The organism is Evansella sp. AB-rgal1 (assembly GCF_041820985.1).
Taxonomy (GTDB): domain Bacteria; phylum Bacillota; class Bacilli; order Bacillales; family Salisediminibacteriaceae; genus Evansella.
Genome location: NZ_JBGUAU010000029.1, coordinates 1 through 57,671, shown reverse-complemented (window position 1 = coordinate 57,671; position 57,671 = coordinate 1). Strand labels below are relative to the sequence as shown.

At 33.7% G+C, this 57,671-nt stretch carries 38 protein-coding genes, 1 tRNA gene and 1 pseudogene (1 of these 40 running past the window's edge); 16 read left to right on the top strand and 24 right to left on the bottom strand.

The window, feature by feature from the left end; all coding sequences use genetic code 11:
- Positions 1 to 669: the 3' portion of a selenide, water dikinase SelD gene (gene selD / locus ACERII_RS20450; RefSeq protein ID WP_373644795.1), read on the top strand. Its footprint begins 354 nt before the window's first position; only the last 669 of its 1,023 coding nucleotides appear in the window; its start codon lies off the left edge, out of view; its stop codon occupies positions 667 to 669.
- A gap of 26 nt (positions 670 to 695) precedes the next feature.
- Here the strand turns inward: selD and selB are convergent, their stop codons facing one another.
- Positions 696 to 2,603, bottom strand: a complete 1,908-nt coding sequence (gene selB, locus ACERII_RS20445; RefSeq protein ID WP_373644777.1) for a selenocysteine-specific translation elongation factor — start codon at positions 2,601 to 2,603, stop codon at positions 696 to 698.
- Between the two features lie 330 nt (positions 2,604 to 2,933).
- On the opposite strand from selB, the gene ACERII_RS20440 reads away from it, so the two are divergent.
- From ACERII_RS20440 to ACERII_RS20420, 5 genes are all read left to right on the top strand, one after another.
- On the top strand, positions 2,934 to 3,977 hold the full coding sequence (locus tag ACERII_RS20440; protein WP_373644776.1) for an amino acid ABC transporter substrate-binding protein: 1,044 nt from the start codon (positions 2,934 to 2,936) through the stop codon (positions 3,975 to 3,977).
- A 76-nt stretch (positions 3,978 to 4,053) separates the two neighbouring features.
- Complete coding sequence (locus tag ACERII_RS20435) at positions 4,054 to 5,226, top strand: amino acid ABC transporter permease (RefSeq protein ID WP_373644775.1); 1,173 nt, start codon at positions 4,054 to 4,056, stop codon at positions 5,224 to 5,226.
- A gap of 4 nt (positions 5,227 to 5,230) precedes the next feature.
- Entirely contained in the window at positions 5,231 to 6,427 is a 1,197-nt protein-coding gene (locus tag ACERII_RS20430) for an amino acid ABC transporter permease (protein WP_373644774.1), read from the top strand.
- 33 nt (positions 6,428 to 6,460) lie between these two features.
- A complete protein-coding gene (locus ACERII_RS20425) occupies positions 6,461 to 7,231 on the top strand; it encodes an amino acid ABC transporter ATP-binding protein (RefSeq protein WP_373644772.1) in 771 nt (256 codons plus the stop codon).
- Between the two features lie 277 nt (positions 7,232 to 7,508).
- On the top strand, positions 7,509 to 7,703 hold the full coding sequence (locus ACERII_RS20420) for a hypothetical protein (RefSeq protein WP_373644771.1): 195 nt from the start codon (positions 7,509 to 7,511) through the stop codon (positions 7,701 to 7,703).
- Between the two features lie 163 nt (positions 7,704 to 7,866).
- Here ACERII_RS20420 and ACERII_RS20415 read toward each other — a convergent pair whose 3' ends face one another.
- Positions 7,867 to 14,349, bottom strand: coding sequence for a pectate lyase family protein (locus ACERII_RS20415; protein WP_373644770.1), 6,483 nt, complete (start codon positions 14,347 to 14,349; stop codon positions 7,867 to 7,869).
- Between the two features lie 945 nt (positions 14,350 to 15,294).
- On the opposite strand from ACERII_RS20415, the gene ACERII_RS20410 reads away from it, so the two are divergent.
- Positions 15,295 to 15,391, top strand: a tRNA-Sec gene (locus ACERII_RS20410).
- Positions 15,392 to 15,488: 97 nt separating this feature from the next.
- Here the strand turns inward: ACERII_RS20410 and ACERII_RS20405 are convergent.
- From ACERII_RS20405 to ACERII_RS20385, 5 genes are all read right to left on the bottom strand, one after another.
- A complete protein-coding gene (locus ACERII_RS20405) occupies positions 15,489 to 16,250 on the bottom strand; it encodes a tyrosine-type recombinase/integrase (RefSeq protein WP_373644769.1) in 762 nt (253 codons plus the stop codon).
- Positions 16,243 to 16,662: an N-terminal phage integrase SAM-like domain-containing protein gene (locus ACERII_RS20400; protein ID WP_373644768.1), complete on the bottom strand. Its 420-nt coding sequence runs from the start codon at positions 16,660 to 16,662 to the stop codon at positions 16,243 to 16,245. The genes ACERII_RS20405 and ACERII_RS20400 overlap by 8 nt, the downstream gene beginning before the upstream one ends.
- 114 nt (positions 16,663 to 16,776) lie before the next feature.
- Positions 16,777 to 16,959, bottom strand: coding sequence for a helix-turn-helix domain-containing protein (locus ACERII_RS20395; RefSeq protein WP_373644766.1), 183 nt, complete (start codon positions 16,957 to 16,959; stop codon positions 16,777 to 16,779).
- On the bottom strand, positions 16,946 to 17,101 hold the full coding sequence (locus ACERII_RS20390) for a hypothetical protein (RefSeq protein WP_373644765.1): 156 nt from the start codon (positions 17,099 to 17,101) through the stop codon (positions 16,946 to 16,948). The genes ACERII_RS20395 and ACERII_RS20390 overlap by 14 nt, the downstream gene beginning before the upstream one ends.
- 57 nt (positions 17,102 to 17,158) lie before the next feature.
- Entirely contained in the window at positions 17,159 to 17,986 is an 828-nt protein-coding gene (locus tag ACERII_RS20385) for a hypothetical protein (RefSeq protein ID WP_373644763.1), read from the bottom strand.
- 555 nt (positions 17,987 to 18,541) lie between these two features.
- Between ACERII_RS20385 and ACERII_RS20380 the strand changes: the two genes are divergently transcribed.
- The 3 genes from ACERII_RS20380 to ACERII_RS20370 are packed head-to-tail and all read left to right on the top strand — an operon-like array spanning position 18,542 to position 21,916.
- Positions 18,542 to 19,822: a tyrosine-type recombinase/integrase gene (locus ACERII_RS20380; RefSeq protein WP_373644762.1), complete on the top strand. Its 1,281-nt coding sequence runs from the start codon at positions 18,542 to 18,544 to the stop codon at positions 19,820 to 19,822.
- A gap of 14 nt (positions 19,823 to 19,836) precedes the next feature.
- Positions 19,837 to 20,949, top strand: a complete 1,113-nt coding sequence (locus ACERII_RS20375) for a tyrosine-type recombinase/integrase (RefSeq protein WP_373644760.1) — start codon at positions 19,837 to 19,839, stop codon at positions 20,947 to 20,949.
- Positions 20,950 to 20,965: 16 nt separating this feature from the next.
- Entirely contained in the window at positions 20,966 to 21,916 is a 951-nt protein-coding gene (locus ACERII_RS20370) for a tyrosine-type recombinase/integrase (protein WP_373644759.1), read from the top strand.
- Between the two features lie 427 nt (positions 21,917 to 22,343).
- On the opposite strand, the gene ACERII_RS20365 is transcribed toward ACERII_RS20370, so the two are convergent.
- From ACERII_RS20365 to ACERII_RS20345, 5 genes are all read right to left on the bottom strand, one after another.
- Positions 22,344 to 25,337, bottom strand: a complete 2,994-nt coding sequence (locus ACERII_RS20365) for a type I restriction endonuclease subunit R (protein ID WP_373644757.1) — start codon at positions 25,335 to 25,337, stop codon at positions 22,344 to 22,346.
- Positions 25,334 to 26,590 (bottom strand): restriction endonuclease subunit S, encoded by a 1,257-nt coding sequence (locus tag ACERII_RS20360; protein WP_373644756.1) that lies wholly within the window; start codon positions 26,588 to 26,590, stop codon positions 25,334 to 25,336. Before ACERII_RS20360 ends, ACERII_RS20365 begins: the two co-directional genes overlap by 4 nt.
- Positions 26,587 to 28,599 (bottom strand): type I restriction-modification system subunit M, encoded by a 2,013-nt coding sequence (locus ACERII_RS20355; protein ID WP_373644755.1) that lies wholly within the window; start codon positions 28,597 to 28,599, stop codon positions 26,587 to 26,589. The genes ACERII_RS20360 and ACERII_RS20355 overlap by 4 nt, the downstream gene beginning before the upstream one ends.
- A 309-nt stretch (positions 28,600 to 28,908) precedes the next feature.
- Entirely contained in the window at positions 28,909 to 29,076 is a 168-nt protein-coding gene (locus ACERII_RS20350) for a recombinase family protein (RefSeq protein ID WP_373644794.1), read from the bottom strand.
- Between the two features lie 529 nt (positions 29,077 to 29,605).
- Complete coding sequence (locus tag ACERII_RS20345; RefSeq protein ID WP_373644754.1) at positions 29,606 to 30,466, bottom strand: AAA family ATPase; 861 nt, start codon at positions 30,464 to 30,466, stop codon at positions 29,606 to 29,608.
- 243 nt (positions 30,467 to 30,709) lie between these two features.
- Here ACERII_RS20345 and ACERII_RS20340 point away from each other — a divergent pair, with 243 nt between their 5' ends.
- Positions 30,710 to 32,224 carry a restriction endonuclease gene (locus tag ACERII_RS20340; RefSeq protein ID WP_373644752.1) on the top strand — a complete coding sequence of 505 codons (1,515 nt, stop codon included), beginning with the start codon at positions 30,710 to 30,712 and terminating at the stop codon, positions 32,222 to 32,224.
- Positions 32,225 to 32,287, top strand: a pseudogene (locus tag ACERII_RS20335) (YjcZ family sporulation protein); the annotation flags it as partial.
- Between the two features lie 545 nt (positions 32,288 to 32,832).
- Here the strand turns inward: ACERII_RS20335 and ACERII_RS20330 are convergent.
- The 5 genes from ACERII_RS20330 to ACERII_RS20310 all read right to left on the bottom strand — a co-directional run bounded on the left by ACERII_RS20330 (position 32,833) and on the right by ACERII_RS20310 (position 40,969).
- Positions 32,833 to 34,689 carry a UvrD-helicase domain-containing protein gene (locus tag ACERII_RS20330; RefSeq protein ID WP_373644750.1) on the bottom strand — a complete coding sequence of 619 codons (1,857 nt, stop codon included), beginning with the start codon at positions 34,687 to 34,689 and terminating at the stop codon, positions 32,833 to 32,835.
- Positions 34,682 to 36,751 carry an ATP-dependent nuclease gene (locus tag ACERII_RS20325; protein WP_373644749.1) on the bottom strand — a complete coding sequence of 690 codons (2,070 nt, stop codon included), beginning with the start codon at positions 36,749 to 36,751 and terminating at the stop codon, positions 34,682 to 34,684. Before ACERII_RS20325 ends, ACERII_RS20330 begins: the two co-directional genes overlap by 8 nt.
- 406 nt (positions 36,752 to 37,157) lie before the next feature.
- Positions 37,158 to 37,601, bottom strand: a complete 444-nt coding sequence (locus tag ACERII_RS20320) for a hypothetical protein (protein ID WP_373644748.1) — start codon at positions 37,599 to 37,601, stop codon at positions 37,158 to 37,160.
- A 237-nt stretch (positions 37,602 to 37,838) separates the two neighbouring features.
- Positions 37,839 to 38,186, bottom strand: coding sequence for an HNH endonuclease (locus ACERII_RS20315; RefSeq protein WP_373644746.1), 348 nt, complete (start codon positions 38,184 to 38,186; stop codon positions 37,839 to 37,841).
- Between the two features lie 143 nt (positions 38,187 to 38,329).
- Positions 38,330 to 40,969 carry an AAA family ATPase gene (locus ACERII_RS20310; protein ID WP_373644745.1) on the bottom strand — a complete coding sequence of 880 codons (2,640 nt, stop codon included), beginning with the start codon at positions 40,967 to 40,969 and terminating at the stop codon, positions 38,330 to 38,332.
- Positions 40,970 to 41,355: 386 nt separating this feature from the next.
- Between ACERII_RS20310 and ACERII_RS20305 the strand changes: the two genes are divergently transcribed.
- Complete coding sequence (locus ACERII_RS20305; RefSeq protein WP_373644744.1) at positions 41,356 to 41,556, top strand: hypothetical protein; 201 nt, start codon at positions 41,356 to 41,358, stop codon at positions 41,554 to 41,556.
- Positions 41,557 to 41,749: 193 nt separating this feature from the next.
- Positions 41,750 to 41,977, top strand: coding sequence for a hypothetical protein (locus tag ACERII_RS20300; RefSeq protein WP_373644743.1), 228 nt, complete (start codon positions 41,750 to 41,752; stop codon positions 41,975 to 41,977).
- A 411-nt stretch (positions 41,978 to 42,388) separates the two neighbouring features.
- On the opposite strand, the gene ACERII_RS20295 is transcribed toward ACERII_RS20300, so the two are convergent.
- The 5 genes from ACERII_RS20295 to ACERII_RS20275 form a co-directional block, all read right to left on the bottom strand.
- A complete protein-coding gene (locus ACERII_RS20295; RefSeq protein WP_373644741.1) occupies positions 42,389 to 43,615 on the bottom strand; it encodes a Wadjet anti-phage system protein JetD domain-containing protein in 1,227 nt (408 codons plus the stop codon).
- 2 nt (positions 43,616 to 43,617) lie between these two features.
- Entirely contained in the window at positions 43,618 to 46,914 is a 3,297-nt protein-coding gene (locus ACERII_RS20290) for an SbcC/MukB-like Walker B domain-containing protein (RefSeq protein ID WP_373644740.1), read from the bottom strand.
- Positions 46,911 to 47,552 carry a DUF4194 domain-containing protein gene (locus ACERII_RS20285; RefSeq protein WP_373644739.1) on the bottom strand — a complete coding sequence of 214 codons (642 nt, stop codon included), beginning with the start codon at positions 47,550 to 47,552 and terminating at the stop codon, positions 46,911 to 46,913. Before ACERII_RS20285 ends, ACERII_RS20290 begins: the two co-directional genes overlap by 4 nt.
- Entirely contained in the window at positions 47,553 to 48,974 is a 1,422-nt protein-coding gene (locus ACERII_RS20280) for a Wadjet anti-phage system protein JetA family protein (RefSeq protein ID WP_373644737.1), read from the bottom strand.
- Between the two features lie 676 nt (positions 48,975 to 49,650).
- Positions 49,651 to 49,854 (bottom strand): hypothetical protein, encoded by a 204-nt coding sequence (locus tag ACERII_RS20275; RefSeq protein WP_373644736.1) that lies wholly within the window; start codon positions 49,852 to 49,854, stop codon positions 49,651 to 49,653.
- Positions 49,855 to 50,526: 672 nt separating this feature from the next.
- On the opposite strand from ACERII_RS20275, the gene ACERII_RS20270 reads away from it, so the two are divergent.
- Both ACERII_RS20270 and ACERII_RS20265 read left to right on the top strand, forming a co-directional pair.
- A complete protein-coding gene (locus ACERII_RS20270; RefSeq protein WP_373644735.1) occupies positions 50,527 to 50,799 on the top strand; it encodes a hypothetical protein in 273 nt (90 codons plus the stop codon).
- Positions 50,789 to 51,511 (top strand): tyrosine-type recombinase/integrase, encoded by a 723-nt coding sequence (locus ACERII_RS20265; RefSeq protein ID WP_373644734.1) that lies wholly within the window; start codon positions 50,789 to 50,791, stop codon positions 51,509 to 51,511. Before ACERII_RS20270 ends, ACERII_RS20265 begins: the two co-directional genes overlap by 11 nt.
- 478 nt (positions 51,512 to 51,989) lie before the next feature.
- Here the strand turns inward: ACERII_RS20265 and ACERII_RS20260 are convergent, their stop codons facing one another.
- Together ACERII_RS20260 and ACERII_RS20255 are read right to left on the bottom strand one after the other, a co-directional pair.
- Positions 51,990 to 53,057 (bottom strand): hypothetical protein, encoded by a 1,068-nt coding sequence (locus ACERII_RS20260; protein ID WP_373644733.1) that lies wholly within the window; start codon positions 53,055 to 53,057, stop codon positions 51,990 to 51,992.
- 892 nt (positions 53,058 to 53,949) lie between these two features.
- A complete protein-coding gene (locus ACERII_RS20255; RefSeq protein WP_373644793.1) occupies positions 53,950 to 57,627 on the bottom strand; it encodes an RNA-directed DNA polymerase in 3,678 nt (1,225 codons plus the stop codon).
- Between the last annotated feature and the right edge of the window lie 44 nt (positions 57,628 to 57,671).

Genomic DNA, 57,671 nt, shown 5'->3' with positions numbered 1-57,671 from the left:
GTGGACGAATCAGGAGCAGTAATCGCTGGAGGTCATTCTATTGATGATCAAGAGCCAAAATTCGGTTTAAGCGTTACAGGGGTTGTTCACCCTAACAAAATATACAAAAACGTTGGTGCCAAGCCTGGTGATGTACTGATCTTAACAAAACCTATTGGTGTCGGGATTTTGACGACAGGAATAAAACGAGGGAAAACAACAGCTTCACAAGAAGAAGTCGTAACGAGCACTATGGCAGAGTTAAACCGTATTGCTTGTGAGACTTTATCTGATTTCCATCCTCATGCTGTTACAGATGTAACTGGGTTCGGACTGTTAGGTCATGCCTTTGAAATGGCCAGTGGAAGCAATGTTTCCTTTCACATTGAGTATGAAAAAGTGCCCCTATTAGATGGCACTAAGTCACTAGCTGAAGAGGGCGTTATTCCTGGGGGAAGTAAGTCAAACCACACATGGCTTAAAGATTCTATTTCGTATGATGATACACTTCAAGATGTGGATCAACTTATTTTATGTGACGCCATCACTTCTGGAGGCTTGCTCATTAGCTTACCGAAAGAGGAAGCAGCAGAATATGTGAGTATGCTAAATCAAAAAGGAGTTTCCGTAGCTTCTATTATTGGGGAAGTAGTGGAACAGCAAGAAAAGGCTATTTATGTCCATCCATAAAAAACTAGCGAGGAAGGTTCTTCTCGCTAGTTTTTTCCTTCCTTCATATCCTGCTTCCACACTCGTTCGTTTTCTACTCTCTTTGTATAGCCGTCTTTGTCCAATCGCTCCATAAATGGCACTAAATATTTACGAGTGAGCTGTAGTACATCTTTTGCATCTTGCAGGGAAAACTGTTTGGCTGTTTTTTGATAAAGTAAAGTCACTGCTGAAAGAAACACTTCTCTATTAACAAGAAGTTTATCGTCTAGCTCTACCATTCGTTCTGTTCGAAGAAGAAAGTGACGTAACTCTTCCATTAATACAGGAGGAATCCCCGCTTCTTTTACGATATTCTCAAAATTGTCCACTTCAAGTCCTTGTTTTACGATCGCCTCATCTACTTGGCTCATTCGTTTTTCCCATTGCTTTGGATAGGCTGGTTGAAAGTCTCCATTTGCTACATATTGTCCTTGTTTTTTAAGTTGGCTCTTCTTTATTCCTTCTTCAATTACCTCATCTGCTAGTTGGGATCCATATGCTTGAAGTACTTGCTTCAGCTCCGCTTTATTCATCCCTTCTCGCATAGGAAATTGTTCATGAAATTTGTTCAGCTCTTCTTGTAATATTTGAATCATCTCGTCAAAAACGTTACTCAATACATAATAATTAGCTAACTGTATCAACTTTTCTTGAGTATTCAATTCCTCTAACAAAGTACTTACTTCGCCCTCGCTCAATCCCGTTTCCTGAACTAATGGAGCGAAAGAAAGTCCTTTCCTTTTTTTCAAGACATCTTCTAATCGTTCCATTGGAGTTCCCTCTTTTTTCCTAGCTAGCATCTCCATGGTTGCTTGTCCAAATTTGTACTTCTTTCCATTAGGTTCAATAACAACACCACCACCAATGGTTTCAACAGGTGTAGGACGTCGTAATATAAAACGATCTCCACGTTTCGTTACAATTGGTTTATCTAACCGAAGCTGACATACTACATTTTCATTTCCCCCAAGCTCATTCCGGTCAAAAAATACAATTTTTCCATAAACCTCAGCGGTACCAATATGAATCTTAATATATCCTCGTTGTTTGATGGGGTATTGCAGTTCTTCGATAGTTTGTAATGATACATCTATCGTATCTGTAGTGGAATAAAACTGAGTTGAAACAAGAACATCTCCCCTCTGAACCTCATGCTTGGAAATCCCTCCTAAATTTATCGCAACACGTTGACCAGCACGGCCAGATGGTTGCTGTTCATGGTGTACTTGAAGTTGCCGAGCTCGTACTTTTTTACCTGAAGGCAATACCTCTAACGTTTCCCCTTCGTTCACTTCCCCTTCATATACCGTTCCCCTTACAACGGTTCCTTGTCCATGAACAGTAAATACCTGATCAATAGGTAAACGAAATGCTCCTGTAGCATCACGCATGGGAACACCTTTTAAATAGTCATTAATCTTCTGTAATAGCTCTGGAATTCCCTTTTTCGAAAGACTATCTACGAACAATAATTCTGTTCCTTCAAAAAACGTTCCTTTCACCTGATCATAAATATCCGCTTCTATCAGTTCGATCATATCTTCTTCCACAGTATCCATTTTCGTCACTACAATTAATCCTTTGTTGATATCTAATAAGCGCAGAATATGTAAATGCTCCACTGTTTGCGGCATCACACCTTCGTCTGCAGCCACAACTAACAATACCAAATCAATTCCAGCCACACCTGCTATCATTTGGCGAATAAAACGTTCATGTCCTGGTACATCAATAATGGACACTTGTGAATCATCATCTAAGTATAGCGGTGCATAACCTAATTCAATGGAGATAGCTCGCTCTTTTTCTTCCTTTAATCTATCTGTATCTACATTCGTTAACGCTTTTGTTAACGTTGTTTTCCCATGATCAATATGTCCTGCCATGCCTATTGTGTAAAATCTATTAGCCATGCTGTTGTTTCCCCCGTCTATACTAAAGTTCTTACTATATATTCTAACATATGAATGGAATAATTCCTCCACAAGTAAAGCTTTCTAACAACCTTCCTTTTACTATCCTAAAAAATCCTCCTGTTAACATTACATAGTAATATTTCTTTGCCAATCTGTGAAGATTCTTTGAAAAATCTTCAAATAGTATGACAGAGAATCTAACGCACTTGATGTCGATTTTTCAAATCAAAGGTATATTACAAATTAAGTTTTCAATTTTCAGAAAGGAGTGACTTTTTAAACTTTTCAACAAAAAAATATAAAAAAGAGGAAGTAGGAGGGTCATTTATGAAAAAACTATCATTATTATTCTTATTAACTTTATTTTTAACCACCGCCATAATCGGGTGTAGCAATGAAGAAGCTTCCTCAGAAGAAGCTGATGGAAATGTTTTTGAATTAGTAAAAAGTCGTGGCAATATCGTAGCGGGAGTTAACTCCGACCTACCTGGTTTTGGATATGTAACCTCTGATGGATCTTACGCTGGATTTGACGTTGACTTTGCAAAAGCAATTGCAGCTGCAGTATTTGGAGATGCTGAAGCGGTTGAATATCGACCTCTATCAGCACAAGAGCGCTTAACTGCTGTTCAAACAGGAGAAGTGGACGTATTAATTCGTAATACAACGAATACCTTATCTCGTGATGCAATGGGATTAAACTTTGCTCCTACCATCTTCTATGATGGACAAGGAATTATGGTTACGAAAGCAAGTGGAATTAAAACATTACAAGATTTAGAAGGAGCACGTATCGCAGTAGATACTGGAACAACAACAGAATTGAACTTAGCGGACACATTCCGTTTACTAGGAATCGAATATGAACCAGTCGTTTTCGATGGTCAAGATCAAGTAATCTCCTCTTATGAGCAAGGCAGTGCAGATGCTTGGACAACAGACCGTTCGGGATTAGTTGCACGTTTAGAAACATTAGCAAACCCGGATGATCACTTCATCTTGCCTAACGTAATTTCTAAAGAGCCGTTAGCACCAGTTGTTAACTCTAGTGATAGTAAATGGTATGACATCGTTAAATGGGTTGTGTATGCAACAATCCAAGCAGAAGAATTTGGAATCACTTCTGAAAACATCGACAGCTTTATGGATAGTGAAAATCCTGAAATCCGTCGTTTCCTAGGTCTTGAAGGAGAATTAGGATCGGAAATTGGCTTAGATAATGATTTCGTTATAAATATCATTAAAGAAGTTGGAAACTATGGAGAAATTTACGATCGTCACCTTGGCCCTTCAACAATCTTTAACTTAGAGCGTGGGGTAAACAGTTTATGGACTGATGGAGGTCTATTGTATTCTCCACCATTCCGTTAAAAAATATCGCTAATATTATGGGCCTGACTCCCCTCCTTCCTGTAGGGAGCAGGCCCTCAATCGTGAGGTGACGAACATGAATACTACTACTCCTTTTTGGAGAGATAAACGAATTAAACCAATATTATTACAACTTTTATTTGTAATAATTATAGGTATTGCAATGTTTTATTTCATCAATAACGCCCTAACTGGTTTAAAAAGGATGGGTTTATCATTAAGCTATTCGTTTCTAAACTCTACGGCTTCCTTTGATATATCAGGAGATAAATTAATTGAGTACTCTGCAACTGACAAATATAGCAGAGCTATTCTCGTTGGGTTTCTAAATACATTACGTGTTGCAATACTTGGAATCATTTTTGCAACAATCATCGGTGTTATTTTAGGAATTGCAAGATTATCAAATAACTGGTTAGCAAGAAATACGTCCAAAGTATTTGTTGAAATCTTTCGGAATACACCATTGCTTGTTCAAATGATTATCTGGTATTCTGCCGTTTTTTTGACGCTACCACTTATAGGAGATAACTACAATTTCGCTAATGCCATTTTCCTTAGTAACCGTGGAATTGCAATCCCTTGGTTTAAACCAATTGATATAACTTGGATTTGGTTGAGCTTTATTGTTTTAGGAATTATTGGTGCTGTATTCACTTGGAAATGGAAAATAAAGCAACAAGTAGAAACCGGAAAAAGGAAGTATCCTTCTATTTGGGTATTTGGTACTTTATTACTTTCAATTATTTTCCCTTTTGTAGTAACACAATCTGGTCCGTTTACATTAAGTATTCCTGAGATAAACCCAAATGGAAGAAGTTTTGTTGGAGGTTTTGTCATCTCCCCTAGCTTCGGAGCGGTATTACTTGCTCTCGTGATGTATACGTCTGCTTTCATTGCAGAAATTGTTCGATCAGGAATTATGGGAGTAAATAAAGGACAGGTGGAAGCGGCCCAATCATTAGGCTTAAAAAGCTCTACGATGCTCCGTCTCGTTATTTTTCCACAAGCATATCGTATCATGATACCACCAATGACAAGCCAATATTTAAATTTAACGAAAAACTCAAGTTTAGCCGTTGCAGTTGGATATCCTGAGCTAGTTAGTGTAGGAAATACAATATTAAATCAATCAGGACGAGCTATTCAAATGATTACCATTATGATCATTTGTTATTTAACCTTCAGTTTAATCACGTCTCTCTTAATGAATATCTTTAACAAATATACACAGTTGGTAGAGAGGTGATCCTATGAACCGAGAACAAGTAGAGACAAATTTACCTATCTTACCTCCTCCAAAAGAGAAGGTAACATTTTTTCAATGGTTAAAAGATAATTTATTTAGCAGTTGGTATAATACCCTTTTTACAATTGCACTCAGTATATTGCTTTTTTCTATCATTAAAGGAACACTGACTTGGATTTTTATTGATGCAGATTGGTCCATCGTTACATCAAATTTCAAAATCCTTATGTCAGGTCAATATCCTGCTGTACAGCTTTGGAGAGTTTGGCTTTGTATCGTTCTTCTTGCTAGTTTACTAGGGTTTTCGTCAGGTATATGGAATGGCACTATTACACACTTAAGTATTTTCTTAGGTAGCTTATTGTTCATTAGCGGGATTTTACCTTTCGTATCCTTGGAAACTCGTATATGGACTTTCATTGGATTAGCAATTCTTATTGTAGGTCATTTTATCGGAAAGAAGATCCCTATAAAAAAGACAATACTAATAGGATGGTTCCTCCTCTTCCCAATCGCTATCTTCTTTATCAATGGATTTGGAGTTTTACCTAAAGTGGGCACGAACTTATGGGGTGGTTTTTTATTAACAATATTGTTGGCAACCGTTGCTATCGTTTGTTCCTTCCCTATTGGTGTATTGCTAGCATTAGGAAGACGAAGTAAATTACCTACAATTAAATACTTTTGTATTTTCTACATTGAGTTTATTCGAGGAATACCACTCATTACCATTTTATTCGTTTCTTCCATCATGCTACCGCTCTTCTTAGGGCAAGGTGTGGAACTAAATAATATACTACGAGCAATGATTGGCTTAACATTATTTAATGCAGCATACTTAGCAGAAAATGTACGTGGGGGGTTGCAGGCAATACCTCGAGGTCAATATGAAGCGTCTCATGCATTAGGATTAAGCTCTCCCCTAATGACATGTTTTATCATCCTCCCCCAAGCATTGCGTAGTGTAATCCCTGCAATGGTAGGTCAATTTATTGCTATCTTTAAAGATACAACACTAGTAACAATTATAGGAATTATTGACATTTTAGGAATGGCAAAAAACGTTGCACAAAACCCACAATTTTTAGGACAACAAATGGAAGTATTTTTATTCGTTGCCGTCGTGTTCTTTCTATTCTGTTATGCACTCTCTTACACTAGTCGCCGTATCGAAAAGTCACTTGGTGTTGGCGAACGATAAAAGAATTTTATTCAAAGAAGGAGGCTTTCTTTCATGCTAGAAGAATTCAACGACACTACCCCATTAGAAGATCGGGAAAATATAATTGAGTGTAAAGATTTAAATAAATGGTTCGGTGATCTTCATGTACTGAAAAACGTCCATTTAAATGTGAAGAAGGGGGAGGTTCTCGTTGTTCTAGGTCCATCAGGATCTGGTAAATCTACCTTTATTCGAACACTTAATGCGTTAGAGGAAATACAAAAAGGTACGATAACCATAGATGGAACTACGTTAACAAATGATCTAAGTGATATCGAAACGATACGTAAAGAAACTGGGATGGTATTTCAGCAATTTAATCTTTTTCCACATATGACTATCTTAAAAAATATAATGCTTGCACCAATATGGGTGCGAAAATGGCCTAAGGATAAGGTCGAAAAAATAGCGTTAGAATTACTAGATCGTGTTGGAATTCCAGAACAAGCGAATAAATATCCCGGTCAGCTATCTGGTGGTCAACAGCAACGGGTGGCAATCGCAAGAGCACTAGCTATGCAACCTAAAATCATGTTATTTGATGAACCTACATCCGCTTTAGATCCAGAAATGATTAAGGAAGTCTTAGATGTTATGAAAGAATTAGCAAAAACTGGAATGACCATGGTCGTAGTTACCCACGAAATGAACTTCGCACGAGAAGTTGCAGACCGCATAGTTCTATTTGATTACGGTGAAATTATTGAGTCGGGAACACCTGAAGAAATGTTTGACAACCCACAGCATGAAAGAACAAAGCTATTTTTGTCTCAAATATTGTAACTCCTCCCATCCCCACTATTCCCTATAATAGTGGGGATATCTTTTTACCTGTTACTTTCTTTTACTGCTGGAAAAAATTTTCTGTTGAATTAATTGAAAATTTCGTTTAAATTAGTGCAAAGTATTTTATTTTGTAGTATAATTTCCATAATTTATCATACTATATCCATGATGATTACTGAATGACGAAAAACATGTGCTACTATGAACAAACCAATGTATATAGACGAATTCAGAGAATGTTGCTAATTCAAAATGTAAAAGGGGGATGTTACGGGTGAATAATTTAAATACTGCAAGACAGGAACTACATGCTGTTGATATTGTTTTACGAAGTATTGATCATGCGAAACAATTTTTAACGGAGGGCTATAGGATTATTAATGACCCGAATGAAGATGTTTTCCTTTTAGTTCCAGAAAATAAAGTAGAACAATCAAGAGGAATGGGATATGTAGTAGTAGAAGATTAAAAAATAAGAATAATAAAGAACTTCTAAAGAAAGAGGATGGGGAAAAAATCTTATTTTAAATGTTAAACGCATGAAATCAGAATTGAAACCTTGATTTCATGCGTTTTTTGATTTCTCATTTCGAAGCTAGAGTAGAAATTTTCTACTTATGCCCGCCTTCTTTTTACTTTTTCCATATGGTCATTAACTCTTCTGTTTCGTTAATAATATGTTCTTTAGCAGCTGGAGTAATTGATTTGTCTGAACTTTTCTTATTTAATTCCTTCACTACATTTTCTAATTCTTTTGTAGCTTTGTTACTATTTCCGGCATTATAATATTGTCTCGCTTTTTGCAATATAGTTAAAATTGTTTTTTCCAGCGACGGGCTTATATCATTTTCAAGGGCATAGCCTGTCACCATCAATTCTAATAACGAAATAGTCGGGGTTATTCTAAGAGTAAGCACATTAGACATTACCACTTGATTATATAAAACCACTTCTGCCCAGACATCGATTTCTCTTACTAACCCTACTTCTCCCATGATGCGAATTGTTCCTTCACTATTTCGATAGATTAGATGTGGGTGACTTGATCCATACACAATTGTGGCCTTACTTAAATCTGCAATGGCCTCATTACTCATTTCCCCGCTAAGCAATAAATGAATAGGTTCTCCAATTACTACTGATTCCACATCAACAGTTAGTTGAACCAACTCTAATGTGTTTATATCAATAGTCACGATATTTGAACGTAGTGATATGTCCTCTAACATTACATCTACCCATACTTCAAATTCCCTTACGTCTCCTATTTCTCCAGTAATCTGTATCATTCCGTCACTCGATATTTGTACAATGTGAGGATGGCTCGTTCCATATAGGATAGCTGCATTTTGTAAATCAGCTTCCGCACCATCACTCATTACTCCACTAAAAGAAACGGTTAATTCTTCCCCAAGAGTTAATGTTGTTGAATCAGCAAGTAAGTTTATCGTTTCCAGAGTCGAACTAATTCCATATACTCTAATATTATCAACATAATGATCTGCTTTTTTCGAATTAGCAGTAAAGGAATCAAACCCATCAATTCTTGTTACATTAGTATGGAATGGAGCATTACTAATCATTAGATCCCCGTCAATATATACATCAGCAGTTTGCGTCTTTACATTAGCATCTACTGTAATGGAATACCATCGATTACTTTGATAGTTTGCTACAAGTGCAGTAAATGAGTCATTACTATTACGATAACTAATATGACCGTCTACCGTTTCCAATATGACAGCTGCCCCTACTCCTGAAGTGATTTCTGAAGATGTGAGACGCAAGATTTTCGTTGCATTATCTTTTTCTGGCTGCATAAATTGCATTTGGATGGCAAGTCGATCTTTTTGTACAGGAACCTCCTTACTCAAACGAACATGGTCAGAACTACTTGTATCGGCTAACAATACACTTTTATTCGAAAAACTTGGTACATTTACCACATGAACCGTACCACCTGCATCCGAAACAGAATAACCTTCAGGTACAGAAGTAGTTAGATCATTAAAATGGTCATCAATTAATAATTCTAGTCCATTAATGTCTACTTCAATACTATAGTCGTTACCATCACCACTCGAAAGCCCTCTCGGTGTAAGCGCACTCACTATTTGTGAAGCTGGACTTTCTCCTGCTACATTTACTGCAATTACTTGATAGTAGTACATTCTACCCTCTGCCAGTTCTTTATCCTCATAACGACTTTCTGATACATTTTCTGCCACTGATACATAAAAATCTTCTAAAACGTTGGAACGCAATACCTTGTAAGTATCTGCTCCATCTACAGAGTTCCAGCTTATTGTTACTTGTCTATCACCAGCATCGGCACTCACTCCAGTTGGTGCTTGAGGAGCTGCTAGAAATGGAACTGCTGATACTTGTGTGGAATCAATACTATTTCCAACATTATTAACAGCTTGAATAGTATAATGATACATTATTCCATTCTCCAAACCTGAGTCTATAAACGACGTTGTAGCTACAGTAGCTATGACAACAAAATCTTCGCTACTCTCCTGTGCTCTTTTCACAACATACGAACTGGCACTAGTTACAGAGTCCCAAGATAAGGTAACCAGTTGATTACCAGCAATAGCTTGAACATTTTTTGGTGCATTAGGAACAGTGGGTTCTACCGGTTCGTTATTATCTGGTGGTGTTCCATTATCGCCTCCACCGGTAGTATCGATAATACCAACACCTGCCCCGTTTTTAACTATATCTCTTACACTCAACGTATCATCGACAATGTAAGAGTAATAGTCATTTGGAGACCACGTGATACCACTATCTTTCGTAGCAAGAACATGGCTAAGGCCACTAAAAATACTATTTGTATCTTTAAAATATCCTGGTTGTGACGAAGTATCATAATATTTAGGTCCATAGTTTGCATCTTCTATAAAGTTATTTTCTGATATAAGAGTTGCTTCCACACCAACTCCAAATGCGTATTCACTAACATTGTTATAATAGTTATTATATAAGTGGACGGAACCGTAACGAACACGAGGATTCCGTTGTCCTAGATCAGAGAACCAATTATGATGATACGTTACCTTTAATAACCCTCGATCAGCCGTATGCTTGTCATCATGTCCAACAAGAGAAACTTTATCGTGATTATAAAACTTATTCCAAGAAACGGTAACATAGTTTGATTCCCTCTTAATGTCAACAAGGCCATCATATCCATTAGTAAAATTATTATGATCAACCCAAACATGCGTTGTTCCGTGTTCAAGATTGATAGAATCATCCTTCGCCTCAGAAAAAGTCAGATTCCTAATAATAATATTGCTAACACTTCGTAAGTTTAGACCACCATATCGAATTCCAGCATCAGATCCCAAACCAATGATGGTTTTATTTGATTCAACAAAGTACATTCGATTCGTTGGGTTCGCTGAATTTGGATTATCTGGAAGATCAATGGTACCAGAAACTTGTATGATATATGGTTCTTGTCTTTCAATATAATAGATGAAGTCTTCTGCTGTAGAAACTGTCACAATTTCTCCTCCAGCACCACCAGTTGTTCCTTCCCCGTATGTGGCAAACCCTACAAGACTGAAGTCCGATTGCTGTGGCGCACCTTCCGCAACTGCAATTTTCCAAAGTTGATTATCTTCACCCGTGAATGGGTTTTGTACGACATTTCCTCCATCTTGCTCTGAAAAACCTTCCACTTCTAATGCTAGATTGTTATTTTTATTGATTAGTTTAAAGTCACCATTGCCTAAATGTTCAACTGCCCATGCATGAGAGGCCGAACTACCATTTTTCACTTGGACAATATCGGTTCCAGCTGTCTTCGATCTCCCCATTGGTTGAGGCAATTTATCACTGTAACGATTAAAAATATGAAAATGACCCGAACTAATTTGTTCCACTTTCCATAATTGAGTAGTTAGTCCATTTTGCGTGTTTTGGATAATACTTGTATTATCTACATAACTAGCTCCAGCTATATCTAATACTTTCCCACTATACTTATTAATAAAAATATAGCTTTGAGATCGGTCAAAGTTCGTGTCCGTCATTTCTTCTCCAGGAAGTGTGCCACCAGAATTACCATCATCTCCTGGATCAGGACCACTACCTTCACCTGGATCCGTACCGCCATCGCCATCACCTGGGTCTGTTCCACCATCTCCAGGAGGTAGATCTTCTCCTGGAACATATACTTTTACATTATCTACATAGTGCTCCCTAACACTACTCCCTGGTGTGGATGATTTTATTTGTGCAATTTCCGTAGCATTTCTAAAGAAAGGTACATTTTCCATAACCTGATTGTTATCTATATAAAGGTTTAATGTTTGTTCACTTATATCTGCAATCACCTTTATATTTTTCCAGCTACCATTTGTGTTTTCTACATTACTATCATGGTAACTTCCATCCGCTAGCCTCGACTTAAAGTGGTGATCTCTCGTTTCGATTCGAATCACATCGTTACCACTAGAATCTGCTAAGGCTAAAACATATGCTGAATTTGATCTTGTCGGTTGCATAAAATCTAACTCCGCAACTACCAGCTCATGTTGAGGCGTGAATTCTTTTGTAAAGCCATTTGTATTAGATGAAGCAGGAAGAAGTAATACCTTTCCTTCTCTACCATTTACTTCAACTACAGAGCCGATGTCCCCTGTAAAAACAAAGCCCTCAGGCTGTGAACCTATCGCAACACTATTAAAATTCTCGTCAACGAGAACTAGGTCACCATCGGTACCATCTCCTGGTTCACTATCCCCATCCCCAGGATCATTTCCACCATCTCCAGGAGGATCAGTTGGATCAGGTTCCGAACCATCACCTGGTTCACCAGTTCCTGGATCTGTATAATCAATAATTCCTACTCCTGCAAACTCTTCAACTAGTAACTTTGCTTCTTCAGCTGAGTGTAACGAATATTGATAAGGAACAGTAAAGTCAGTTGTAGAATATAAATGATCTGCTGGACTATTTACAAATGTATTTCCACTTAAATTCCAATATCCTGTTGTTGGACTTCCGTAAAACCACCCTACAGGTCCTTTAATATATCCTGTTACAGGATCAACTTCCCCTGAACCAACATTTTCAAAATAATTATTCTCCACAAGTACTCTTGCACCATTCCGACTGTTTATCGCTGTATCAGATATGTCTTTAAAATAGTTATTATACATATGCACATCGGCATATCGAATAAGTGGTGTACGAGAATTAACATTATAAAAATAATTATGATGATATGTTATTTTATCAGGAGCTAATGATGGATTGTCTGTATGACCATTTAAGGAAACCTTGTAATGATCCATAAACTTGTTCCAAGAAACAGTAACATATTCTGCTCCACGTTTAATATCAACTAGACCATCGTAGTAATTTATTCCATGGTCTCTATCACTGAAAAATTCATTATGGTCAATCCATATATTACGACTATTTTCTGTAACTTCAATAGCCGTTCCCTCTCCCCCTCGTACATGGTGGATGGAAAGATTTCGGAAAATGATATTATTGGCCCTTGATACTGTAAAACCAATACGATCAAATTCGCCTTGCGTACCGACTCCAATAATAGATACATCTGAAACATCTTTGACATTTAATTTACTGGACCCTGTATTCTCAGGGGTAATTGTTCCATTGATATATATAGTTAATGGAGTAGGATTTTTTATTTTCGCTCTAAGTATGTCCTCTAAATCCCTACCATTATTTATATAAACAACGTCTCCACCAGCTCCACCTGTTGTACCACCATTTAACGTTGCATATCCGGCAATATCAAAATCACTAGGATTTACATGGGTTTCTAATGGTGTTGCACTTACTTCAATAGAATCTTCACTTTCTCCTATTGAATTTCTAGCACTAATCACATAATAGTATGTCGAATCGTTAAGCAGTCCAGTATCAACATATCTTGTTGCTGTTGTTGTCGTGACAATGGTGTAAGGTCCTTCAGACTGACCTGATCGTTTTACATTATATAACTCAGCATTACCAACAGGATCCCACTGTAACATGACTTGCCCATTACCAGGATTCACTTCTACATTTGTCGGTGCCACAGGCGCACTCGGTATTTGTGGAGTGGCATTTACTTCTGCAGAAATAACACTGTCAAGTCCATCTCGAGAGGAAACAACTACATAATAATAGGTCCTATCATTTTCCACATTTGCATCTAAAAAAGTAGCTTCCGTAACCCCAGCTGCTATTTCGCTATACGGCCCGCCACTAACGTCAGCTTGTTTTATTTTATATTCGGTTACCCCTGGCACCGGGTCCCAAGTTAAAACAACTTCACCATCTCCTGAAAAAGCTGTTAAACCACCTGGCGCTTGTGGTCGTAAAACTGATGTATAAACTCTTAAGTTATCAATATAGTAACTTGATGTTAAAGAGCTTTGAGAATAGCTACTTAACTGTTTTACCTCGTTGGAACTAATAGATTGGTGATACCCCCATTGTCCGGCGGAACTAAAATCACTTTGCCCCTCTGCTCGAACAAAAACTTCAGCTCTTTGAGTATCTGTGTTTAACTCTATTCTAAAGTAATACCATGTGTCCTTCGTGAAATCACTTACGAGTCTCTTGTTAGAACCAGAGACATTTTGAGATATGTGCCTACCGCTGTCACTAATTCGAATCTCAACTAATCCTTCCCCACTACTGTTTTCCACTCTCATAAGACGATAGCCTTGTGTATTGGCGCCTTGATCATCCGATCGCCAATCAAATTCAACAGTAATGATTCCATTAAGTTGCTCTGGTAAAGATCGAGTAAACCTCGTAGTTGTGGAGTTACTTTTATCTTTTACGTAAAGAACATTCCCTGTATTAGGGTTATTAATGTGTGTATTTGAGATTTCACTTGAGTCGATTACTGTAACATCATTATCCTCGCTCGTTGCTGGGATGATTGTGTAACCAGCAGATTCTAAATCTGAGCGTGAAAACATTTCCTCATAATCATCGTGAAATACTAAATAATGATTAAAATCCCCATTCGCTTGAGCTTTTGGTACATAGAAGGCAGCATTTGTTAAAAATAAGTTTAAAACTAAAACAATACACATGAACGCGCTTAACTTTTTAGTTTTCTTCAAATCCCCAACCTACTTTCACCTATTAAATTTTTTAAACTTACCTTTTACGCAACAAACAATAAAGTACTTACCTCATCCTTACCGCCTAAAATGAAAACGTTGTCATTTTTGGACCTAAAAAAAATCTTCGACCCTTCCTCCTCCTTTTCAAACTAAGGATAAACCTCTCCTTTACTTTTAAAGTCTTATTTCTACCAATTCCAATTTAAATAATATGCTCTGCTAAATAATGCATGTTTCACAAATCATCAATAAACATTTACTTAGCCAATAATTAAATTAGACTTGGTTTGAAATCAAGCAAATAAAGTAAAAACAACTAGTTTTTTCGAAGGTCTAATCAATAATAAATCCATCATTGAGCCTTATGAATAGATGTAAAAAAGTAAAAATAGGTACCAGAAACTGTAATTTGTAATATAATTAAAATCCAATCAAAAAAAAATGTCTATGAACATTTGTGCCTAAGTTGTGTTTTATAAAAAATGTTCATTTTTATAACATATTACAAACAAATCATTCTACTGAGTAGTTACTTTTTTGTTTTTGAGATCATAGAAGTCAGGGATTAATTACTCTTCTACAACAAATGAAGCGTAAAAATGCGAATAAATATCAGATTTCCCAATACGAAGTATCCACTCCGTGAATACTTTTTTCTTGAACTGCAAAAAGAATATTTCTTATATACTTACAAAAGTCCTTTACATTCAGAAACAGCAAGTTTTGATTATTTTAAATTTGGAGCTCAATGAATTCAAATCTGTTTATAAAGAACGTATTTCTGTAAATAGATCAAAAAAACTATATATTTAGAGAGTGATAAGGCAATATTAAGGAAATATACCTAAGAGTAAATTGAGCCATTTGATTTAATTACAAAACTTCTTGCTTTTATGATAGTTTAAAAGTAAAATTATCCTTGTCATTCTTTTAGAATTTTTTGGGGTCGGCTAAGGTACTGGTGTCCTTCGAGGTCTTCAAAACCTTTTGGGAGGCGCGTGTCGTCTCCGCTGGGTTCGATTCCCAGACGGTCCCGCCAAATCATACATACCAAGGGGTTCAGCCATTCTCTAACTTTATATATAAGGAGAAGGCTGAGCCCTTTTTTAGAAATCGGTGCCGAATCGGTGCCTTTTTTAATCGTCGAATACTTCATCAAAGACATCCACTGCCCCATCTTGTAAAGATGGAATGGCATGGCTGTATAGATCTAATGTAATAGAAATTTTCGAGTGTCCCAAACGGTCGCTCACGATTTTCGGATGAACGTTTTTTAGAAGCAAAATCGTCGCATGCGAATGTCTCAAATCGTGAAAACGGCTGTCTGGAAGCTCTACTCTTTTAATGGCACGTTTATAGGCTCTTGTAATCTCACTTGGGATAAGATAGGTGCCGACGGAACTAGGAAAAACAAGATCTAGGGGATTAAAATCTTTTCCCAATTCTTTCTTTAGCTTCAGATGATTTTCCCAATGTTTTTTCAGAAATGCCAATAAATGTTTCCCCATGACGACATACCTATCACGACCATTTTTCGTCATGTCCTTGATTTTAACCCCTTCTTTTTTCACATCATAAGCGGTCTTCGTGATGTATATTTTTCGACTATCAAAGTCAATATCCTTCCATTTTAACGGGCGTAGTTCCCCTAAACGACCCCCTGTGTGACCTGCTGTATAGATGATAGGAGAATAAATGGGACTTTGTTTTGCAGCTTCCAAAAGGCGTTTTAATTCCGACTCGGTATACGTTACTGGTTTGTATCTCATTGGCTTTGGAGGCTTTGCTTTTTTGGCAACATTTGTCTCCACGAATTCCCAATCGATGGCATCATTCAAGACTTTACACAACAACCGATGGTGATGTTTCACCGTTTGAGCTGATAGAGGACTACTCATTTATTTCCCCCTCCTCATGGTGAATTTTACTCGTTAACTTATCCGTATAGTAATCTTGGATATCCCGAGTCGTTAATGATCGTAATTTTTTTTCACCTAAAGACGGCTTTAAATGCACCCGTATCATTCTTTCATAGCCTTTATACGTATTTGGAGCTGTACTGGATTTGGCATAGGCAGAAAGCCAGTATTCCAAATAGTCTCCAAAGGTTATATCGCCATCTTCATCTAAAGCACTGCCTTCTTTTTGAAGCTCTGTCAGCGCTAAAGCCATGGCATTTTTCGCTTCTTTTTTTGTTTTAAACCCTTTTTTTACTTTACGCTTTCGATTGCCATCTGACCCAACTTCGATAACATAAAGGTATTTTTTTGATTTTTTATCAAGTCTTACGCTACCCGTCATTTGTATCATATCCTCCTTTTATGGACGGGCACTCAAACTCACACCATTATTAACAGTATTTCAAATGAAGCCCTACATTAAACAATAATGACTCGTGAGGGAGTGCTCCTTAAGGAACAAACTTTAGTTAATTCCTTCGGTCCAACGTTGCAAAGACATTTTGGGAACAAGAATTCGGCTTCCAACTTTAATAACATGAAATTCTCCACTGTGCACCAGCTCATAAGCCTTTCCCCTCGAAATTCCTAGGAACATTGCTATATCCTTAACTGTCAGAATGTCATTTAACTCGCTAAACCTCTTCATGATGTTTTCCTTTTACTTCTGTACCTTCTTGTTCTTCCCTACTATTTTTTTCATGTAATTCCCACTCCTTAAGAATTTTCAACGCTTTTAACCTCTTGTCGACAAGTGGATCCTTTTCCTGTTTGACTATTTTTTTGTTCAAAAAATAACCTCCTATTACAAATGAAAACTGTAATAAGAGGTTGGGTAGTTATCTATTTTAATTTTCGTTTATCTGTTTAAACGGATAAATTCTCTCTGACCTAGCTTGGCTTTTTAAATACTCTAAATGATTCTTTAGACTGTCTGAACGTGAGTCATTATTCCGAACTATGATTGACAGCTTGGGAAAGTGTCTAAATAAAGAATCTACAATATATATTGAGTCTACTAACCCTTTAAACTTGTTATTTAATAACTTAAGTTGGTCGATATTTGGACAAATATGTGATGTTAAAAATATTTCAAAACGGGAAAAGCCCACATTTTTATCTACTCGCACATAGGCAACATTATCTTTTATAAATGGGAATACTTTTGTGGAATTATCCACCATAAATCCTTCAATAATTCGATAGTAAGCTTTTTCTAGTGACCAAGAGATTACATAATCCAACTCTTTATCTTCTGCCACTATCACATATTCAACAAACTCTTCTTGACGAAACCTATTATTAGGTGCAAGAACATAATGCATTGGCACATCAAATAATATTGCCAATTTGTAAAGTGTTTCCGGAACAATTTTATATACAGGGTACTCTTGATTTATATATTCTCCTGCATTAGAGATCCCCATATTATTTTTTAGCTGTGGTAAAGATATAGCTTCTGCATCCAAAAGTGCCTTAAGCCTTAGATGAACAGGTAACTTTAATAAAAACTGCTGCCATAAGTATGGATCATACTTCAAAAATTTTAAATGTTTCCATTTTCTTTGATAGCCTGGGGTATTTCTTTTAAATTCATGTAATGTTATTTTTCCCACTGCAAAATTATATGCAGCATCTACTTGTCCTTTTTCTTGTACTTTCGGCTCTTTTGACATCGCTTATCACCATGATAAGCATAAATCTTATGTAAATGTGATTTCTCCAATAACCGTTTAAAAGGATAAAAACATAAAGACTTCATAATAATCTCACTTATTTGTTTCGAATTTATCCGTTTTACCGGATAAACAATTAATCTTTTATTCATACATCCATAATTATAATTGCAAATAAATTTTCACGCCCCCTTATAAAAACACTTTAACTTAGTGAAGAATTTTTTCGTAGAATAAAAATTCTACGCTGATTTTCTTTAACTAATTAAAGGATTTTGGTTTATTTACCCTTTTAATTGGTGATAATGTTGGAGAACCACCGATCAAGAAAAAATAACATTGGAGAGCTGAAAGCAAAAATTTAATAAGCTTTTTAGCGCACTATTATTTTAACCTAATATTCAAAATATTTCTATTAAAAAGAAGTAATAATGTTGGAGTATCATACCGAACAAAAAAATAACATTGAAAAGCTGAATTTAAATCTCTCCATTCAATCAAAAATAATCTTATATTTGGAGTTTTTTCAATAAATATACATGGAGTGAGTTAAAAATGTTTAGTGTAAATGTAGAACAAATTGAAATAAATAAGTATGAATTGCCCAAAGAATTAGAATCGTTCTGTAGTAGTAGGGAACATTTAAGTAATGCTACAAAAATGCGTGATCGACTGTTTCTTAAAAAGTTTTACAATTTTTATAATGATAATAAAAATATTAAATACTTATCGATGGAGCATTTTACTTTATATGATCAATCACTGAAGTACAAAGTAGAAAACAATGAATTGAAACCTAGTAGTTTAAAACGAGATATAGAAAGGTTAAAAATGTTGGCCAAATTTTTAATTAAAGAAGGTTTTCTTACTTTTGTATATAAGCCTTCAACAATACAGAAAAAAACAAAAAGAAAAATTACCCTTCCGCCTATTGTCGAACATTTTTTAGATGACTTATCTAGACAGAATTATAGTCAAACTAAAAATTACCGAAAGGATATCATGTATTTCTTTAAATCTATATGTATAGAATTCGAAGAATTTAAAGATATAGAAAATTTAAATGTAGCTAAGATGAAGACACTTAACAAGAACCATATTAATTTTTACCATAACTTTTTAGGTAGAAGAGTATCCTTAGAAGAGATTTCTACAAGTAGAGCCAAAAACCTCCTACAAAGTCTAAGGCTATTTATAAAGTTTCTTAATAAAAGAAAAGTCAACTTAACCAGATACTTTATTCCAGAAAAGTTCCAAGTACCAAATAAGAGAAATAATGATTATGTTCCTATTCAAGAATCAATAAGACTAATTGATACAATTGCTGATTATTCTAAAAATCCAGAAAGAGATTTAACCATCGCTTTGCTTATTGTTGATACCGGATGTCGTCCAATTGAAATAGTAAACATGAAAATTTCAGATGTATTAAAAACTGAATCAACAATCTATTTAAGAAGTAAAAAATCAGGTCAAAGAAAATTGAAAATATCTAAACCTGTAATGGACGTATTAAAAGTATATCTCACTTTGAGATGTGCCGATTCAAATCCAGACCACCATTTATTTTTATCAAAGTGGAATGAAGCAATGACTTCTAAAGATATTACTAGTATTTTTTACACTGCCAACAAAAGAATATATGGGAAAAGCAAATATTCACCAAAGGCTTTTAGACATACATATATTACCAATGCATTGGAAAATAGAAATAACTTTGATCAAGTATCAAAAACAAGTGGTCATAAATATTGGATATCCACTATTTATTACTTAGAAAGAAGTCACGAAAGACTTAAGAGAAATACATTGAAGCACAACCCAATCAAATTCTAATAGGAGTGATTTAAATGGCTCGAGAACTAAAGTCTCAAATTGATTATGAACAAGTTTGTAACGAGTTAGGAATTAGAATGGAAGACTTAATAGCACTAGCTCAAAATGGCCCAAACGTTGTACAGGAAAAGCAAGTTAGAGTTACTACAATAATAAATGATTTTCTTGAACATTTAAAAATATTAGTTGAGATAACTAAAAGAGCAGAAACGACATTTACGACATATGAAAATTTTCTGCTTAGATTAAAGGATTTTATTAATGAGAAGAACCCAAATTTAACATTACAGGAATTCAATGAAAAAACATTAGATAAATTTTTAAGGACTTGTAAACCAAGATGTGTTACTGGAAATGATCAAAAATATAAATTCGAAAATGAAAAAAAATTATCAAACAATACCATTAACAAGTACACTGCAATTGTCCGTGAATTAATTAAATTTGCTTATACTCAAGATTACATTAGAAAAGATCTATCACATAGATTTGAATATGCACAAAAAGGAGCTTTACTGCCAAGATATTTTACTGATGATCAAATTGAAATGATATTAGCAAAATCATTAAAACGAACTTATGGGTACCGATGGAAAGCAATGATTTGTTTTATGCTTGGAACTGGCTGCCGTATTAGTGAAGTCACAAATTTAAGAGTTAAGGATTTTGATATAGAAAATGACCTTATCTACATTTATGATGGTAAAGGAAACAAGGATCGAACTGTCATCATATATCCAGAAGTAAAAAAAATCATTTTAAGATATCTCCAGACTTCAGAACTTAAAAAATGGGACCGATATAATGAAGGATTTCTTTTTGCAAGAGATGAAGGAGATAAAAGGGAAAAGAAAATTTCAGATAGAAGTCTACAGTACCAAATCGACAATATTTTACACGATTCATTTCCTAAAACTGAACAACACACAACACACTCATTTCGACATACTTTTGCCGTAAACTGTTTAAAGGCTGGGATGAAAATAGAATATTTATCTCAGTTATTGGGTCACACCAACCCTTCTACTACATCCATATATGTGCAATTACTTCCTGCTGATTTACGCGATGAAGTAATGACAAAGTATCCATTTCCTGTAGAAGCTTTGCTTAAAGAAATTATTTAAATAAGGGGTTAATCATATGGATTATCTTCATAAAGAAATAGAAACCTACAGTCTCTGTTCCAAAAACAGTAAGAGAACGATTGATAGGTACCAAAAACACCTTATTAATTTTGGCTACTTTCTTGCAGAAGTTATTGAGGAAGAATATGAGAAAGTTCACTTGGAAAGAATTTATAAAAGAACAGATGTAATGGGGAGATTGATAATGTACCTTCCTATTAATGCAGAAATAATAGATGATTATTTCTACTCTAATATTGAAATGGGTTACTCATGGCTTAGATTATCACGGGCTTCTCTAGGTAGCTTTTTTAAATACTTATTAAAGAATTATGACTTTAGAAATATAATAAAAGAAATAGATTTTGTTTTGAGTGATTACAAACATTTAAAGGTCCCAACAAGGATTTTAAATAGACATGATATTATAAAATTTCTTCAGTCCATTGTTAAATACAGTGAGAATTTAAAACGTGATCTCCTGTTCTTCACACTTCTACTTTCTACTGGTTGTAGGATAAATGAATTGCTTAAAATTCAAGTTAGAGATATTGACCTTAATAATGACACTGCTTATTTAAGGACAACAAAGAATAAGAGGTCACATATATTGGTACTAAGGAACGAACTAGGCCAACTTATATACAAGTATTGCGATGAACAAAACATCAAACGGTCTGACTTACTATTTTACGATGTTCCTTACCATGACGCGAATAAACTCTTGTCTAATTACCTGGAATATGCCGGGATTACTAAAGTAACCATACACTCGTTAAGGCATAGTTTTGCAACAATGTTGTACGAATCTGGGGCAGCTATCACTACAATTCAGCAACTGTTAAATCATGTTGCCCTTAGTTCTACTAAAGAATATGTAGAACCTAATTATATTCGCAATACACAGATAGAAATTCCTCAAAACCTTGAAATTTATAAAAATTTATCTTGTTTAAAAAACCTTTAATTAATCATAGAAACAAGATCATCATAAAAATATTAATCATCTGATTTATGTACATTCTAAGTACACTCTAATCGAACAAACATAAATGTAGTAAATCAAAGTGTCTGAGTGGTCAAACATACTAGTTCAGTAGAAGTAGTAAATATATGATTTGTAATTAAACATAATAAAACAGGAGAAAGAAACATTTTCTGCCTCTTTCTCCTGTTTATTTGTAAATCATATCTACTTATAATTTCAGCATTTAACTTCAGCTATTACATATTCAGGTCCCCCACTATCGAAGGTCAAACTTTGGATCACCTCTAACTGACTAGATTGGCTTCTTTCACTCTTTAGGTGATTCAGACAATATACCAACTGTTCCAAAATTTCATATATCATGTCTTTCACCGTAACCCAATCCTAAAAAATTTAATAATTACGCTTACCCGTGATTCCGGAGCTCATTGTAGACTTCATCAATCATATCTTCCATTAAAAATTCTTTGAACTCTGCATCTTGAAGGATTTTCATGAAAAATTCCTCATTGTTTTGCATACGATTAACGACAAAATCCATAAATGTACGATTAAAGCTAAACTTAAAATTATCCTTAGTGTTACTCTTGGCTTTTTGCGCCAAATCTTGATCGGCTTTCATATCCTCTACAATCTGGTCTCTTGATAGTTTATCAGCTTGTGTAAATTCTGTTCCAAAGCGTTCATTCATCCGCTCAATGATCGATGAAAGCCGTTCTTTTTTTTCTTCTCCTCCTGCAGCGCTTCCATGTTTACCTGGCGTGAGGTACTCACCACCCGTTTCATTTAGCGAGATGCTTCCTTCAAACGTTTTCTCATTTCGATAATACTCTAAAGCAACATCATCTGAGAGGTATACAGGATCTTCGGCTTTTCGTGGGAGTTTCTTCAATAGTGAACTTAAGTAAATAAATCGTTTATGAAGATCGACATCAGTAAAAGGTCCTATCTGTAAAACAAAAGCATATGTTCTGACAAATTTCATCGCTGATGATTTAAAATAATCTTGAGTGTCCTCATCAAGGTCAGTGGTAAACCTTTGTACCGCAGGATCAAGTGCAGCGTTTAGTTTCCCTTGAAAACGCGCACTTTTCGCCGGCTGGTCACTATATTGAAGGTTTGCAACGGTATCTACTTCCTCCTCTGTATAAACTTGCATGGCATCGAGTTCATGTTGAACATCATATAGGATGTTTGGATCGGTTGTTTCACCTAGACCTGTGACCTCATAATAAGTTTGGAAGGCAGCTTGAATCGTATCGGGTTCATTTACAAAATCTAGAATAAACGTGTCATCTTTACCTTTGCACGTTCGATTTAGGCGTGAAAGAGTTTGCACCGCTTTTATCCCATCGAGTGGCTTATCAACATACATAGTATGAAGCAATGGCTCATCAAAGCCTGTTTGATACTTTTCTGCGACAAGCAAGACTTGGTATTCATCAGAATGAAACTTTTCTGGCAATTCTTTCTCACTAAATTCGTTCATTTCAGCTTCCGTATAGGATAACCCACTATCTTCGACTGTCCCTGAGAATGCAACAAGCGTTCTCAGGTCGGTATAACCCTTGACTCTAATATATTTGTCAAAGGCAATTTTATATCGAACTGCATGAAGACGGCTGCCTGTGACAACCATCGCTTTCGCTCGCCCATTGATTTTATGTCGTGTTACGTTTCGAAAATGCTCTACCATAATTTCTGTTTTTTGTGCAATGTTATGGGGATGAAGGGATACGTAACGAGCAATTTGTCGACTGGCCTTGTTTTTTACTACTTCTGGGTCCTCTTCGATGCTTTTTTCAATTTTATAAAAGGTTTGATACGTCACATAGTTTTTTAATACATCATGAATAAAACCTTCCTCAATCGCTTGACGCATGGAATAAAGATGAAACGGTTCATACGTACCATCCTCTCTTGGAGTTCCAAAACGTTCCACGGTCTTAGGTTTTGGTGTAGCCGTGAAAGCAAAAAAGGAAATATTCGACTGATCACCACTTTTTGCAATCTCTTCGATCATACGTTCTTCCGCATCCGTTGCTTCCCCTTCTTCTATCATGCTCTGTTCATATGCTTCTTCCAATGTTTTATCAGAAAAAAGGGCAGTCATGGCCGATGAGGCCTTTCCCCCTTGTGAACTATGGGCTTCATCGATGATGATTCCATAGGTTCCACGACTGAATTCACCCACTTTACCAAGGATAAACGGAAACTTTTGTAGTGTTGTGATAATGATTTTTGTCTTGTTTTGGATTGCTTTCGCTAACTGGTTCGAATCTTCATCTATTTTTTCAACCATGCCTGCCTTATGCTCCAACTGATAAACAGCATCTTGAAGTTGTTTATCTAACACGCGACGGTCGGTAATGACTATAATGCTATCAAAGACAGGTTGTTCTTCCTCGTCATGAAGTTTCGCTAAGCGGTGGGATAACCAAGAAATACTGTTGGTTTTTCCACTTCCTGCTGAATGTTGAATTAGGTAATTCTTCCCTGCTCGGTGTTCCATCACGTCAGCTTCAACTTTTCGTACTGCATCAAGTTGATGGTAACGAGGGAAAATTACAATTTCCTTTTCATCAATAATATCTCCGTTACTATCACGAATACTTTCATTTTGGATGTAGACAAAACGAAAGAGAATGTCGATTAAGCTATCAGGTTGAAGAATCTCCTTCCAAAGATAAGATGTTCGATAATCGCCTTCTACAATCGGATTCCCCTTACCTCCATTATTACCCCGATTAAACGGAAGAAAAAACGTCTTGTCCTTATTTAATTCAGTTGTCATGTACACTTCATCAGTATCAACCCCGAAGAAGACGACCGCACGCTTTTTGAATTGAAAGAGTAACTCATTCGGGTCACGATCTTTCTCAAACTGCTTCACCGAATGTTCAACCGTTTGCCCTGTCAATTGATTTTTTAACTCCATGACGACTATCGGTAACCCGTTGATGGATAACATCATATCAATTGACATATGACTCCCAGCGCGATAATAGACTTGGCGACTGACGGTAAAAATGTTTTGGTTATACTTTTCAATGAGCGTTCGGTTCATATCTGTCGGTGGTTTGTTATAAGCAAGTTTCAGTGTTACCCCATAGTCTTTCACCCCATGGCGTAAACAATCAATCATCCCCCGCCGCTTAAGTTCTTCATTAATGCGGTACATAACTTTGTACTGAACTTCATCATTATAGACTTTCCTCAACCGTTCAATCGACTTCTGTTGAGTTGCTTCTAAGAACCGAAAAAGGATTTCCTGATCAATTGCCCACTTTTGAAAAGTTGTGAGAGCAGGGCCTGTCAGCACTCGCTGTTGAAAACCTGCTTGCATCAGTTGTTGTTCTATGTTCTCTTCAAAGCCTCTTTCACTCATGTCGATACTCACGATGAAGACACCTCCTCCTGTTCGGTTTGACCCACCATCTCCCGAACGTCAATCTTGCCGGTCACCGCTTCGTAGATGAGGGATTGGCGGTATTCTTTGAGTTTATTAATTATAGTAAGGTTATTATCTATTAGATACTCAATTTCATTACTGATTTTATCTAGATAGTCTGCAATGCGATTCTGTTCTTCTATCGGTGGAAGAGTTACTAATATTTTCTTAAAATCTTCGGAATATGTTCTCCATCTCATTAACATTATACCTCTACCAAATTTGTAACAATCTCCCTTAAAATGAAAATTCCTAAAATAATAATGGAAATAATCTTTACTTACTAAATCCTTATTTAATGGTCTATAAACATCATAATCTGGACTTGTAACACCATCATATATAGAGATTCCAATTGACCCCATCCATGCTAGAAGTTTATTAACTACAATATCACCTTTTCTTACTATTTTATAATTTATTACAGTTTGCGATTTATTTCCTTTTTGTTCCATGTCTTTTCTCGGCCTAACACCTATACTTGTGAATAATGATAAGAGTTCAGCTTTTTCATTAAAATTTCTATCATTCACTTCAGAGAATAGGTATTTAATTCTTTTCTCTTCCCAATGCTCAGGAATCTCTCCAATCCATTCCACACCAGAGTCCTTCATTTTCACATTCCTATCAAGACCTTTCGTGACCGCTTCCGTAATGACTGCTTGACGCTTTTCTTCGAGTAGTTTTATCAGTTTTTCTTTGTCTGCAATTAAATCATCGATCTCGGTTACTTTTCGGTTTAAAAAAGTTGAAATCAAAATCTGTTCATTTAAACTAGGAATGAGTAACTCTATATTATCAAGATTTTTACGAGTTAGTTTAGGTTGGGCAGAACCTGTGATATATGGAACGTAATTTATTGAATTTAACTTATACATCATAAAATTTATGTCGCCATTTATCGGCTTTAAAATGTGGGCATGATTATTGACCCAATACTTCCCTGTAGCCAAAAAGGCTAAAGAAGTTGACCTAGATCTCAAATTTTCCCCATCTTCTCCAATTAAAATTAATGGTTCATCAAATAAATAATCTTCAACTTTATCAATTACTCCAGATGCTCCGTAATAATCATATTTTCTATCTGACATTTTACCTCTTTGTTCCGAACTTATCGGTATCCGTCTGTGATCTAAATTTTTTAACTCATATTTAACTTTAGACCTTGCCCATCCTTGTACATTTTTTATATCACTTCTCACACCATCACCTTCTTCAACTTCTCTAAAATACTCATTTCGAGTTCTTGAATTTCTGCTTTGATTTCGCTAGAAGGTCGGAGTTCTTGATAATTGTAAAAGTGTCTTGTAAATGGAATTTCATATCCGATCTTCGTTTTCTCTTCATCAATCCAAGCATCAGGTACGTGTGGCAATACTTCCCGATCAAAGTAGTCATGTATATTTTCTTTTAATGGTACATTTTCCGTATCTCGTAAATCTGGATCGGGTTCGACATCACCCTTTTTATTCTTTACGCACACATCGGCAGTTTCATCTTTCTCAGATAGTGCTGCAAGGATCGCTCTTTGTAGTGGTGCTTTCAAGTCAATTCCTTCGGCCGCGAACGTTACTTTTAGTTTCTCTATAAAAGTTTCTCTGTTTTTATACATTGTTCCATCATTCAACTTCTGTAACGCTTCGATGATTACTTGTTGCTTTTTCTTTCCTTCTTCTGCCTCTTTCAGCCCTGCTTCGCCTTTTTTCTTTGACTTTGCAAGGGTTTGGAACGCCATTTGCTCATGCAAGCGCTCTATTCGTTCTTCATCAACTATAAAATTGAGTTTCAATGGTCGTTCGACAACAATCTTTTGGTAGCCAAAGTCTTCGTTATCAAAGATCTTCACCAAATCACTTTCCTTAAAATCTCCATATATGCTAATTATTTCATTGATCTGATCAGGTGAGATCTCATGTCGCTTTTCACCCATGTTCTTACGCATTTTCTGATAGAAATCGACTGCATTGACGAGTTGTACCTTTCCTTTACGCCATGCAGTTTTATTATTTGTCAAAATCCAAATATAAGTTGAAATGCCTGTATTATAGAAAAGGCTTGTAGGCATCGCGACAATACCTTCCACAAGGTCATTTCCGATCATGTAGCGACGAATTTCACTTTCTCCACTACCAGCATCCCCTGTAAACAAAGGGGAACCGTTCATAATTATCGCTAATCGAGATCCTTTCGGGTTCTCATCACTAACCGGCTTCATTTTCGATACTAGATGTTGCAAGAATAATAGTTGACCATCTCCAATTCTCGGCAATCCAGCACCGAAACGACCGTTCATACCTAAACTTTCATGTTCTTCACGTACAACCTTTTCCGATGGTTTCCACTCTACACCATACGGTGGATTGGAAATGAGATAGTCAAATTTTGCTGTTGGAAAAGCATCACGAGTTAACGTATTACCAAAGCGAATGTTTTGTGCTTCTTCCCCTTTAATAAGCGTATCAGCCTTACACATGGCAAACGACTCTTCGTTAATCTCTTGTGCAAAAAACTCTAACTCGGCAGATTCATTCATCTCTTTTAAATATTCTTGAGCAATGGATCCCATTCCCCCGGTACCTGCACAACCGTCATAGAGAGTTTGTGTAATCCCTGGTTTCGTTAGAATTTCATCATCATCATTGAACATCAATCCAACCATGAGACGAACCACTTCTCGAGGCGTGTAATGGTCCCCAGCTTCTGCATGTTCTGAATAACGACGGATCAATTCTTCAAAAATGTATCCCATTTCAAGATTGGAAACGACATCAGGATGTAGATCCACTTCTGAAAAACGCTTTACCGTTAAATATAAAAGATCATTTCGATCCATTTTTTCAATTTGTTTATCAAAATCGAAATACTCGATAATCTCCCGAGCAACTTTCGAAAAACCGTTTATGTAATCACGAAGATTTTCTGCAATGTTATCAGAGTCATTGAGAAGATTGTTGAAATCATAGTTACTTGTGTTGTTAAAACGTTGCTTTGATTTTCGATTTAAAATTTCGTCTCTTGCTTCCTCTGGTAGATGCTTGAATTGTTCGTAACTTTTTAATACGTCTTCTTTCGTATCTTCTAGAACGTTATCAAAGCGCCTTAAAACCGCCATTGGTAAAATAACCTTACCGTAGTCTTCTGGCTTGTAAGGTCCTCTTAATATCTCTGCTATTGTCCATAAAAAATTCACTTTATCTTGAAAGTTTACCATTTCATATTCTCCTTTATGCCCTACTAATGTATTGTTGTTCTTCTCTTTTCTTTAATTCACGATAGAACGAACTCCGCCTGAATTTGGTGATAGCACAATTCCTTTCACAGTCTTATCACCTTTTTCATACAACATTATTGGATAATTCATTCCAGGATGTTTAACCGTGTATTTTTTTACCCTTCCTTTAAACTTACCTTTAATCTTTGCTTGCTTAATGCCCTCCTGCTATCTCATTCGGATCATGTTACGTTCAAATTCTGAAAAACCTGACATAACTATTAGGAATTCAAGAGGTGGTTCCATCTGTCATATCAAACCAATAATCCTTAATTGAACGCAAAGTGACTCCCTTTTTTTTAACTGATCGAAGAGTTGGAGTAAATCAACGGTTGAACAGTTAATTCGATCTAAACTATGTACAACAACAACGTCACCTTCACTCACTTTATTTAATAAGTCATAAAGAACTGGCAGATCCGTCGTTGCCCACTCACTTTTTCTTCGTAAATCAGCTCACAGTATTCTTCGTTAAGAGACGACCGCTAACGGTCTAAATTTCGATCCATACTAGAGACTACCGCATATCCACCCTTCAAAATATCATCTCAATATGGTATAAATTTACTATAATTTTATCTCGATTTTTGGAATAAGTAAATGGGATGCTCTAAATCCAATTAAATCAACAAACGGAAAGAGTCCCAATAGAGTAAACTCTATTGGGATTATGGATTTTCACATTACCTTTGCACCTAAATTTATATCTATTTCGCATTAACAATTTTCTTTTCCTGATAGAATGGTTCCGCCCTGGCTTAGATTTTTTGTTCTAGTGATGGATTCCCTTCCTATTTTAGTTTGTTTTTATACTACAAAAGACAAATTAAAAGGACTAACCTCAGCACTTAAACATTGCAATGCTCGGCTAGCCCCTTTATTGACTTATTTTCACTTTAGTTATTTATGACCCTTCCAATAGTTCCTTATTATAAGAAATAGAACATCAAGCCTGCATATCTCTTCTAAAGTCATCAAATAATCTCGATTGGTTTCTTGAGTATTCATCTAATAGACGCTCATGATCCCACTTAAAATCATCTACTTTTCTTTCAAGCTGATCTAATTTTTTCTCAATTAATGCAAAATCTAATTCTGATAACTGTGTTGTACTCTCTTGGAGTACCGTATTATATTTTTGGAAATTACCGTTTGTTTCTTTAATTTCCAATAGTAAGGTTTCGTTAAAGTCAAGTAGTTGTTCCCTATGCTGTAGACTTGTTAGTTTACTCTCTGCTTCTTGATGAAGTGGTTCAATCAGTTCTTCTTTTATCGTGACTTCTTTTTCTCTTTCATGTAATTCCATTTCTTTACGTACTAAATTTTTCTCTCTCTCTACTATTTTCTTTGCCTTGTCCTCAATTTCTATAATTTCAATGCATTTGTCGATGGAACTTGCACGCCCCGTTTCAAGGAAGGAAATAAAAGCATCAAGTGAAGTAGTGTTTTGATAAAACTCCGGTACTATATGTATCTGGTGAATAGACTCAGCCAACTTATTTAATTGTGTTTCATCAATTTTCTGGTGTTTACGACTATAAGAATTAGATAACCAATAATAGACCACTATAACTACAGCTAATGCAATTGGAACAATAAACTGTGCAGGCTCACTAAAACTCCTATCACCAATTAAATGGAAAATCCCATAAATAAATAAGAAAATACTAATAATAATCATAAAAATCTTTTCCATTCCTCTTATTGATCGTTGATATTTTGCATCACGTTTCTTCTCTAGTACTTCTTTCTCTGCAATAAGCTCTTTAAGATGTTTCAATTCATTAATAAGACTTTTCTCTTCCATAACCATTCCCTCACTTTTTACTCAGTATTAAGAACAGTATTATCCTAGAAAATACCTTTTTAAACGGTTGGTGATAGCGACTGTAAATAACTCATCAATTTGCCACTTCTTTATTTGTATTAATAAAGTTGGTTAGAGATGGAATTCTATTATAAATAAACGAGAATGAAGCATTACATTGATATAAACAAGAAAAAATTTGGATAAACTAGATTAACAAACTGCATATGGAGGTAAAAAAAATTGTTTCGTACCCATATTTCTAACAACTTTTTAAAAGTGGACAAATTTATCACAGCCAAAACACAATGGGAGTTAGATAAAAAAATTAAAAACCAAAAAGATCGCTGGAAAGTCCAAGAGAAAAAAGCTAGAGAACAAATTAAATTTGATAAAATGAAGGAAAAAGCTATCTCTGATACCGGAGCAGCATTAAACTTAATAAATGAATATAAATCTCTTTTAATGTCATCTCTAAATGAGAAACATAAAATAAATTGGAAAAAACTATACAGTACAGATAAGTTTAAAGGTAATAAACCATTACTAAATTCATTTATGGAAATAGTTGAAGTACCTAAAGAAGAAAAGTTTTTTGAGTTTTTCTTCTCTACTAAGAAAAAAACAAGGTTAGGAAAAGAGTATGAAGCAGCAAAAAAATATAATGACGCATTAAATGAATACATAATTAACCGTGAGAAGTTCATACAAAAACAAAATCAACACAACAAAAGTATTGATAGGTTTCAAAAAGGTTATGAAGATACCATTCCAGCCTTTGTTGAAAGATACTTTTTTACTATAATAGAAAAGTCCGAATATCCTAAAGGATTCACCAAAAAATATGATATTCAATATCAAGCTGACTCAAAAACTCTAATTATTGATTTTGATATGCCACACCCCGAAAAGATACCCAATATTATTGAATATAAATTCATTCAAACTAGGAAAGAAGTTACAAAAAAATTAATGACTAAAAAAGAATTTAACGATTATTACGAAGATGTTTTATACCAAATTACGTTAAAAACAGTATACGAATGCTTTGCCTCTGATTACGCTAATACAGTAGAAATGATTGTTTTTAACGGTTGGGTCCATGGCACTGATACATCAACAGGGCAAGATTTTCATTCATGTATTATGAGTCTGCAAGTAACTAGTGAAGAGTTTCTTTCATTAAATTTAGATAAAGTAATACCAATAGATTGCTTTCGAAACCTTAAAGGACTAAATGCTAGTTCATTGTTCCAACTTGCTCCAGTCCGCCCAATATTAAATATAGATAGGATAGACAAACGCTTTGTAGAATCTAAAGATGTACTTGCAGAAATCAATTCAATACCTAACTTAGCTGACATGCCATGGGAAGACTTTGAACACCTTGTAAGAGGATTGTTCGCGAAGTATTTTTCATCCGTTGGTGCAGAAGTAAAAGTAACGAGGACAAGTCGTGACGGTGGAATTGATGCTGTTGCCATTGACCCAGACCCAATACGTGGAGGAAAATTTATTATCCAAGCAAAGCGTTATAATCATGTAGTTCCGGTTTCTGCTGTTCGCGAGTTATACGGTGTTATGCCTGATGAGGGTGCTGTCAAAGGTATTCTTGTAACTACTAGTTATTACGGTAAAGATTCTAGAGAATTTGTAAAAGACAAACCCTTAACGCTTTTAGATGGTTCAAATCTCATTCAAATGTTTAATGATTATGGTTACAATGTACGGATAGAACTCAAGAATAAAGCTAATTAGCTAGTGCTTTTTATTCTATTAGTAATCATCGGTGCTGCAGCAGTTAGCGGCTACGGCTATTAACTTATTTCCTCCAGGGAAACAGTTATTCATTTCCTTGGAGGAAAAAATTATTTTAATACTATGAATGCTTGTTATTTAATTGTACCTCAAATAAAATTAATGACCTCTCTCAGTTGAGAAAGGTCATTTTTAACAAAGAACTTTTTCAATAATCGGTTTGATATTTGGCTTTAAATGCTAACCTGTCCCATGCCGAGTAAACTTATTAATACGGAAAAATATTTTACCACCCTTGCCAGCCTTTTTACCAATGAAAGCCAAGAGATTCACCACACGTCACCAATACATTTACCACTGAAAAAAGTCACACATCCTGAATAAGAGTAATGTAAATACTTTCTGTTGTTCTTTTTGTACTGATAGGTCAATTGCTGAAGAATATGAATCCCAAATGGCAGTTTGTTCTTTGTGCCTAACTCACATCACCGTTTGTAACAACACTCAAACATCAATAATAACTATTACTTTTTCGTTATAGTCCTAATTCTATTATGTTTAAAGTCGATTAACTCAACCTTAAAAGTCCTTTTTAAACTATATACTTTTTAAATTTTAACTACTTCCCAACCAAAATGTATTGCTTTATTAATATTTTCGTCATAGTTTTCAAGATTGGATTTATCAAGTGCTACTGCTAACAAATGTGTAGGTCTACTAATTCCCACATATGCAAGTTTAAGAATATTTTGTATTTCCTGGAAACTTGCCAAATAATCATCATATTCTCCTACTAGAAAACTAAATACATTAGTTAAATCTTTAGCTGGTTCCTCTCTAAACATTCGATTGGATTCTAGGATTAAAGTTGCTTTATGTGTTTCACCTTTTACACCATGAATCGATCCTAAATTGATTTTAACTCCGTGAATATTTGTTTTATTTGTTATAGGCGTACTCTTCTGTTCGTTTCTATCCATGTTTTTAATTTTACTTATCGTTTGATCCACACTTGCTTTAACAGAGCTTATGTCTATTTCTTTATCAGTACATATTTCTAAAACATCTACCATCTTCGAAGTTAATTCATCTTTCAGACTATTATTAACCTTATTTTTTTCTAACTGTAATATCTTAATTAGTTTAGAAAGTATTGTTCTTAATTGTAATAACTCTTCTTTTCCATGCTCGTTTAGAAAATTCTCTAACTCTTTAGAAGTCCTAATGTCTGAATTGGTACTATCTCTTAGAAACTTTGTAATTATTGTTTGCATCATTTCGAAACATTTTTGAATGAAAGGTATATTTTTTTTGTCATTATTTTCTTTTGTATAGCTTTGAAAATATTCATTAACTTCTAAATGGTGTTGACAAACAGCATATACGTCTTTTTTACTTTCTTTAAAATCATTATTATCATCCTCTTTTTCTTTAACTATTTCAGCAAATTTTTCTAATACCTGTCTTTTTGAATTAGAATCATAAATAATTAAATATGGCTTAAATGACTTTATACTTTTATTCCCTTTTAGATGGTCGTATCTTTCTTTACAGGTTGTTCTTAATATATTTGCTATACTTTCTCCAAACCTGTTACTCTGTGCTATTTCGATTTTTTCTTCGTCCCTTGGAATCCAAGAATCCGCCTCTCCATTATATATATTATATAATGCTTGGTATGGATCCCCGTACTTTTGAAAGACAATATTGTTTTTATCTACTATTTTATTGACTAATTTAAATTGTAATTGACTGGTATCTTGGGTCTCATCCATAAAGAAATGTGAAAACCTATGAGATAAAGCATTATATATCTCTTTTTCGTATTCGCTTAGATACCATTCCGCTAAAGATAATGTGTCTATATGACGGAGAACCCCCTGTCTCATTAAAGTAATTAAAGTTTTCCCTATACTGAACTCTGTCTCGTTTACAGTATCTATACCAAAGTTTCTTTTCTCAAAATCAAAATGTATTCCCCACATTCTTCTAATAGGAGGTGGAGTATTCCACCAGTTAGGTTTAAATCTTTTAAATGTCCTCCCAAAATGGTTTTCATATTCTTCATTTTCTAAAAACATCAAGTGCTTTTCATTATTAAACAGCTTTCGATAAGCTTTATTTGAAAAGAAATGATTAAAAAACTCTTGAATAGTTCCAATAAAATGTGGGTATTTCACAATTGGCATGCCTATTTGTTGTAACTTTTCGTTGATTTCATCCACTGCTACATTAGTATGTGTAATAACACATATTCCTTTTTCTGACGAGGATTGTTCTAATTTTTTTAATAAGATGGCGACTTTAGCTATTAAAACCGTTGTTTTTCCGCTCCCTGGGCATGCTTCGATATCAGCTGACTCATTCGCTAATAAAACACTTCTTTGCTCACCATTAAAAATACAATCTATAGGAAGCAATAATCTTTCTACCATTCGAATATCTTCTTTAGTTATTTCAATCATGATCAATTGACTCCTGTTCAGTTACATGATAAATAGCATCTATTAAGTACTTTAAATGTGGATCTTTTAATATCGTATTTTTAACTTCATTTTTCATTTCTAGTAAATCACTTGCTAATATTTGTGCGGTTTCTGCTTTTGATGCATTTTTCTTCAATAATGGTTTATAAATAGGATAAGCGGCATCTTCTCCACTTTTTCCGTCTATATCTTTTTTTATTTCCTCCAATTTCTTTTCATTTGCTTCAGAGTTAGGATTAATAAAGCGAGCTTTATGTATAGCGTGTAATATTTCTTGTCTGATTTGACTTAAAGCGATTTCATATTCCAAAGTCCAATTAGGAGCTACAAAAGTTTTTATATTTCCATATTCATCATTAAATTCATTTATGATTTTTTCCTTTTTTAGTTTCCTTAGAACGTCTATTGCATTTTGGTCTATCTCTTTCTCCAGTAATTGACACAGAGCTTCATTATCTTCTGAAGAAAGAGAAATGTCATATTCTGATAAGTACTCTGTCACCTTTGTTTTTGTCTTAAAGATAGTTCCATATATTTTTGCTACAATGTCTGGTGGTAAAATATTTAGTTTTTCTAACTCTTCCTTTGCATTTTCTTCACATAAGGTATATATACATCTCTGGCTCTTAATTACATTTTCTTTATAGTATTGGACCGGACGAACATCAACATCAGTTATAATCGAAACTGCCATCTCTAAAGGACTAAAATTTTCTAACCATACATCAGATCTCTTATATATATTTGCATATCTTTTAAAAGCTGTATTACCTATATTTACAATTGAAACACCATATTTATGTAATGGACGATCAATTATCTCTGCAATGACAGGTAACAATAAATTTTCAGCGTCACCTTCTACAAAAATAACTCCCCTCGCAAAAAATAAGTTTGCTTTTGTTGAATCTAAAAATCTTTCTAAAAACTTATAATCGGATGAATCTAATTTCGTATATTCTTCTCCCATTGGATAAGCATTACTATTATGCAATAAGATTAAATGTTCAAGGCGTATTGATGAAGTCAGAGTTGTACTATGTGTACTTAAAATAAATTGACCATTTGAAGTATTTTGTAAGTGTTTTATTAATCTTAATTGCGCTTGAGGGTGTAAGTGAGCTTCTATTTCTTCTATTAATGTTAACCTAGCACCTAACTTTTTTTCCTCATCATAAAGTAATAATTCAGCAGCTATAAAGAGTAAATTTAAACTTCCTAAACCAGTAGGGGTGTCGTCTAAGGTTAAACTTAATTTCCTCAATATATCATTTAACTTCGTTTGTGCTACTTTAAAATCAGCATAGTAGCTTTTTTCTCCACTTGTGGGAATAAAAAAGAAGTCATTCAGATAGTTCTGTAAGTCTGTCTTAATTGTTCGATTTGGGTTATCTATAAAAGGTTGATCAAAGAATTCCTCAATTTCTTGATTCGCTTTTTTAACAATTTCTACTAATTTATGTTCTTCTTCTGAAGCTCCTAATTTAAATGCTTCATGATTTTTTAATATTTGTGCAAGTCTAGACTTAAAACCTGGTTTCAATTCATTTTCAGCATCTCTTAAAGGCTTTAAATACGTAGTTCTTAGTAAACTTTGAGCTGTACCCTCTAATCTACTATCCCCTCCAGCTGGTCCCGCTTTTATTACTTTATCAATTCTTTCACCAGTAAATGGATCCCTTATCTTTTTAGCTTCTAACCTTACCAAAAGTTGATAATCTTTATCCTCGTCAAAAGTTAGCCAATCTAAAAATACTCCTGCTTCTTCTTCAGATAAATCCGAAAACTCACATTCTATTTTTAAATTCTCAACACTCTTTCCCGATTCATCTAAATAAAAGTCATTCTCTTTTATTTTATTATTATCCTGACTTGAAGTACCTAATATAAGCTTAATTGCATCAATAATAGCGGTTTTCCCACTATCATTTTCCCCTACCAATAAGTTAAAATTTTTATGAAAATTTACGATTAATCCTGGTTCATTATTTTGTGAACCAAATTTCCTGAAATTATAAATTTTTAATTGTTTTAGAAACATAACGTCCTCCAATTTACCTTAAATTTTTTTACATTGCTGATATAATTTTTAAACATCAGCAATTGAATTAAAACTTTTTAAATAAACCCTCTACTTGATTCCCCCCTACTTATAATAAGGATTATATTGGTAATTTTCGACATTAACTTACAAAATCCTTTTATATATCAAAAAACCTGTGTAATAAACACAGGTTGGTCTTTCTATTGTTTAATTTTTTCTTCTATAAGATTTAATCTTTTAATGTTATGTACGGCACTGAGTTTGTTACGCAGTATCCTTGTACTGCGCAGTAAATGACTTTGTTATTTTTGCTAGTATTTCTAAATCAACTCAAACATTGTTTAGATGCTGCTTAGATATTGATTGGGTTCGGGAGTTATTAATCATTTGCCCTATTGTTTTATCAATTCATTTTTATGTAATGTTTCTTACTATGACTATCGGGAATAAATCCATAAGCGTAATTTAAAAATTCATTTAAGTATTTTTTTATATAGTCATCTTCGGGAATAGGATTGTGAAATTGAACAGCAGTCATATCTATTACGTCTAAAAAGCAACTGTCTTGAAACTTTTCGTAAACAAACCAATGAGTTACTGTACCTTTACTTCCTCCTATTTTACAATTTCCAATTTGATATTGTTTAAAATTGTTAGATTGAAGTTTGTCTAAAGTGAATTCTGATACTTCCTTACAATGTCCGGCATATAGCTCGTAGTCTTCAACAACTGTAGCGCAAGGATTTGTTCTTTGTTTCATTTTAAGGAGTTCACTTCTTACTTTTTGATATTGGATATCTACATCTACTTTAAGTTGGTCTATAAAATGCTGTGTTGGTCTGCCCATGTCATCCACCCCTGTTAATAAGTTTCTATTCTATATTAATCTTTAAGGACCCGTTTATTTAATAAAAGAATAATTTTTAATATTAAAATATTTTATAAAAATTAAAGGTATCCCATTTTTTGATTAGTCATTGCTTTATTTCCATGTAATTTAATTGCTTCGTAGTCGTATGCAATTGCTGCTTCTTTCGCGATTGAAAAATTTCCAATTATACGTTGTTTTCCCTTATCTCGTATCCTAGCAGTATAGGGATTTTTTTTTATTTTTAGTATGTATAACACCTATATAGCCAGACTTACCGACCTTTTTACTTGTCTTCGCAAGATTATTACATATACTATGACTAAATGTTATATTTTCAACATCTAAAAATTTTTCTAATGGGTTATCTGATGTTTCCCAATCTTCAATATGGTCAATCTCCATTGTATCTGGGTCCGTTAATTCTTCTTTACAACGATGGCATATAGCCATATTGGCTTTTTGAACCAACATAAATAAAATCTTTCTACGAAGAACATTGTATGCTGTTCCATAATCCATTCCTAATGTTTCCGATTGTTTCTTTGAACGTAATTTTTTCATTTTACTCCCCTTTTTAACAACCGCAATTAATATAATCAGCAATCTCTAATAATAAATAATACTTAATAATTTTGAGCTCTCAGTCAAAGAGCACTTTTATAAATGAAAAATAATAATACTATTACCCATTTCGCTAACATATATTATTTATTCATGACAACTTCATCAATTTGTTCTAATAACTCGATTACATCTTTCACTACGCTCCTGTCAAACTCTTCTTCTCTTTCCTCATCATGTGTGCCTTTATTAAGGTAGTTCCAAATAACAGGGTGTATTTGCTCCTTTTCTAACAAAGATTCTAATAATGAAACTAACTCTTCATGATTTTCTATTTTGTTCTTCTTAATATAGTTGACTAGACCAAGTGTTGTTGCCATTAATTCAGGAGGTCTATCTGGACCACTCATCGATACATTAATTCGAATGTTGTACTTTTTAGATAACCTTTTCCAAATTGTCCGAACCAAGTGTTCAAATGCTCTTCTTCCAATTGCAAGACTTTCACGAATCTGACCTTCTTGATACCTCTGTTCTGCTAGAACTAAATAATTTCTAGGAACATTTAATCTCACATTGATTTTTTTTGACTCCTCTGTTTTCAGAAAATCTATTCTTGTTACCAGTTTTGGATATTCTTTTTTTACAATGCTATTTTCCAACTGCTTTAAGAATTCTTCACCATGAGTTGTAATAATTAACTGTTTTGAGTCATTAAACTCTCTACTTAAAATAGTTTCAATAATGCCACGTCTATGCTCATGATCAATAGCATTAACAACATCATCAAATATAACCAACGGAAGTTCATCCTGTGTATTTTTAGCTAATAATATTGCTAAACCTAAACATCTGATATGACCTTCACTTAGGACATGTAAAGCATCTACCTTTTCTCCATCTGTAAAACGAATTTCTATCTTCTTACCTGAACCATCAGGAAGAAAAATTTCTTCAATTAAATCCGAAGGATGGTCGTACTTGTTGATTGAGTTATAGAACTCTAAAGTTTTAGTATTTAAATTAGTAGCTAATAAAGCTGGTAACTGACGGTTGTAATCAACTAGACGATTTCTAAAAGAACCATATGCATCACGAAATTGACAATTAAGAGTAACAATTTCTTTTTCTTTACTTACCTTTTCAATTAGTTCTTCGTTTTCATTACTAAATTGTTCTATAGCAATATTTGCATCGCTTTCAGATTTGTTTAATACTTTAATCTGTACATTCAAAGTTGAGATTTCTTCTAGTTTACAATTTAATTGTTGGTTTTCCCGTCTCAACATCTCTATTTCTATTTGGTCTCCAGTGATTTTCCGGTTAAATTCAGCAAGGTAATCTTTAAAGGCTGATAAAGTATCTATTTGGTACAAAAGAGTAGCAATAATATCATTTTGTATATGCTCATATTCCTTGTCCTCTAATAGTTTAAATAAGGCTTCAATAGTTGCTGCTTCTGGGAATTCAATTGTCTCAGAAATCGCTACCATTTGAATAAACTTATTTTCTATAAGTTGTAACTTGTTGGGTATAATCTCATTTAATTCATCAAATCTATTTTCTAATTTAATAGCTTTATCAAAATCTTGAATTTTATCAGTGGCATTTGAATATGGATTCAAAGGAACTACCAAGTCTCCGTTAACATATAACTGTGATTCACATGCTGGGCAAACATCTTGGAATTTTTCTTCAATTGATAAGATTGCCGTATATAGATCCTTTAAATTAATTTCATTCTTATATTCCTTTACTAAGCTTATAGCTTCATTACGTTCCTGAGTCAACAAGCTTAATTGCTTTATACATTCTATTACTTCATCTACCCCAGGGTCATTTTTTTGTTTTAAATTTTCTAATTGCGCAATACGAGCATTATTGATTTGTATAAGTCCTTTTTTTTCATCTGTTCCATTTAATTTTATTTTCAACTCATCTAAGCTATTGACATCTTTATATTGGTTTAGCAGTTGTTCTGTCTGTTTAAGTATCTCTTCTCTCTGGTGAGGAAGCATTTCTAAATTATTTTTATGAATCTCAATTTGTTTTTCTTTTCCAGATAGTTCTTCTGAAAGCTTTCCAGTACATTCAAGATAATTATCCATCCGTTCATTAAAATTATTAACAAATCTGTTGAAATCATCAAGTCCGAATAGTGAAGCAAGACGTTGTTGTTGTGCTTGTGGTGTATTAGCTGAAACCCGTGCGAAACCTTCAATACGGTTTCTTTCAATAAAGCAAAATTCATTTACTTGTGGGATCGGCTGTATTTGAAATGGAACCCCCTCAGAGTTAACACCTTTTAAAACAGGCTTATTTGCATTTCCTGTATAGACATTTTTAACATAGGTATCAAGATTAATTCGTTTTGCATCAGCCTCATGAATTGTACCAAGAAGTGAATATTCTAAAGCTTCACAGAAGCTGGTTTTACCTGTTCCATTTGGACCATAAACAAAAATGTAGGGCTTATTTAATTCAAACTTAATTTCATCAGAGAACCCTCTAAAGTTTTTTACTGATAACTCAGATAAAAACTTTATATTATTTTCACTTACTACTTCACGATCTTCATCTAATGAAAAAGTAGATTCAACTGAATCCCCAAACTCTTCTATTAAACTTGCGATTAATTTTCCACGTTTACCTAGAGCATTACTAGTTTCTTCAATTGATACAGTGTTCTGTAAAACGATATTCGCTAACTTTTTTTCGATATCCGAAAACTCCTCCTCGCTTTCCTTCAAAAAAGTTATGTATTCTCGAAATGCCTTTGACAATAGATATTCCCTCCTTAACCTTAAAAATTTATTCATTTCTACAAATTTTAACATAAATATCCAAATATTTTATATATTTGACAACATTTATTAAAATTAAAATTCACCCATTGAATTATTACTTCATTAAACTTTTCAAGGAAATTTTCTCCCTATTCTTCCGCACAAAAACCGTCATGTCCATGAGTATCACTTCACAAATAATAAATATAAAGCTGTTGCATAGTATAACGTCTACTGTTCAGCATTATTCATGTATACACACCTATACAATAATTTCATTTAGTAAGGTGGTACGTTCTAAAGGAATAAAGAGTGTGGTGGCGAATAATTATGATTAAAATAACAAGAAAGAAAACATATAAGCTATTTAAGAGGAGGATTTTATGACAATTTGGGTAGACATTGATAAACCAACTAATCATTTTGGGATTCACAGCAAAAATAAGTTTCGAAATCCAAAATTTAAGGGTATTAATCAACTTTTAAGGAATTGTGGATGGTTTGAATTAGCTTCAAAAAATGAAGCTTATGAATTACAAAAAAAAGAGTATCCGAGCTTTAAAGTGATAGATCGAACAGAATAGAAATAATAAGAGAGGCAATGAATGACAACTAGTTTGATATCGCTGGTTGTTATAAAAGCTTTCTGGTTTTTCCTTATGGAGTTCCTAATACGCTACTATTCAAAACTCAAAAATGCTCCCCAGTCTGTTGCTATCTATATATCTAAAGATCTTTTATACTAAAGGTAACGATGATTAGAGGAGATTGATTGGAATGGTTTTGGGGCATGATAGTCGTGGGAATATGTTTGTTGAACTTTCCTCTTCAGACTATGGTGGAAAAAAGGAGTTTTTTCGTATTACAAGGGTTGAAAAAGAAATAGGTAATCCATGTTTCCGATTTCAAATTCGTGAGAACATTGGGAGATTAAGAGCGATGGGTCCAGAGATGCCAATTGCTGGATTTGAGTCGTTGATAAAGGGGTTAAGTCAGTTAAAATAATCCAAACAAGCCTTATAAGAAGCTTTAATAGCCTTGTTCCTTCAGAAATGTGTAATAGTTCCTATAAGAGGAAAAAGCATTTGAATTCTATTTAAATCCAGCTTTTTTGTATTTCCACATTTTTATTTCAGTTGGCTTTTATTTTGACATGCAGCTTGTCCATCATAAAGTTTAATACAATAAAGTTTGTGACTTCATCTATTGTATAATTTTGTGAGTGTTAGTGTTCTACTTCGAATAAATCGGTAAGATCAACCACTGTTTTTTCATAATACTCTCAGATATTTGTATTGGATTTTAGCACTAATAGTATTTGTTTTATTTCCATTATAAAATTTAAATAGCGAACAGTCACAGTGACTGTTCGCTAATATACTCTACAATTCTACTAATATATTTTTATTTGTTACGCTATACTATTAAATTCCGATTCATCAAATTCAAACTAATAATTTCCTGCTCCAATTTCACATTATTTTCTAGCATGTAATTAACTGTATACGCATATAAATCCATCTCTTTTAATTCTTTAAGTCTGGCTATATCATTCTCTGTAAGGCCATGCAAGCATGACTCATACTCTTTATTCTTAAGTTCATCAGAAGACATACAAAACATAGCGAAATCAATTCCTGTAATTTCACATAAATTATGATGTATCCAGAAACCACCTGCATCGATATCTCCAAAGTGCATATAATTTGTATCTGGATTTGTGCCGTGAATCATTTTTAAAAATTCACGCTGATATCTGTTGGCATATCCTCCAAGATATAAGGTAACAGTATCATCATCTTTGTATCTCAAGAACGATGTTCTATTCTCAATCGTCATAAACTTCGAAGCACATATTTTTAAAGATTGAACCTTCCCGAGATCCGATGCCATGATTTCTATTCCCTCGGAAAAACCGCTAATATCCACATCTTTGCCAGAAATGGTTATCACCACATTTCCTTTAATACAAAGTTTCTGAGGCTCTTTATAAATGTGATAATCAACCAGAATTTCATCAATCAACTCATTTTCTCCAATAGGTCTATCTGAATACTTACGCAACAAAGCACACACCTGTTGCATCGTTACATCCTCAAAGAATTTTGAATCGCCATAAACCTTCATCGACACTTCCCTGATATATAAATTAGTCTGGTTGTTCTCTATGAACGAAATTGCTTTGAAAACATCATTAAGTTGTTCATAATTCTTTGGGATTTTTCTATTAGCAATACACTTCAATAATAGCGCACTTTCTTTTTCACATATAGGGGAAGCATTTTTGTAACGTTCAACAAGCAATTGTAACTGCTCAATTTGCATATCCTTTGTAACATAACCATACTTATCACTTAAATATTTCTCAACATCGCGAATTTTTTCATCAACAAGATAAATGCTTTGTATTTGAGTTCCAAAGGTTTCTGTGGTGCTATAAGTAAAACCTTTCTCCGTTAAATCATTTACAGCTTGATTCAATCTGGATATTTCTTCAAAATCACCCTCATTAGCATTATATTTTTTATATAATTTTTCAGGTTTAACCTGCGTTCTTCTATTAGTTTTGTTATCTCCAGAATCTTTTTTGCTCTTCCGATAAGTATCAACTAAATATTTGAGGATATTCTCTTCGTATTTCATCACTATACTCCCTCGTGTATTTCAACAATTCCTATCTCCATCAAATCTACCTGGGTTCTAAGAACAGGTAAAACAACTTCACATTCATTACCAATCAAATCAGTCTTATCAGGAGCACAGAATATCATTTGAAGTTTCTGTTCCCTCATAAATCCCATCATGATTTTGACATTAGTTGGATCCATTTTTGCAAATGGCTCATCGATAAATACAAGTCTGGTCGAATTAAGTTTATCATTGTAAATAATTAGCAATGCCGATAACAAAATAAGCATATATGGAATCTGAACTTCAGCGCCGGAATTATAACCAGACTGTTTTGAAAGAGCGGCTCTCGTAAGAACATCATTTGTAAGTAAGATCTCGTATGTCATATAATTTCGATAATCTGCATAATGCTCAATCTGAACCTTATCGTTACTCCCTACAATTCGGCTAATTATCTTTTGTATATCCTTTTCCATCTCTTCTACTTTATCATTTGAATATGATGTCATTCCATCAAAAGTCATCTGACCTGATATAGGTCCGAGATCCTCACGCTCTTTTAAGTAACTAGCATATTCAAGGATTTTTCCATAATCAGAACCACCCTTAACGTACTTAACATCAAATTCATATTTTGATTTAAATTTCAGTCTTGCTAATTCAGCGTTTATTAACTTCAAATCATCTCTTGCTGTTTCACAGGACTTCAACACAGTAAGCACAAACTCATTCTTAAATATCTCTTCATATCGTCTGGTTTGTTCTTTTAACTTCTGCTGTATCTCTTGCAAATCATCCATCCAGATTCTAGATTTCCTTGACTCATATTCAGCCCTAGATTTATCAGACAATGGTAATGGATTATCTGGTGATCTAGTAGCATTATATGACGCCTGAGCTCCTTTAAGTTTTTCGTCTGCTTCTCTAAGAGCACGAATTGAACGCCCTCTATCCTTCAATATGCCACCCGCACTACCTGGGCCTTTTGCAATATGTTTTTCGTAATCTTCAATAGCCTTTACATACACTACATAATTAATCATTTCTAATTCTTTCAAATCACTCTCTATACTTTTGATACTCTCATTCTTTTCATTCAGCACCCTTTTGTTTATCCTATATTCCGTCTGCATAGCAGATTTATCTTCACGAACTGCATCATGTTCTCTACTCACACCACCAAGATCCTGCTCGAGTCTAGAGACTTGCTCAGCAAGTTCCATATATTCTTTGTTATTCTTTTGAGCGTCTATCAAACGCTCTAATTCCTCCTGTTTTTTTGCACAATCCATTATTACTTCATCATACAATCTGCAAGCATCGAAATTATATCCACCAAAGAACTCCATAGATGTTTCTAGATATGACTTCTTTGATTCTCCTAGCCGCAATCGCTCTTGAGATTCGACGTATTCAGCCTTCAACGATTCCAATTCTCTTGTAGCTTTTATTCTGTTTAGTTCAATTGTTTCCTGCCCTAAACAGTAAAACCTTATTTTATCGAAGCTCAGGAAGAAACTATCCATAGCAACGGACACTCTGCCATCTTTTGATATAGCGTTCTCATAATTCTTAACCTTGTCCTTTGTGGTTGCATGAAAACGTCCAAGCTGATAATCAAAATATTGCTTTGCTACCGGATTCTTCACTTCGATAAATTGAACAACTGAATCCCCTTCAGGAGTTATCTCTTTTTTCATCAAGAGCTTTGTATTGAATAAATGCGCATATCTATTTTTTGATACATTAAGCACATCATCTGCAATGTCATAATATTCCGGCTCTACCAAAATAGTATATCTCCGTCTCCCAAGATAGCTTTCAATTGCATCTCGCCATGATTCATCTGTTAAACCGATAACGTATTCACATGCAAAACAAGCTTTAGATGGTATGCCTCTTTTATTAAATTCTCTGTTAATCTCATTCTTTAATGCAATATAATCCGGTATTTCTGAAAATGTTGTCTTCTTAGAATTACAATCATCAATAACCTGTTGCCATTTTGATTGTTTCTTTCTATTATCTGCTAATCTATCCTTCACTCTGGTAATTTCAGCTATGATTTCATCCCTATGGCCTTTAATTTCCTTGAAAAGATAATCAATACTACTTTCTTTCTGAATCTTTGAGAAATTATCCAAAGTTAACGAAGACAATACATCCTGCTGTTGAATTGCCATGCTTTCTTCATGAAGCCAAGATAATAGTTCACTTACTCTAGTCTGGAATTCAATAAGAGCGTTCTTTTCCTTTTCGAGTTTCTCTTTTTCAGAAAGCGCCTTCTGCAAAGCTTGCTCAGCTTCATCAATTGCTTTTGCACAGTCCATAGAACTTAAATTATCTTTCGCTTTATTGTAAGCTGCACGAAGTTCATTTTCACGGACTTCAATTTCTTTAAGCTTTTTTTCATCTTCCGCAATCTGTCTATTAGCAATGTCCATTTTTCTTGTAGCTTCTTCGATGTCTTTTTTGCAATCCATGAATCTTTTATATGCAATCTTTACATCATCCGCAAGGATGACATTTCTGGCATTCTGCAAGCCGTCAAAAAGCTTTATGATATTGCTAAGTTCTTCAATTTCAGCATCAATGGTAGCAAAATTCATATTCAACTTATCAATATTTTTTTTGGCTTCTACCAACTTAGAGAAATCAACCTTCTTTTCCTCTAATACACTTTCTCTGATAAACTGATCAATCTTAGCCTCTGGATCATATGACATAATACTACGTAGTTTTCTTCGGAAAGAGGCTAACTGTTGCTCATTCAAGCGAAGTCCCGTTCGCTGCATGAATCTGAGTACACCCTCTTTTACATCCATCATTTTTACACCTAGTTCTTTCTGTAATACTGATGCACTATATGGAATGACCTGTCCGTTATCTTCGTATGTATGAGTAATGTTCTCAAGTTTCTCGTTCTCCAATACATATCTTCTGGTTACAAACCCATTACTAGAGTCTGTATCTATAGCTGTTCCAAGGATAAAACTCTTTCCTAATGCCACGTCTACCATTTCAAGCACAATATGTGTATATACATTTGGCATCTGGTCTGCGGGCCTCATAAAGGTGACTGCGGTGGCATCAAGCAGACCTCGTGTATATGAAGTCACCGTTCTGCTTCCTTTATTCTCTGTAGACTTATTAAATACTACATCCCCATACAACGCATATTTTATGGCATCCAACAAAACTGATTTACCATTTCCGTTCTTACCCGCAATTAAAGTGAATAATCCTATAGGTACAGTAATCTGACTGAATCCATACCAGTTGATCAATCGAATTGCTTTCAATATGATCATTCAACATCCTCCTCAGGTCCATCACTATCTGCATTCTGTTCGTCATCTTCTAACTGGTTGTTCTTCATGTATTCCGCAGAAACCGTCTGGAATTGTGCGATATCCCAACCAAACTGCAACGACGGATACAATGTGATAATAGCATCTTCCGACTTATCCTTTGGATCATAATTAATCAAATCATATTTCTTAAAAATCTTCATGGCCGTGGACAACTTTTTACTATCCACGTCAACTTCATACGCTCTGACTTTATCAATTAAATCACCGAGCATTACAACATTCTCATCACTATAACCCAGATTCTCCAGATACACTTCCCAAAGCACAAGCAGCAAATGGTACTGCTCTGTTGTGAAAGCCACAACATTGGCTCTTTTTAATCCTACCGCTTCATCATCAGCCTCATGAGGCTTAAGCATTGCAATTCTTACATTCGTATCTACTAATACATCAAATCCAATCATACGCAAGTAATCCGAAACATCCTGCCTATTTGATTCTCTTGATATAAATGAATACAACTTCTCTTCCTTGTCACCAACGACGAACGTTGATTCCAACAACTTACGAATGCAACGCTTGAACAATAGGTCATTTTCTTCTTTTACAGAAATGTCTAATTTGAGACCACTCATTTAATCCCTCCTCTTAATTCGTATATTACTTATAGTTGCAACCTCTGTTTCTATAACCCCTTCCAAGAATTCAACCTCATACGGAAAATCTTCAGTGCCAGAATATATAATACTGACCGCTATCATCATGGCATCATCTCTGGTTTTTACCACCGTTTCATCCGGTATTAAATTTGTCCTACCTTCTAGTAGGGTATCAAAGTAACTTGTCGCTTGCTTCGTGCTGTACCTGTCTGGATATTCGTATAACAATTCCTTAGTAAGTTTTGCCTTTTCTTCATCCGACAATGAACTGGTAACAATAGCTCCACTCTTTGTATTCGGCTTGCGTTTCTTTCGACGTTCAATTGATTTTCTTCCAACATATTTGTATGACTGCAAGCCAAAACACTTGGAAATAGAATCAATAACATCTTTCTTTTCCTTCGGATCAAAATCCTTTATTGTCATAAGTAAGTCATTTAAATATGTTTGCATATTTACATTATTGCTTAAGACCATAAGGATCCTAGTCGAGTACAAACTGTAATAGTTATTAATTTTCTTATCTATGTAATCTATTTCTTTGACATAATCGTAGCTAATAAAGCTTTGCACTTCTGAAAGCTGGCTATCTACTATTTCACGAGCTGCGACTTCGGTAGCGTTATTTATTTTCCGATATTCCGTAATCATATTTTCATAGACTTCTATATTGGTAATATTTCTAAGCATTTTTTCAATTTCAGAAATATATCCGGGTATTAAACCATCTTTCTTTATGAAAAAATAGTCATTAAAGAAAGACTCCATCATTTCATCTTTGATAAGGAACTGTCCTAATTCATTGGTCTCTGACATTTTTATAATTATGCGCATTATAGACCTAATACTATCTTTAAGCACCAAAAGTTCATTTTTTAAGTCTGATACACTATCCGTTACCGGCACCAGAATATTAGAATAAGGTCTATGTGTCCTTCCATGTTCTATAAATGCAGAATGCAGAATATCATAAATGGAGAAAATGTGGTTAGTTAAAGCCGCACTGGTATCACGATTAAAGATTCTCTCTATCGAATCAATCATTTTCCTACAATAAGGCATAACAGTGGCAATATTGTCACCATTTCTTCCAATCTCACGCTCTGAAATCCAACCACAATATCTAAAATATCTTAGAATCGCATTAGCATTTTCAGTTTCTGATTTATTACTGCTAATATTCTCATTAGCATTCCCTGTGTTATTTTCCTCTTCCATCGCGTAAGAATAGTTACGAAGACACAAAATCAAAATGTCTCTGGCATCAGTTTCATAAAGAAGTGGAACTGACTTTGACTTTTCAATAAGTTGTAAAATGCATTCATAATATATCCTTTTATTTTTACAACAAAGCGGATTAAAAAAATAATCATATTCCACATTATCAAAAAGGATCACATTTCTCCCCCTCTCAATTTCCTTTATCATATTGCACTTAATTAGACTTCTGATATATATAGTTAAATTTAATTTATACTTAATGCTACAGGTAAAATTACCCACTTATATAATAACATTATAGACCCATTAAAATTAATTAATTTACTAGAATTACTTTTATTTATATTTAACCGATAAAGGAGCGAGAGAACCATTTAATGATGACTCCTCCACTCCTAATTGTAATTCTTCAATTATTATCTCCGTATTGAACCCTAGTAGTTTCAAATTGTCTTATTCGAGCTTATAGTGGTCCTATATACTTGCTATCAACTCGTTAATATTCCCCCATTCTCATTATACATTGAAATGGATGAATAATTTATTTTATAAAGTATTGCTTTTATTTAGTTATTTTCATCCTCTTCCCACTCTTCAAACTCTGCCACTAATACACCATCATCCACAGCCTTAACCTCAATATTAACTACCAGTTATATAATGTCTGTCTGACTATTCCAATTATTTTGTTTGCAATTTCAGTCTTGGCTTTTCACCTTTCAGCTAATGATTGGATGGTTAATGTTTTTCTATCATCTAAAAACATAATTGTCACCACCTGTAAAAATTTAAAAAAATCAATACTCCTTAAAAGTATTAATCCAAAATAAAAAGCACCCTATAAAGGATGCCATTATCTTACTAATTCAATTGTAACTTTTTCAATTTGGTCTAAATCATCTACATACTCTTCTTTTATACGTTCAAAAACATCTTCATAAGTATAGTTTGTTACCTCAAAATTAATTGGGTATTTACCCTTATGTTTAACTGTAACTAAATAGTCAGAAGCATAAACCTTTTCTTCCGAATGATTCACCATTATTGCTTTCCTCACATTCATCCCCTCCACCAAATATTTTCATTTACAATATTCGGCAAAGGTTAACAATTTTCCTTCATTGTGTGAAACAGCACCTGTGATATCCGTTCATACTGCTGTCCCGGCATCCGTGGTTGCCTGCACTTGTACCCCTTCTGTCACAGCAACCATCGAGGAGAGGTAATCACATAATATAATGTTCGATAGAAAAGTTAGAACTATCGTTTATATTAAAAATTGTTGAGTAATGGAAGATAGGTTTACTAACACCTTCCATTTTTTGAATTTTTAGATATGACAGGTAAGGTAGGTTTATAAAGTAATTATTTTATTCCTTCTCTGGTGCCGAGTTTGGTGCCCGTTTTTAAAAAATTTATAGTACTACAAAATATCAGCTATCATCGAAACCCTAATGTAGAGCACGTTTTGGCACTGTAAGGTACTAGGAATAACTACCTCCATAGAACTTCAAAACCTTTTGGGAGGCGCGTGACGTCTCCGCTGGGTTCGATTCCCAGACGGTCCCGCCAAATAAGGACTTCTTCGGAGTCAGGGTTTATATTGGTGACGAGGTCTCAAGACGATTTGAGACGAAACCTCGGTAGACCTTTTAGGTAAGACCTCTTGGGTTCGTCTACATATTTATCCACTCTGTATCCTTCTATATTCAATATAGGAGGTTTTTTTATGGCTAAAGATACCAAAAAAAAGAAGCGTAAATATTCTAGAAGTAAAACAAGTAGCAGAAGAATGTCAAAACAGGACTCTGGGACACTGACACTTTACAGCATGTTCGATAAGTTCATGATTTATAAGGAGACAGAAAGCTTAACTGATATAACCTTAAATGATTATCACAAGCACATAAGGTATTTATTGGAGTACACCGGTGGAGACTTGCCAAGTTACGAATTGAATTTAGAGCTATTTTCGTGGTTTTATTGGGTTCATGATACATGACAAAGGATTGTCTCCTGTTACTGCAAATGTAAGAATACGTACAATGAGGGCTTTTATTCGGCATTGCTTTATGGAGGGGTGGATTGAAGAACCTATTCACGAAAGGTTTAAGCCAGTAAAAACGGAAGAGGACACGCTAGAATCTTTTACGCCAGAGGAAATAAAAAAATTAATAAATGCAATTGATGATACAACCAATAGGGGATTTAGGGACTTGGTGGTAGTATACCTTTTGTTAGACACGGTGGTTAGGTGCTCTGAATTAATAAAAATGAAACGTTCATTCGTTGATTTAGCAGAGGGGACAATACAACTTGAACCACATGCAACAAAAACCAAGAGAGCCAGAATAGTTCCATTATCCTCTAAAACAATAACACTCTTAAAAGAGTATTTGGCTGAAACAGAAGAATTTCAATCTGAGTTTCTTATCCTTACCTATGAAGGTGAGCCAATTTCAGATAGCACTGTCAGAGAATATTTAAGGGAATGGGGAGACAAGGCTGGGATTACAAACAAAAGGGTTTCTCCTCACACTTTTCGTCACACAGGAGCGCTATACTACGTATTAAACGGTGGAGACCCATTTAGCTTACAAAAAATTCTTGGACACTCTGATATGTCAATGGTAAGAAAATATATTCAAATGACAAATGCTGATGTCAAAAGACAACACAATATGTTTTCTCCTATTAATACAGTCTTTGGATAATAAATATTTATCATTGAAATTTAGACAATCCAGTACATTTTAATTGTAGTGGATTGTCTAATTATATTTTAACACGATTATGAGCGCAATAAAGTGTAGCCAACGTAAAACCATTGTTTACTTTTCATATGCTACCCTATAGAAGATTACTCAAAAGTGTAGCGATTTTCTTTTTATTGTTTTATCGTACTCCATACTACAGATTATTTATTCGTCCAATTCTGTTTACATTTCCTTTGCTTCTTGAATGTCATTTATTACTTCTTTCATATCCTTTTGCAATCCTAATAAATTTTCAAAGATTCTATCTTCCACTACGCTCATCTACCTATGAACTTACTACAGGCTATATATTATCTACTTAGAGTTTGGTTTTGAATGTTACTAACATTACGAAACGAAAATTCGTCTCCCAAAAACCAAACCTATTAGCATTAAAATATGTAAATTACTATCTTGAAAAAGTTTAAGATTTTACTTATTTTTTTAGATGTTCATTTCTATATTTTGTAACTCTTTCAATAAATCCTTCAACATCAAAATTACTCGTTTGTTCTAGATAATTAATAATATCTTCATAATCAAAAGGATAATTAGAACGTATTCGACCTGTATTTTTTTTGAAATATTGGGCTAACTCTTTTAGTTTCTTCTCTCTAAAACCCAATTCAAGTGAGAAATGCTTATTTATATCATAGTATTCGACCTCTCCAAATCTAGCCTTATAAAAGGCGAGTCTTTCAATATTCATATCGAAATTAACACCTACTAAATAACCACAATCTTTTTGTAACTCATTTAGTAAAAAGTATCCTACTAATTGTAAACTATCTTTTTGGTTCAATAATTGGGATTTAGTCGTTTTAAAATCATATAGAGTGCCGTCGATAAAAATATCAGCGTCTGCTCCAGAAACCAGTGAAGAGCCCACACCAAAGTTTGGATTGAAAAACACTTGGCTATTCTTTTTTAATATTTCTGGAGTCATGAATTTCTCTTCAAATACAATCATTAAATTTTCTAAATTACTAATTACACTTTCGGGAGCTTGTTCAAAAAAAACATAATTTACATCTACATTTTCTTTTTTTGTTCCATTCCTAAATAAGTGTTCCAATTTAGCAAAATGTATAGCTATTTCTAATATATTTGTGATGGAGATTGAATTATCGTTAATGTATTTTTGAATTGTTTCTAGCCATTCTGTATATAGCTTTAATTTTTCATAATCTTTATTAAATTTGTATTTAGTAAAACTTTGGGTAGCCACAAACCATTGCAATGCATCTTCATTTTTTATAAATTGTGCAATTCTAAATCTTGCTAAATAATCAAATGCAGTTCCTACCAATGATGATTCATATGAAGATAAATCATTATTTGACACCAGCATTTCGTATTCAATTGAAAATGGAGGTTTTTCACTTAAAGTGTAGTAATCGTTTTTGTGCGGCTCGATTGATAAAAGTATTTCTTTAAATTCTTTATCCCTTTTCATTTTTCCATTTATTCTGCTGGTTAAACTCAACTTATCCCCTACTTTCATATGGTTTATTTTCAGCAAACTACCTAGTCCAAAAACTCTTCTTCTTCGATTCCTTTGCGCTTGTTCATTACAGTTATATTATAGTCTATCGGTAATTAAAAATGAACAATTACAAAGCGATACCCATCAACATTTCTCCTTTTGACAATATTGTACCAACACTAATATTTCATAGTTAACCAGCCATGTTTCATTACTCATAATGGTATTTTCATAAGTATTTTCATAGTTGTATTTATTTTTCCCCTTCACAATACCAATATAAATAGTATTCTGATAGTTAATTTACTAAGAACCGTATTTGTGGTAATAAAAACTCTCCTAACAAAGTGTAAGTAGCGTTTATGTCACAGCATTATAATTATTTATTGGCTTTTTTAGCAGGTGTCGTCTAAGTCAATACAGCCTTTCTAGTGAAGTCATCGTGTATGATTTGTTCTTCGACTGCGTCTTTAACACTGGTACGAATATGTGTGTTTACTTTTTCAACCGCCCTTTAGACCTAACCGAACCATACTCATTTATAAACAACTGATAATCGTGTCTCCCTATCTCTTGTAACGGTTTATTTTCAAAATGAGATTTGATTGCCTTGGATGTATATTCATAATGCTTTAAATTGGTTAAACTTAAAAGAGATTTATATAAATTCACTCAATTTTAAGAAATACTTATCAATAGGGACAGGATGTAAATGACGTACTATCCCTTTACCCAATTGTATTTTTATTTTGGCTGATGCTAATTGTGCCTCTTTTTTGGATGCTTGCCATTATTCCCTACCTTTTAATAACTAATAATATGATAATATTCTTTTTAGTAATTAATTTGAAATTTCCCATTGTATTTCAAAATGCACCACAAACTGTGGTGCATTTTTTTCATATAAACGTTAATCATTTCTGTAACGAAAAATCGATGTATTTAAAGTAAGTGCTAAATGATGGTATTTTGGCATACTTTTATATCTAGAAACTAATACATTTATTATTTTATCTTCCTCAATTCTAGAAAGATATTTCTGATATGTCATCTTATCTTTTTTTATCATCACTAAGTTCTCAACATCATATTTTTCAGTTACAAATTTTATAAATAACTCCCGGTCTCTCTGTTTTATATTTCTAAATAAACGGTCTTGGTAATTGAATTTTTTTCCAACAAAATTTATATTTCCATTATAACCTATTTCTCTAAAAAAATTCGTTATTTCCAATTCATACTTATCAGAATACAAACAATTAAGTAATGTTACTGACGTTTTGTGTTTTAATAATTTTTCTCTAAAAGCATTGGAATTAATTTTAAAGTAATAATTCTTATATTTCTTATTCTCTTCTAAATAATATTCAATTGCCTTTTTTAATTGACCACCACTTAACCCTATATCTGAGATAAATACAATCTCTCCAACATTATTCCCCGTTAGATTTATCTTTTGATAATCGGACCATATCCTTTTGTCGTTATTACTATTCCTATCAAATAAATCTTTATCTCTTTGAAATAAGATTTGCTGCAAACCATTATCATCACTTTTCCACTTAATAGGTAGTAAACAAATATTTTCGCCTTCACTTATTTTTATTAATATTTCGGCAACAAATTGATTTATAGTTTCATCATCCATAACTAAGTATGAAGAAATAACATTAAGTATAGCCGGAATATAATTGGTATTTACATTGTATAGATATGAATTAATTCTCCTTTTGGCTTCTTGAATTGAAACATCACTCTGTATCTGAATATTCTTAACTGCATTATCAAAATTATCATCATTGACTATACCAGCTTCAGTTTTTAAAGAAGTTATATCATATTTCCCCTGTTTATTCTCTATAATTTCAATTGTTCTAGCTAGAGTTTTAGGTAAAACAACAAGACATCCGTTTGAATAATAGACGTAATCACTGTTAACCAGTACGAAAATATCTTTAGTTGATAATTGACTCCATTCATTATTAGTAAGTATTTCATAGAAATTTAAATCCTTAATATTATATATAACATTATCAACCTTAATTTCAGATGTATTTGAAGTGATATTTTCTACATTTACCTTTATAAAATTAGATTCATTTGATTTATCTTTAATGTATTTCAACTCATTATTTAGAGACTTAATTAAAAAGCTAATACTTTCATATTCGACATTAATTTTTATTGATTTTTCAATTCCTTTTATTAAACTATTTAAATTACTTCTATCAATTTCAGAAGCACCATATAAAATATATTTCTCTATATTCCCTTCATAAAGACTATTATAATATTTCATCAATTCAAGTTCTTTTTTGTGTTGTTTCAATTCTTTATTTTTTATATATTCCCTAATTGAGTTAATTTTGGCTATTTCTAATGAATAGATATGTTCACCTATCATCTCAAAATAATCTCGTATATTTTTATCCAACAATTCTAAAAAAAACATTTTATCTTCTATATCTTTAATATATTGTGGTATAAAATCCGTTTCAAATGTTTTTGGGTTACATTGATAATCAAGCATAAAAACTTTACTTTCTACATTAGATTTTTTAAAAGTTTCTAATAATTCAATAAAAAATTGTTTTTTATTATTTTTAATTGGTCTATTCCCACTTATTAGGTATTCGTCATTCCAGCTGTATTTTAAATAATACTCATTATTATCTTCACGGAAGGTTCCAGTTTCAAAAACATTAATATATTTGCCGTTCTTTTCTGCTGATTTCTTTATGTTAACTATAAATGTGATTGCATTTAAAAAGTCTAAGTCGTTGAGTTTATCAATGAAGTTTTGTAACTTTGTATTTAAATCGACAACTGTATACATGTAACCCTTATCATTATACCATTCTTCGGCAAATACTTTATCTTCCGGAAAATCTGTTAAAATTTCCTTTGTGCCTCTTACGAGCAGTTGACTATCTTTTTTCAATAAAACTCTATTATTCAAATGAATATTTTGAATTGCAATTTTATCGTTTGGAAAATATCTTACATCTCCACCTAGACACCATTTTAAAAATTCTAGCCTCTTACTACTAATTATTTGAAATATATTTCCTCTAATTTCTTCCATTAGACTAGGATTCTCTTCAGAATTAAATAAATATAGAAATAAGTACATTGCATATTCTTTCTCGAACACCCTTACTCCCAAGTCTGCAATGATTCCATTTGAACTAAATACACTGGTTAGGAAGTGCACTACTGATTTATCTACAATGCCTTTTTTATTTATTATTTCGTCATACTTGTACCAATCATTATATTTTATAGGGACTTTTACCTCACTTAACCTAGTATTTAAATCTTTCCATATAACATTTATCTGATTATCTTTCTCTAAGAACATTGTAGTAAAACAGATAAGGTTATTTAGTAACTGAATATTTTTTTCTACAAAAACTTCTTCCACATTCCTTGATAAAGTGGTAAATATAGTTGTAACTACTTCGTTGAATGCTGGAAGATTTTTCGAATTAGATAAAAGTGAGTCAAGTATGAATAAAACATAACTCTTATCGTCCACTCTTTGGAGAGAGACTAAAGTCTTTATTAGAAGATTCCTATTCCAATTTATAGTTTTAGTGCTGATTATCAGTCGTTGAATTAATTCGTAATCTTTTTTTGTTAAATTTTCCATACTAACATTAATGCCAGCATGTAACATTAACCTAATTAATTCTAGCCTCTCATAATCAGTTAAGTCAGTCCTTTCCAGATAATGTTTAATTACTTTTTCCAATAAGTTGAAATCTACTAACGTATAGTTTCTAGAGAGCTCGTTTATAAAATTCGCTCTTGAGAGCCCAACTATTTCCATATAAAAATCTAAATTCACCTCAGATTTAGTATTAAAGATAATGTTTTTATAAAAGTGTTTAAATAGACTCCCCCTTCCTATATCACTTCTTGTAATCTCATTTACTATTTCATCCCGTCTTGCCTCTATGTAACTACCACTTATTAAATGTGTTAGAAAAAATGGCAACTGTTTTATATTTACATTAAATGTTTCATCCTTAAACATAGTTTCTAACATTGATATGGCACGGTTTACAACCTTCGATGGAGTATTATTTATATCAATTCCATCAATGAAATACTTTACTATATCTTGTCCTATAATTTCATATTTTAAATCTGAGACCTTACCCTTTATATACTTTTTTTGTTCTCTATTCATCTCTAAACCAAGAGTACCTAAACACATGTCGATTTCATTATTAATTTCTTCTAGTTTTTCCCTACTCTCAACTAGTATTACCATATCGTCAACATACCTAAAGTAATGTTCAAAGTCAGGAGTTAAAGCATTTATAATTTGGTCATCTAAAACAGTTAGATATAATTCCGCCAAATATCTAGCGTATGCAGGTCCCTGTGGTAGTCCTTTTTCTGAAATTTGTTGGGATACGTCAATTAAATATTCACACAAGTTTTTGTACTCGTTTTTTTGCTCTAGAGATAAGTCTTTTAATAATAATGAAGTCAATTTTGATGGTTTATCATATAATATTTCTCTAAGGATAATGTGACTTATTTGTTCATAAAATTTACTTATATCTATTTTTAAAATGTAGTACTCGTCATAACTGTCACTATGTATCTTTCCTTCTATAT

Excerpts from the sequence above, each read along its gene's own strand:
- selB (WP_373644777.1), bottom strand. The coding sequence starts at position 2,603 with ATGGCTAATAGATTTTACACAATAGGCATGGCAGGACATATTGATCAT.
- ACERII_RS20440 (WP_373644776.1), top strand. The coding sequence starts at position 2,934 with ATGAAAAAACTATCATTATTATTCTTATTAACTTTATTTTTAACCACC.
- ACERII_RS20435 (WP_373644775.1), top strand. The coding sequence starts at position 4,054 with ATGAATACTACTACTCCTTTTTGGAGAGATAAACGAATTAAACCAATA.
- ACERII_RS20430 (WP_373644774.1), top strand. The coding sequence starts at position 5,231 with ATGAACCGAGAACAAGTAGAGACAAATTTACCTATCTTACCTCCTCCA.
- ACERII_RS20425 (WP_373644772.1), top strand. The coding sequence starts at position 6,461 with ATGCTAGAAGAATTCAACGACACTACCCCATTAGAAGATCGGGAAAAT.
- ACERII_RS20405 (WP_373644769.1), bottom strand. The coding sequence starts at position 16,250 with ATGAGTAGTCCTCTATCAGCTCAAACGGTGAAACATCACCATCGGTTG.
- ACERII_RS20400 (WP_373644768.1), bottom strand. The coding sequence starts at position 16,662 with ATGATACAAATGACGGGTAGCGTAAGACTTGATAAAAAATCAAAAAAA.
- ACERII_RS20395 (WP_373644766.1), bottom strand. The coding sequence starts at position 16,959 with ATGAAGAGGTTTAGCGAGTTAAATGACATTCTGACAGTTAAGGATATA.
- ACERII_RS20385 (WP_373644763.1), bottom strand. The coding sequence starts at position 17,986 with ATGTCAAAAGAGCCGAAAGTACAAGAAAAAGGACAAGTAGATGCTGCA.
- ACERII_RS20380 (WP_373644762.1), top strand. The coding sequence starts at position 18,542 with ATGTTTAGTGTAAATGTAGAACAAATTGAAATAAATAAGTATGAATTG.
- ACERII_RS20375 (WP_373644760.1), top strand. The coding sequence starts at position 19,837 with ATGGCTCGAGAACTAAAGTCTCAAATTGATTATGAACAAGTTTGTAAC.
- ACERII_RS20370 (WP_373644759.1), top strand. The coding sequence starts at position 20,966 with ATGGATTATCTTCATAAAGAAATAGAAACCTACAGTCTCTGTTCCAAA.
- ACERII_RS20355 (WP_373644755.1), bottom strand. The coding sequence starts at position 28,599 with ATGGTAAACTTTCAAGATAAAGTGAATTTTTTATGGACAATAGCAGAG.
- ACERII_RS20345 (WP_373644754.1), bottom strand. The coding sequence starts at position 30,466 with ATGGAAGAGAAAAGTCTTATTAATGAATTGAAACATCTTAAAGAGCTT.
- ACERII_RS20330 (WP_373644750.1), bottom strand. The coding sequence starts at position 34,689 with ATGATTGAAATAACTAAAGAAGATATTCGAATGGTAGAAAGATTATTG.
- ACERII_RS20325 (WP_373644749.1), bottom strand. The coding sequence starts at position 36,751 with ATGTTTCTAAAACAATTAAAAATTTATAATTTCAGGAAATTTGGTTCA.
- ACERII_RS20320 (WP_373644748.1), bottom strand. The coding sequence starts at position 37,601 with ATGGGCAGACCAACACAGCATTTTATAGACCAACTTAAAGTAGATGTA.
- ACERII_RS20315 (WP_373644746.1), bottom strand. The coding sequence starts at position 38,186 with ATGAAAAAATTACGTTCAAAGAAACAATCGGAAACATTAGGAATGGAT.
- ACERII_RS20305 (WP_373644744.1), top strand. The coding sequence starts at position 41,356 with ATGACAATTTGGGTAGACATTGATAAACCAACTAATCATTTTGGGATT.
- ACERII_RS20300 (WP_373644743.1), top strand. The coding sequence starts at position 41,750 with ATGGTTTTGGGGCATGATAGTCGTGGGAATATGTTTGTTGAACTTTCC.
- ACERII_RS20295 (WP_373644741.1), bottom strand. The coding sequence starts at position 43,615 with ATGAAATACGAAGAGAATATCCTCAAATATTTAGTTGATACTTATCGG.
- ACERII_RS20290 (WP_373644740.1), bottom strand. The coding sequence starts at position 46,914 with ATGATCATATTGAAAGCAATTCGATTGATCAACTGGTATGGATTCAGT.
- ACERII_RS20285 (WP_373644739.1), bottom strand. The coding sequence starts at position 47,552 with ATGAGTGGTCTCAAATTAGACATTTCTGTAAAAGAAGAAAATGACCTA.
- ACERII_RS20270 (WP_373644735.1), top strand. The coding sequence starts at position 50,527 with ATGGCTAAAGATACCAAAAAAAAGAAGCGTAAATATTCTAGAAGTAAA.
- ACERII_RS20265 (WP_373644734.1), top strand. The coding sequence starts at position 50,789 with ATGATACATGACAAAGGATTGTCTCCTGTTACTGCAAATGTAAGAATA.
- ACERII_RS20260 (WP_373644733.1), bottom strand. The coding sequence starts at position 53,057 with ATGAAAGTAGGGGATAAGTTGAGTTTAACCAGCAGAATAAATGGAAAA.